Genomic DNA, 57,671 nt, shown 5'->3' with positions numbered 1-57,671 from the left:
CAGGCGCCGGAGGCACCGGCACCGAAGACGAGCACCCGGTCACCGGGGCGGTAGGCGTCGGCCAGGTTCTGCCCGCCGAAGTCGACGGGAGGTCGGGACGGGCGAGGGTCACCGAACGAACCGTCCGGCGCGTGACCGAGCCGGGCGCGTACCTCGGCGGAGACGGTGTCGAGGTTCGTCGGCCCGCCGGCCGGGTCGAAGACCTGCCCGGTCGAGGGGTCCACGGAGTAGCCGGAGATCGGATCGACCAGCAGTGGATCCGTCGGCCGCCCGGCAAGGTCGGCCAGCAGCGGTGCGCTGACGGCACCGGCACCGAGGACGGTTCGTACCGTGGCCGGGAGGGTGTCCGGGTCGACCGGCGTACCGTCGGGGGCGTGGAACACCGGGGTCGGTCCGGACCGGTCGACGCGGTAGCCGGTGGTCGGGTCGACGTACCGGCCCGTGGTGGCGACCGGCGCGTTCGGTACCCGGGAGGGCCCCGGCCCGGACGCGACATCGACGGACGCGGTGAAGAACTGCCGCCCGCCCACCGTCACCCGGAAGTTCGCGCCGTCCGGCCACCCGACCGGATCTGCCGGCCGGGGCGTGATCGCGGTCGCCGTGCCCTGGTAGGTCGGCATTCCGCTCAACGCCCGGGCCGCGCCCACCGCGTCGGCGAAGACGTCGGACGGGGTGAACTGGGTGCCCTCCTCGGCCAGGTCGGCCGGCTGGAACGGCAGGCCGGGAAGCTCCAGCTCCGACGGGATCTGACCCATCAGCAGGGCCTGTCGCTCCGCCCACGGGTCGTGGCCCTGGGACACGCAGAGCACCGGTGGCAGCCCGGTTCCGCGGTCAGCGGGGGCGCCCATCGTGACGAAGTCGGCGGTGGCGGCCCAGCCCCCACCGATCACCAACCGACCGAAGACGTGGTCGGGCGCGGTGTCCAGGGCCGCGTCGACCCGGGACGTCAGGGCGAGGTCGGCGGCGTCGCGCAAGGCGGTGGCCTGCTGCCCCCAGGTACGGGCCTCGGCGCGGACCGCCGACCGCGCGGCCCGCAGCTCCGCGACGAGCTGCTGCCCGGTCGACTGGCCGATCAGGTTCTCGACCGCCGGGGCGGCCGGGCCCAGATGGTTCCGGATCAGTTCGAGTCGAGCCCGCGCCGCCTCCGGCCCGACCACCGGCACGTTGGCACCGAGCCCGTGTACGGCATGGGTGGGGTCCTGCTCCAGCAGGCCGGACGCGACGAGCAGGCTCAACGCCTCGGCCCGTAGCTGGCCCGCGCGGGCCGGATCGGTGGTCGCGGCGCTGTCGGCGAGCACGACCCGCAGTTCGGCGAGGCGGCCGATGTCCCGCCCGGTGAGGACGCGGGCGCCGTCGTACTCGGGTCGGGCGCCCTCGGCGAGCGCGGCGGTGGCGTCGGTGCGCAGGTCGACGGCGCGCTCCTGGGCGACCGTGTCCGCCTCCGCGAGCAGCGCGGCCACCGCCCGCCGGACGTGGTCCGGGTGCGCGCCGGTGGACACCTGCACCACGGCCCCGTCGGGGGTGTACGCGAGGGTGGCGACCGGCACGAGCGGCACGCCTGCCGGTGGGTCGGCGAGTGCGATCCGCACCTGGTAGGGGCCGTCGGCGGTGTCCAGGGTGACGGTGGCGGTGGTCTGCTCCACGCTCGCCCGCGCTGGCAGCGGGCCGTCGGTCAGCGCCGCCTGCACGGCCTCGGCGGTACGGGCCGGGTCGGTGTCCAGCAGCGCACCGCCGAAGGTCGTACCGGCGGCGGCCTGCCGCAGGTCGGGCCCGTCGGCGGCGGTCGTGCCGGAGTCGGGGCCCGGTGGCCCTGGCGGACCGTCGGGCCCTTCCGGGTCGGCGGTGCCTGGCGGACCGTCGGGGCCTGGCCGGTCGGCGGCGTCGGTCAGGCCGTCGGTTCCGGCTCGGGCCAGACCTGCCGACCCTTGATCCGCCCCTCGCGTCGTGCCTGGGCGTACTCCTCCATGATCCGCCTGGGAGGCAGGCTGGAGTGGGCCGTGATCACTCCCGACCGGTCGATGATGTAGCTGCCCTGACCCACCTGCGTCCCCGAGGCCCGTTCCGGCTCCGAGAGCCTCTCCCGGGCCAGCCAGCCGAACTCGAACTCCCGAAGCACGATCGGATTCTGGGTCCCCAACAACTGGCTGATCAGCGTCAGCGCCTCGTCCTCGGTCAACTCGCCCCTCTCGGTCAGGCATCATCATCGCCCAGAGGGCATGGGTGTCCCGCACGTCGGCGGCCGGCATGTCCACCGACGCCGTCCCGGTCTGGGGATCCCACCACACCGGCGCGCCGGCGTCGGCCGGAAAGACGATCACGAAGGCGTGCGAGCCGTCCACTTCGGCCCGACCGGTCTCGTCCAGCACGACGTTGCCGTTGCCGTCGAGGAACAGCCAGTCGGCCACCACCAGCGCCGACGCTCCGGGGCCGGCGTCGGCCACCTGCTGGTAGAGGTCGGCGTACTGGTCGGCAACCGCATCGGTGCGGGCCGACAGATCGGTGGGCAGCGTGTCCGGGCCGCCGATCCACTCCCCGCCGATCCACGCCTCCGCCCGCTCCAACCCGCCCCGCTCGCCGGAGAGCCGGTCGATCGAACCGTCGTCGAGCCGATCGGGCCACCGTGGCCGCGACACCTGCGGGTCGCCGTGGAAACTGGCCAGCGCCGCCAACGAGCTGTCCAGGCAGTTGTTGCCCCGGCCCGGCTGGTCCGGTCCGCCGTCGTTGACAAGTCGCCCGTACGGGTGGGTGGACGGGTCGGCGAAGACGGTGTACCCGTGCGGGGTGGCCAGGCTGGCGGCCACCTCGTCCTGGAAACGGGCGTCCTCCAGCGGCGCCAGCTCACCCGGGCCGAACCGCCGGCCTTCCGCGAGTGACGGTACGGTCCCGGTCAGCCCGGAGGGCGGGCCGCCGCGCAGATCTGCGTCAGCTCGTCCTCCGTCGGCAACGGCACCGTCGTGAACCGCGTCGCCGCGCGTTCCGCCGTCGCCCGGTCGACCTTCGTGACCTCGTGGCGCTCCGGGTTCGCCCACAGGATCGCCGCCGCCACGTCCGGACGGAACGTCCAGGCGCCCGTCGACCGGTCCCAGATCACCGCCTGCGTCGGGCCCGCGCTCTCCGCCTCCACGATCAGGTTGACCGGCGGGCCGGTCGGGTCGTCCGGTCTCCGGAGGAGGAAGTAGCCGAACGTCAGCGCCGCCATGCGGGCCCCCCATCAGTTCAGGATCCAGACCGGGCAGGTCGGACGCGGTCAATCCTCGCCTGGCGAGGACATCGGCGAACGTCTGACCCTGCTGCCCGAGCCAGTCGAGGTACGACTCCCGGATGCTCACCTGCCGGGGCGAGGCCATCCACTTCGCGAAGCTGGTGTTCTTCGGGGTGTCGAAGCGGGCCGCGTCCATCCCGCCCGGCATGCTCGCCGCGATCCCGTTGGCCTTGTTGATCGCGAGGATGTCGAGGAACGCGTGCACCCGGGCGCTGGGCGGCTGCGCCGGATCGCGCATGACCTCGTACGGCCCGTGTGTCTGCTTGCCGATCGTGTAGCTGGTCTCGGTCGGGAACTGCAACTCGAAGGTGCGCCCGGACGGCGAGGTCAACGTGCAGTTCAGCCCGAAGAACCGGTTACCCGGATGCCAGAAGTTCTTCAGGTCGGTGACCTGGTACCCCTGGACCTCCAGAGACGACAGGACGGCGTCCACCGCCGGCCCGTACGCCTCGGTCTCCGGCCCTCGTACCGAGAAGCGGACCACGTCGTTGACGGTGTCCAGGGCGGAGCCGAGGTCGTACCCGAGCGGTTCCAGCTCGGTACGGAACTTGCGGGCCAGGGATTCCGCGCCCTTGACGCGATGCTGCTCGCCGAGCGTGCCCAACGTGTCGGGCCCGGTCAACCCGAGCCGGGCGTTCACCTCGGCGTTGACGTCGTGCAGGTCGGCCAGGATCTGGTCGGCGTCCAGCCGCGCCTCGGTCAGCGCGTCGAGCAGGGTCGTCTGGTCCGGCTCGGCGAGCGCGTCCAGGTACGGGCTCGCCGCCGGATCGCCTTCCGGCGGCGAGGCGCCCGTTTCACTCAGCCCGTCGGATCCGGGACCGGCCAGATCTGCCGGCCGGTTATCCGACCCTCCCGGCGTGCCGCCGCGTACCGCTTGATGATCAGCGGCGGCGGCAGGCTGGGATGCGCGGTCACCACGCCCGTCTGGTCGATGATGAACACCCCCTGGCCCAGTTGCCGCCCCTGCGCCCGCTGCCGCGGGGAGAGCGTCTCCTGGGCTGCCCAGCCGAACTCGAACTGGAAGACCGTCACCGGGTTGTCCGTCCCGAGCAGCCTGGCCATCAACTGCCGGGCTTCCTCGCTGCTCATCGACATGGCCGGGCTGCACCTCCATCGACCATAGCTTGTGCGTCAGTCCAAGATAGTCACCGGGCAGCGGATCGGTGGTGGTGCTGGCGAGTTGCGGATCCCACCACACCGGCCCGTCCGCGTCCTGCGGGTGGACGAGCAGGAAGACATGCTGGGCGGCACCGGACACGTTGCCGTCGGTGTCGAGCAGGGGCTCACCGGTGTGTTCGTCGAATCGGAGCCACTCGACCGCGACGACCGCGGCCGAGCCGGGCCCGGCGTCGCGTACCCGGTGGTAGAGCTGTTCGTACCGATCGGCCAGGGCGGCGGTGCGTTCGGCGGGCGTACCGGGCAGGGCGTCGTTGTCGCCCGACCACTCACCGCCGATCCAGCTCTCCACCCGGCCGAAACCGTCCAACTCACCGAGCTCGGCGTCAAGGGACCCGTCGTCCAACCGGTCCGGCCACCGCGGGTACGACACCTGGGGGTCACCGTAGAAGCTGGCCATCCCCGCGAGCGCGCTGTCCACACAGTTGTTGCTGCGGCCGGGCTGGTCCGGACCGCCGTCGTTGATCAGCAGGCCGTACGGGTGGGTGGCGGGGTCGGCGAACACCGCGTAGCCGTCGGGCGTCCGCAGGTTGCTCTCCAGGTCGTGCTGATAGCGCGGATCCTCCAGCGGCGCCAGTTGGTCCGGCCCGAACTGACGGGTATCCGGCATCGGCCGGCCCCGCATGTCCGGCCACGCGATCTGGTCGGAATTCGTGGCGGAGGTGTCGTCGGACGCCGTCGAGTCCGGCGGCGCGGGCGTCCGGGCGTCGGTGTCCGTCGCTGCCGGACGGTACGGATCGCCCTCGACGTCGAGCACGATCGACCAGACGTTGCCCGGCTCGCCGTGCACCGGGCCCCGGTCGGAGACCAGCTGGTTCTGGGCGTCGAGCCAGATGACGGTGCCGTCGTGGTTGACCGCGTTCCAGGTGTGTGCGCCGTTGCCGTCCGGTTGCGTGGTGATGATGAGGGCCGCCGAGCCGGGGCCGGCGGTACGCAGCGCGTCGGCGACCGCGTCCAGCCCGGGGATGCCGGCGCCCTGGTGGGCGAATCCGGTGCGCAGCGCCTGCTCCTGCCGGGCCGTGCTGCCCAGTTCCACCTCGGCGGTAGCAGCGGTCGGCGCCGCCACCTCCGGCCGGCCGAACCAGGTGGCCAGCACGGAGAGCCCGACGTCCGCACAGTTGTTGTCGCGCCCCGGGACGGTCGGACCGCCGTCGTTGACCAGGCCCACCCACGCCCCGACCCGCGGGTCCGGATGCACCAGCGGTCGGCCGGTCGCCGGGTCGCGCGGCACCGCCTCGTCGAGCGCCCGCTGGTCGGCCTGATCCGGCGGGAGGAGGCCGTCCGGGTGGCCGTACGGCCGGCTGTCGCTCAACGGCAGACCGTTACCCACCACGCCCGGGACCGACGGCTGGTAGCTCTGTGCGTCCCGCTGCCGGTCCACGATCGGTTCGATGTTGAACTGCGGCAGGAAGTGCGCGCAGGAACGGCAGGGCGGCCGGTGGTGCCCCAGGTCGTAGAGGACGTCGTTCTGCCGGGCCGGCTTGACCTGATGCGTGATGATCATGGCGCCGTTGAAGGCGTCCGAGGCGTACTGCTCGAAACTGCCGGGCATACCCGCGTCGCGCCACTGCGTTTCGAGTCGGTACAGCTGATCCGATACCAGGGCCACCTCTGCGCACTTACCGTGCCCGCTGCCGGTGCCGTCGGGCAGCGCCGCCGCCGTGCGATCCAGCGCGGCCTGCGCGAGTGGATGCACGGCCGGCTGGGTCGGCGGCTTGGTGCCCTTGTCCGCGGTCATGCTGGTGTGGGTGGTGATCCCGCCGTCGGGCATCAGCAGGGCACCGGACGTGCCGGGCTGCTTGGCCCGGGAGATGGTGCCGTCCTTCACCGCCCGCCGGGCCGTCTCGGCGAGCGTCCGGGACGCCTCGATCAGGGCCTGCTGCGCCGCCGGGCCGGTGGGGTCACCGTCGACCGAGGTGGGGTCCAGCTGCCAGCTGTGCGTACCACGTCCGGTCGGACCGGCAGAACGTCGGAGGGTGTCCGGCTTCACCCGGCCGGCGTCGGTGCTCGGCACGGTCGGGGCGCCGGGCTGGTGCACTTCCGGGTTGACGGGCACCACGACGACGACCGGCCCGCTGGTCGCCGGCCCCGGATCCGCCCGGCCCGCCATGGGGGCCGGGACGCCGTCCGCGGTCACCGGCCTGGTCGTCGGGTCGACGCTTGAGGGTGCGGTGGTGGCGTTCGGATCGGCGCCCACCGGTGCGGTGGTGGCGTTCGGGTCGGCGCCGCTCGTCTCGGCCGGTGTCGTCGGCTCGGCCGACTGGGTGGCGGCGGTTTGCGTGACCGGGGCGACGCGGGTCGGTGCGGGCAGCGAGATCGATCCCGCCGAGTTCGTGGCGGTGGTGTTGGCCGGCGCCCGCTGGTCCGGTGCCGGCTGCGTTCCGGTGGTGCCGGTGGCGGGCGTGCTCCTCGTGGCGACGGCGGGCGTACCGGCTGGGTTGGGCGCGGGGGCCGACGGGGTGACAGCCGGGGGGCCGACGGGTGGCGCGGTGGTCACCGGGGCCGGGTTCAGCGTGGTGGCCGGGGTGACGCTGCCCGGGGCCGCTCCGCCCACAACGCCGACGGGTGGGGCACCCGGCAACATGGCGGGTACGGCGTCTCCAGCGAGCGGATCGGGCCCGGCTCCGACCGGAGGGCGCGAACCGTCGATTCCGGCGCCTTCGGAGTCCAGAGTCGGACCAACGCCGACGGCACGTCCGGCCGAGGCGTCGACCGGCACCTCCGGGCGGCCATCGACCGGGGCGCTTCGGACGCCCTCGGCGTCGGCGGCGCTTCGGACGCCCTCGGCTGTCGCGTCGGCAGGGACGCTCCGAGTCCCTGGGCCGACGACCTCGGCAGTCGTGGCCTGGGTGCTGTCGGCCGCCCGCTCGGCCGGCGGTCCGCCCTCGACCCGGTCCGCCGGACTGGCCAGATCGGAAGAACCGGACGTGGCGCGGTCGGTGGCGAGCGTCTCGCTGCCCGGTGTCGCCGGGTCGCCCGGGTTGCTGGCCCGGTTTGTGTCCACGGCGGGTTCGGCCGACGCCGGGATGCCGTCGATCGGCGCCTGGCCGCCGGTCGTGGCCGCGTCGTCGGGCGGGATCGCGCTGGCGGTCTCGTCGACCCGCGCCGTGGCATCGGTGGGGTTCGGGCCGGCGGCACCACTGGCCAGATCGACACCGCCGGTCGTCGTGGTTGGCGCGCCGGTCGAGGTGACGCTGCCGGCCGGTGCCGTGACAGCGGGGTCCGTCGCCGCCGGTGTGAGGCTGATGGAGCCCGACCCGTTCTGCGGTACGGTGCCACCGCTGTGCTGACTCGCACCGCCGTCGGTGTCCGCCCGGCCGGATGCGCCGGCACCGCCGTCCGGGCTGGTGGCCCCGCCACCGCCACCGGCGGCACCGTCGGTGCTGCCCAGGTTGCCCAGGTTGTTCGTGCTGCCCACGCCGAGCGACGGGTCGATGCCGCCCGCCCCGAGACCAGCACCGGGGGCGAACGAGATGCCCATCTTGCCGAGGCCGAAGTTGGTGATCTTCGCCCCCAGGTTGCCGCTGGCACCGCCGGCCAGGGTCGCCCCGGTACGGCCGGCGCCGCTGGCGAACCCGCCGAGGAAGGCGTCCGCCCCGGGCAGGACGAACTGCTGGTTGACGCTGGCGTTGGCGAGCACGCTGGCGGCCGGCGAGATGATCGCGTTCTGTACCCCCGAGGTGATGCTGGTACTGCCCCAGCGGACCAGGCCGCTGCCGCGGAAGCTCAACTGGGACGGGCTGAACGACACCGGCATCCGGGGTGCCGCCCGACGGCCGGCCCAGTTCATCCCGGAGCCGAGCACCGCGCCATAGGCGCCACCCACCCCCGCGGTGAGCGTCCGGTTGCCGTCCCAGCCGCGCCGCTCGCCGCTGCGCACCTGGTACGCCTGGGCGCCGACATCGATGATCAGCTCCTCGCCGATCTCCTCCAGCAACTCCAGGCCGAGTCGGCTGGCGCCCTGCCGGAACCCCTGGCTCGTGACGATCTGCCCGGCGCGGGTGCCGGCGGTCCGCAATGCCGCCTGCATCCCCGCCCGGGTCAGCAGTTGCCGGCCCATCTGCGCGACCAGGCGCCGGAAGGCGACCGTCACGGCCTGTCGACCGGCCGCCAGGATGCCGGGGATCGCGCCCGCCGAGACGCCACCCAACCACGCCATCAGCAACGCTACGAAGACCGCGATGACGGTGATGATGACGGCGATCAGCACGGTCAGCTTGGCGTACTCGATCTCCAGCGCCGCCTGGTCGCAGCCGGCTGCGTACGCGGCGGCCACCTCCTGGACCAGCGGCAGGCCGTTGTTGGGGTCGACGCCGATCTGGTTCCACAACCCACCGAACGCCTCGCCGGCCCCGCCGCCCCAGCTCTGCAGGATCCGCAGCACCGCCGGGTCGGCGTCGTCCAGCGCATCGCCCACCGCATCGGCCAACGCCTGCCAGGCGTCGGCCAGCTCGCGCATTCGGTCCTCGTCGCCGCTGGGCCACGCCTCACCCGCGCTCACCCAGCAGATGGCATCCCAGACCCAGTCGTACTCGCCCAGCGAGTTCCTGGGATTGGGTACCGCCACCCCGTGTGCCCCTCTGTCCGATGTCGACGGCTCGCCGGACGGCTACTTGTCCTCGCCGCCGAACAGCGTCCTGACCATGTCATCGACGTCGACGGTGCCCTCGACCGCGCCCTTGACGGTGGGCCCCATCAGCTCCACCACCGGTACGACACCGCCGGCCACCTTCAGGACCTGCGCCGCCGGTTGGCCTTCGCCACCGAGGTAGTGCTTGTTGAACTCCTTGCCCGGCTCGTCGTCACCCCAGGGCTCGTCGCCGTTGAGGGTCTCGATCCGCGCCGCCAGGCCCTGCCAGGCGTACGCCAACCGCGCCCCGGCGGCGCCGAGGGTGTTGGCGGCGTCCAGCGCGGCCTCCGGCTTGACGAAGGTCTCCCGCAACTCGCTCATCGCCGGTCCTCCCGGGGTAGGTCGCCGTCCAGTTGACGGAAGATGCCGTCGAGGTCGTGTTCGATGTACGCCTGGAACTGGCTGTCCGGCACGAACGGCCGGAGCAGCTGCTCGACCTCGGCCATCGCCTTCTCGGTGGCGCGCCGGATGGTCTCGGTGACCGTGGCGGAGAGCTCCTTGGAATTCGGGCGACGGTAGATGCGGGGGTCGAACTCGACCTTCGTCACCTGACCGCGCGGCCCGACCGTGACGGTGACCAGACCGTCGTCCGAGGTGGCGGTCACCGCCACGGACTTGAGCTGCTGTTGGAGGTCGCCCACACCGGAGCGCATCCGCTCGAACTGGGTCATCAGTTCGTCGGCACGGGCGCGCATTGCCTGAACGTCCATGGCGTGTCCTCCCCGTACCCGGTCCTTCCCGTACCCGTGGTCGGCACGCACCGAGCGGGCACAGACGTTCCGCCCGCACCAGGGCGGACCAGCTTGACCATACTGAATGTGGGCGACATCTGAGTGCTCGGTCGGTGCCCACCCGTCGATAGGATGCACCGGCACCGGCTGACCGGAGGTGAGCACGAATGACCCGCGACCGTCCTATTGCGGCATTCGCCCTGGTGGGAGCGGCCGTGGTCACGGTGCTGGCGGCGCCGGCTCCGGTGGCGGCCCGGGCCGCGACCACGGTTTGCCAGAATCCGAGCAGTCCGGGAGAGGTCAACACGGAGACCCCGTGGCACCAGCGGTGGCTGGCGCCACAGCGGGTGTGGCCGTTCAGCACCGGCGCCCAGGTGCGGGTCGCGGTTGTCGACTCCGGTACCGACGGCGACCATCCGCAGCTGGCCGGGCGGGTCACCGCCGGGTTCGACGCGCTGCGCGGCGCCTCGGGTGGGGACGTGGACTGCGTCTCGCACGGCACGGCGGTGGCCAGCATCATCGCCGCCGACCGGCAGGACGGGGTGGGCTTCCACGGCCTGGCACCGGACGTCACCATCGTGCCGGTACGGGTCAGCGAGCGGAACGCCACCGAGGGCAGCGGCGAGACCGTCACCGGCGCGGTCTTCGCACGGGCGATCGTCCGCGCGGTCGACGACGGCGCCGATGTGATCAACATGTCGGTCACGCTCTACCGGCCCGACCCGGACGTGGAACGGGCCGTCAGGTACGCCGTCGACCGGGACGTCGTACTGGTCGCCGCCGCCGGCAACCAGCATCAGGACGGGACCCGGCCCGACCCGGTGCCCTATCCCGCCGCCTACGACGGGGTGATCGGCGTGGGTGCCGTCGACCAGAGCGGTGCCCGGATCCGGCAGTCCCAGGTCGGGCCGTACGTCGACATCGTGGCCCCTGGTGGGGCGGTGGTGGCCGCGACCCGGGTGCGCGGTCACGCGGTCTACGACGGCACCAGCTTCGCCGCGCCGATGGTGAGCGCGACCGCCGCGCTGATCCGCTCGGCCGAGCCGGGTCTGTCGGCGAAGGAGGTGACCCGGCGGATCCTGGCCACCGCCGATCCGGCCCGGGGTGACGCGTCGGGCGGGTACGGCAGCGGGGTGGTCAACCCGTACCGGGCGGTCACCGAACGGCTCACCACCGCGAAACCGGTGACCCAGCCACCGCTGCCCGAGGTGCCGCACGACGCGGCGGCACTGGCCCGGGCCGAGCGGTGGGGGCTCGCCGGCCGGCTGGCGCTCTGGATCGGTCTGGGCCTGGCGACGATCGCGGTCGGCGTGGCGGTGCTGGCCGCCCTGCTGCCGCGCGGCCGGCGCACGCGCTGGCGGCCCACCCGGCCGACCGCGGAGCCGCCCGCCCGGCCGGAGATCGACGAGCCCGAGGAGGCGTTCTTCCGGGTGCCGACCTCGACGCCACGCGGCTGACCTCGACCGGCAACCGGGCGTGGCCCGGCGCCGGACGGCGGTAGCGACGACGATGGCCCGGCGGTCGGCCGGGCCATCGGGTGGTACGGGGCGGCTCAGCCGCCGAACTTGGCCCGGTTCGCCGACTCACGGGCCTGCATCTTGGCCGCCGACTCGCGTAGCGCCCGCTCGATCCGGCCGAGCAGGTCACGCAGGTCGTTGGCGGCCGACTCCCACTCGCGCTGACGCTGGAAGTACGCCTCACGGGCGTCACCGTCCCAGGTGGCCAGCAGCGGAGCGATGCCGGTCTTGAGCCCTTCCAGCTCGCTGGTCATGTTCCGGGACGAACTGCCGCAGCTGTCCGCCGCCGCGTTCAGACCGGCGAAGTTGTAGCGAATCTCCATCTGAATCCCCCCGTCAGAGCTTCAACGCCGCGGTGATCTGACCGGCGGTCGCACCGGCGCTGTCCATGTCGGACCGGATCTCCTCGTCGCTGACGTCGTAGTCCTTACCGGCCGAGCCGACAGCCTCGGCGATCGCCCGCAGTGCGACGTTGAGCCGGGCCATGTCCTGGTCGAACCGCTCACGAACCTGCTGGAAGGAGCCCGCGCCGGCACCCTTCCACTGGTCGTAGAGCGGTGCGAGCTGGTCCATCAGCGAGTTGAGATTGCCGGTGAGCCGATCGGCGACGGCATCGACGTCACCCTCGGTCTTCAGCATCAAGCCGGTGTCGGTACGCATCGACATGGCGGAAGTCACCCCCGTCCTCGTTGGATCGCCCCACGTCCCTGGCGGCGACCTGTAGTCGGCGCTTACGCACCCCGTCGTTCGAACGGTAACGGGTCGCATCCAACCTGCGCTATCCCGCCCGCCGACCCGTCCGGCTCCATTGTGGCCGTTCGGTCACTCCGGGTCGAGGGAGAGTTTGGCGGTACTCGAGTCGAGCACCGGCCCGGCGGGCAGCCGGACCACCAGGCCGGCCGGGAGACGTACCGGACGAACCTCGGCGTAGCCGAGCATCGCCGGCACCGCCTCGGCGGCCAGCGGATAGCGGTAGCCCAGGTCGGTGACCAGGTTGAGGGTGCCGCTCTCCTGGTCTGGTGAGGACACCGCCTCGACCAGGACGCCGTAGCCGGGCTCGATGACGATCCGGTCGGCCAACGGGACGCCGTCGCCGGTCTGCTCGCCGGTCCGCACCGGCTCGCGTACCGGCTGGACCTGCGCGTCCAGCAACACCGTCGGCTCGTCCTCGCCCGGCCGGTACGCGGCGCACACCGCCGGATTGTTCCCGGCCAACCGGGCGATCTCGGGCCGCTGTTCCGGTGCCCGGTGCCGCCCCTGCCCCGGTGCCGACGCCTTCGGCGCGGCGGCGGCCGTACCGGCGGCGAGTTCGACCGGGACCGGCTTCACCCCGTCCGGATACGCGGCCTGGGTCTCCCCGTCGGCGAGTAGCACGTCCGCCTGCACCGGCGTGATCGGCACCAGCCGCTCCCGGTCGGCGAGGTAGTACTGACGGCTGTCGTTCTGGCTCTTCACCACGAACACCTGACCGATCCGGGCGTCCGGCAACGCGGTCGAGATGCCGCCCCGGTCGGCCAGCCGACGCGGGGTGATCGGTTCACCGGCGGGCAACGCGTTCAGCCACGCCCCACCGACCTCCACCACCGGCTCGGCGCTCATCACGAGCCCCTCCAGTACGACCTTCTCGTTGCGGATCTCGTACCGGTGGTCGCGCCAGACCAGGTGCAGCCGCTTGGTCTTGCGATCGCGTACCAGCAGGGCGGCGTCACCGGGCTCCCGGCCACCACTCGGTGCCCGGCCTACGGTGAGCACGGTGGTGGCGACCACGCCCCCGGCCGCGTCCCGGGCCGGTTGGGTGCACAGGGTCCACGGGCCATCGAGGATCCGGTTCGGCGCCGGCAGCGCGTCCGGCGCGTTCGGGATGCCGATCCGGGGGCCGCGCGGGATACCGACCAGCGAGTTGCGGGAGACCGAGACGGTCGGGGCGGCCGCCTCCAGGGCCAGCAGGGCGGAGGCGTAGTTGACCACCGGATGCAGCCGGCCGTCCCGGTACAGGTACCGGGTGCCGGTCTCCTTCTCCACCACGACCGCGGCGCCGTCCTTCCACCTCGTCGCGCCGCCGGGTCGCAGCAGCCCGTAGACACCGACCGCAGCCAGGCAGAGCACCGCCACCATCACGCTGGCGAAGCCGGCACCGCCGAGGCGGCGGAACGGCGCCGCCTCCGGGTCGGGTTCCCGCGCCACCAACGCGGAGGTCATCCGCTGGACGAAGAACTGGTACGACTGGACCTGGTCCCGCCGCGACGGCATGGCACCCTCCCCCTGGCGTACGCCGGCACGGCCACCACCGCCGGACCGCGGTGCCTACCATAGGCACGACGTCGGCTCAGCCGGTGCCCGCACCCGGGCCCGACCGTCGACGCCGACGCCGGCAGCCCGAGGAGCCCGAGGATGATCAGTCGCGACGACGCCCTGGCGATCGCCCGCCGGTGGGCCGACGCCGGCGGCGCCGGGTCGACGCCGGAGATCTTCCTGCACGAGTTCGACCTCGGCTACGTGGCCTGGCGAGCCGAACCGGCGCCCGCGGTCACCGACGGGCCCCCGGCGCCGCCGCCGGCCACGGGCTACCCGCGTGCAGTCATCGACCGGAAGACCGGCGAGGTGTCCCAGTGGCCGTCACTGCCCGAACAGATGATCGCTGAGCGGTACGCGCGACGGCGTGCTGCCGAGGGCCGGTTCCCGCCCGAGGCGCGCCACGTTCTGGAGTCGGCCGGTTGGTTCCCCGGCCGCGATGTCACCTCAGCGGTCGACCACTGGATGGTCCGTTTCGCCAAGGACCTGGCGGGCCTGGACTGTCCGCCGATGGCGCGGGCCGCGCTCAACGAGTTCGGTGGCCTGGTCCTGCCGCAGTTCGGCAACAGCGGCCGGCTCGGTGGCGGCTTCACCAGCTACATCCATCCGACCCGGGGCGGGGTACTGGCGGAGTCGGCACGAATCTTCGCCGAGGAGTACGGCAACCCGGTCTACCCGCTCGGCAACAACGAGGACGGCCCGTCCGAGCTGGTGATCGACGCGCAGGGGCGGGTCTTCATGCTGCACTGGGCCGACGACTTCTTCGTCGGGCCGGACCTCGACTCCGCCATCGTCAGCCTGATCCGGGGCGACGAGATGACCGATGCGAGCGACCTCGACTGGTGAACCCGCCGGTCAGCCGTTGATCGCCCGCATGAACGCGTACAGGCCCAGCACGCTGCAGGCCACCGGCACGACGGCGAGCTGGAGCAGGATGTCGCAGATGTCGCCCAGCCGGGCCAGCCGGGGGGACGGGGCACGCCGGCTGTAGGCGAGTCCGGCGCCGGCCGAGAGCCCGGCCGCGACCAGAGCCACCGGCAGTACGGCCAGCACCCGGGCGGCGGTCGACGCGTCGGCGGCACCCACCAGCGGCAGCAGGCCCAGTCCCACCAGACCGACGGCGAGCAGCGGCACCCGGTGCCGGACGGTCGACACCAGCCGGGCCCGCAACAGGTAGCCCAACGAGATCACCCCGGCCAGCAGCAGCGCGGAGCGGGTGCCGGTGGCGGTGAGCACGACCAGACACCCGACGGTGACCAGGAAGGCCCCGAAGATCATGCCGGTGAGCACCTCGTCGGCCCGGGCGGTGGCCTGGTAGATCACCTCGCGCTTCGGCTGCGGTTCGTCGCGCAGAAGATCCTCGGCGGTACGCGGCAGCGCCGGCATCGGCATCTTGCCGAACCGGACGGAGAGCACCGGCATCGCCGGCAGCAACAACGCCACCGCGCTGACCACGACGGCCGTGCCCTGGGCGGCGTCCATCGAACCGAGGGCGAGCAACCCGCCCACCATGCCCCAGAAGCCGACGAAGACGGCCGCCACGAAGACCCGGGTCGCGTCACCCACCCCGAGCAGTCCGAGCAGCCCGGAGAGGAGCAGGACCGCCGAGCCGAGCAGGATGTGCGGCGCGCCCAGCGCCCACACCGACTCGCCCGTGCCGATCACCAGCACGCCGCCGACGAAGGCGTACGGCAGGCCGGCCGCGGCGACGACCGCACCGGCGAGCGAGTCGGCCATCGCCCGGGACAGCACGATCCCGCAGAGCAGCAGCAGGGCGGCGACGCCGAGGGCGACCGCACCGCCCAGCCAGCCCGGCTCCGCGGAGGTCACGATCACGACCAGCCCGAGCAGCAGCAACACCCCGGCCACGATCAGGCCGGTCAACCGGGTCGCGAACGGGGTCCAGGCCACCCCGCGTCGGCGGGCGCCGTCGGCCACCGCCTCCATCAGGTCGTCGTAGGCCAGCTCGGGCCACTCCGTACGGCGTGGCACCAGGTGCAGGGTCTCGCCGTCGCGGACGTTGTGCGCGGCGAGCGTACGGGTCAGGTCGACGGTGCTGCCGTCGGTACGGCGCAGCATCCACCCGCCGTGCGTGGTGCCGTCCGACGGCTCCTCGTCGGCCTGGCGCAGCACGGCGGGCAGCAGCCCGACGAGCGGCAGATGCTCGGGTAGCGCGAGATCCAGCCGCCGGTTTGGGGCGACGATCACGATGCGCGCGAGTCCGGTTCCGGCCTGGGTGACCACTGACGACCCCTCGGTACGAGGAGCGGGCCGAGCGGCCCGCGGCTGTCCTGACGGGAGAAGGCTACCTACCATGTGCCGGTGACGCGGGTGCCGGTTCACCGCGGCGGCCGAGCGTGCGGGGGTGCCGGGCGTGCTTGCCACGCCCACGAGAGGCAACGGAGGTCTGTCACGTGAGCACGATGGTCGTCAAGCGACCCGCCCGACAGCCGGAGCCGGAGTATCCCTCCGGCGAGGTGCTGTTGGAGGCGCCGCCCGAGGTACCCGCGCCCAGCGGCAAGGGCTGGGGGCAGATGATGATGATGCTGCCGATGCTCGCCGGCTCCTTCGCGATGGCGCTGATGTTCGCCGGTCGGGGCGGTTCGACGCTCGGCTACGTCACCGGCGGCCTGTTCGGACTCTCCGCCATCGGCATGCTCGGGTCCCAGCTGACCAACAACTCGGGCGGCCCGAGCAAGCAGGAGATGTTGCAGCGGCGTCGGGAGTACATGACGCACCTGTCGCGGCAGCGCCGCCGGGTGCTCAAGACGGTCCGCAAGCAGCGCGAGGCCGCGTTCTACCGGCACCCGGATCCGGACGTCCTGTGGTCCCTGCCGCTCGGACCGCGACTGTGGGAGCGTCGTCGCGGTGACGTGGACTTCGCCACCGTGCGGATCGGACTCGGCCCACAGGAACTCGCCACTCCGCTGGTGCCGCCGCCCGCGACGACGCTGGAGAAGCTCGAACCGATGTGCGCACTGGCCCTGCGCCGGTTCCTCACCACCTACGGCGAGGTGCCGGACCTGCCGGTGACCATGGCGTTGAACGGGTTCGCCCGGGTGCACCTGCGCGGCGACCTCGACGCCGCCCGTGGCCTGGTCCGGGCCGTACTGGCCCAGGCCACCGCGTTCCACGCCCCCGACGACATGCTCGTCGCCGTCTGCGTCTCCGCGGATCGGCGGGCCGCCTGGGAGTGGACGAAGTGGCTGCCGCACGCGCTTCACCCGAGCCGTACCGATGCGCTCGGCCAGCTGCGACTGGTGGCGTCCTCGGTGACCGGGCTGGAGGCGATGCTCGACGACGTGCTGGCCAGCCGCCCGAGGTTCAACGCCAGCGGCGGCGCGACGCACGTCGGCGGCCCGCACGTGCTGGTGGTGATCGACGGCGGCGACATTGCCGGGTCGGACCACCTGATGACCGACGGTGGCGTGGAGGGCGTCACCCTGCTCGACCTGTCCACCCCGGCGCCCCGGCTGCTGGACCGGGCCCGGCTGGTGCTCGACGTGACGGCTGACCGGCAGCTGCACAGCATGACCGTGGACGGCCCGGCGGAGATCGGCCGCGCTGACGAGTGTCGGGTCGCCGAGATCGAGGCGTTGGCCATGCAGCTGGCCCCGTTGCGGCTGTCGGCCGCGTCCCGGGGCGGCGGTGGTGACAGCCCGTTCACCGCCGAGCTGGGCCTGGCCGAGCTGCTCGACATCGGTGACCCGTACGAGTTCGACGTCGACCGCGCCTGGCAGCCCCGGCCCAACCGGGACCGGCTGCGGGTGCCGATCGGGGTGGGCGCCGACGGTGCCCCGGTGGAGCTGGACCTGAAGGAGTCGGCGCAGGACGGCATGGGCCCGCACGGGCTGCTGATCGGGGCTACCGGGTCCGGCAAGTCCGAGCTGCTGCGCACCCTCGTGTTGGCGCTGGCCGCCACGCACTCGTCGGAGAGCCTCAACTTCGTGCTCGTCGACTTCAAGGGCGGCGCCACCTTCACCCGGTTGGACGGGTTGCCGCACACCAGCGCGGTGATCACCAACCTGGCCGACGAACTGCCGCTGGTGGACCGGATGACCGACGCCATCAACGGTGAGCTGGTCCGCCGCCAGGAGCTGCTGCGCTCGGCGGGCAACTACGCCTCGCAGCGCGACTACGAGAAGGCGCGCACCGCGGGTGCCCCGCTGTCACCGCTGCCGAGCCTGCTGATCATCTGTGACGAGTTCTCCGAGCTGCTCACCGCGAAGCCCGACTTCATCGACATGTTCGTGCAGATCGGCCGGGTGGGCCGGTCGCTCGGGGTGCACCTGCTGCTCGCCTCGCAGCGGTTGGAGGAGGGGCGACTGCGCGGGCTGGACACCCACCTGTCGTACCGGGTGGGTCTGCGGACCTTCTCGGCGATGGAGTCCCGGGTGGTGCTGGGCGCCACCGACGCGTACGAGCTGCCCCGGTCGCCCGGCCACGGTTACCTACGCTTCGGCACCGAACCGCTGGTGCGCTTCAAGGCCGCGTACGTCTCCGGCGCCTACCGGAGCAAGACCGCCGCGGCGGTGGCGGCGGGCGACGGGGAGGACCGGGTACGCGAGTACAGCACCACGTACGTGGCCCCGCCGGTGACCCGTACCCCGGCGCCGCAGGAGGTGCCGGAACCGACCGACGGGGTCGGCGAGAGCGTGCTCGACATCCTGGTGGGACGGCTCGTCGGCCGAGGTAAACCGGCACACCAGGTGTGGCTGCCACCGCTGGCCGAACCGCCGACGCTGGACCAGTTGCTGCCGCCGCTGACCGCCGACCCGACCCGTGGGGTGACCGTGGCACACGCCGGTCTGCTAGGCGAGTTGCAGGTGGCGGTCGGCATCGTCGACAAGCCCTTCGACCAGCGCCGCGACGTGCTCTGGTTCGACCTGGCCGGTGCGGCCGGGCACGGGGTGATCGTCGGCGGGCCGCAGAGCGGCAAGAGCACCCTGCTGCGGACCGTGGTCACCTCGCTGGCGCTGACCCACACCCCCCGCGAGGCCCAGGTGTACTGCCTCGACCTGGGCAGCAGCGCGCTGTCGTCGCTGCGCGACCTGCCGCACGTCGGTTCGGTGGCGACCCGGCTCGACGCCGGGCTGGTCCGGCGTACCGTCGCCGAACTGCAGCTGTTGATGGGCGAGCGGGAGCGCCGGTTCGCCGAGCGCGGTGTCGACTCGATGGCCGAGTACCGGCGGGCCCGCCGGCACGGCCAGCACGACGACGACCCGTTCGGGGACGTGTTCCTGGTCATCGACGGCTGGGCGACGTTGCGCGCCGAGTTCGAGGATCTCGAGCCGACCATCAACGACATCGCGAACCGCGGCCTCTCCTTCGGCATCCACCTGATCGTCACCGCCGGGCGGTGGATGGACCTGCGCCCGGCCATCCGCGACGTCTTCGGCACCCGGCTGGAACTGTGGCTGGCCGACGCGGGCGACTCCAACCTGGACCGCCGGGCGGCGATGAACGTGCCGGAGCGGTCACCCGGCCGCGGCATCACGCCAGACGGGCAGCAGTTCCTGGCGGCGCTGCCCCGCGCGGACGGCGCCCAGGAGGCGCAGACCCTGCCGGAGGGGGCCCGGAAGCTGGTCACCGACCTGGCCGCCGCCTGGCAGGGGCCGGGCGCGCCGCCGATCCGGCTGCTCCCACCGAGCGTGCCGTACGGCAGTCTGCCGAGCACCGGACGTCCCGGCGTCCCGATCGGCATCGCCGAGGTCGACCTGCAGCCGGTGCAGCTGGACTTCGCCGCCGACCCGCACTTCATCCTCTTCGGCGACGGCGAGACCGGTAAGAGCACCTTCCTGCGGGCGCTGGCGCAGACGATCGTCGACCGGCACGAGCTGACCGAGGCTCGGCTGGTCATCGTGGACTACCGGCGGAGCCTGCTCGGCGACATCGACACGCCGCACCTGATCGGGTACGGCTCGACGGCACAGGTCACCGAGAGCATCGTGGCCGAGGTGGCGGCGGTGATGCGGGACCGGCTGCCCCCGGCCGACATCAAGGCGGAACGGTTGCGCGCCCGCGACTGGTGGAAGGGCCCCGACCTGTACGTGCTGGTGGACGACTACGACCTGGTCGCCGGTGCGGGCAGCAATCCGCTGACTCCGCTGCTGGAGTTCCTGCCGCAGGCCCGGGACATCGGCCTGCACCTGGTCATCGCCCGCCGCACCGGCGGTGCGAGCCGGGCCCTCTACGAGCCGGTGCTCATGCGGCTGCGGGAGATCAGCACGCCGGGCATCGTGATGTCCGGCAACCGGGACGAGGGGGTACTGCTCGGCACCGTTCGGCCGGGGCCGCTGCCGCCGGGTCGGGGTTGGCTGGTGTCGCGGCGCGGCGGCACCCGTCTGGTGCAGTTGGTGAACCTTCCGCCCCGGTCGTGAGCAGCGTACGGGGTTGCCCGACCGGCCTACCGTCGGCCAGAGTGGACTCTCGATGGGTGGCGGTGCGCTCCGCGCTGCGTGGCGACGGGTGGTCGCGCCGGCACCGGTTGAGCGAACGGGGGAGTTGTCGTGGGTGGTGAGTGGCTCGTCGACGAGAACGTTGACGTCGACGTCGATCAGTTGCAGGACTTCGCGCAGGCCGTCCGGAAGGAGTTGGAAACCAACTTCCAGCCCAGCTACGAGAACGGTCTCCGGCCGATGCTGACCGTGCAGGCGCCGTTCGGTGAGGGTGACATGAAGGAGGCGGCCTTCTTCCGGGTCCGGCACGACGAGAGCCGGCTGGCCGTGTCCCACCTGATGGCCGACGTGATCAAGGGACTGACCGCGCTCAGCGTCGCGGCCACCTCCATCTCCGCCGAGTACCTGATGGGCGACGCCCTGGCCGAGGCCACCAACGACGACGTCTACAACGCCTTCCACGGGGTGGACGGCCAGGAGACGCTCAGCGGCCGGTGGCAGGAGGAGGGCGACCCGGCCGAGGAGGCGATCCCCGCGGAGATCAGGAATCTCGAGACCGCGAGCCCCTACCAGGGCATGGACTCCTGCCCGACGACGGACGCGCGGGAGCAGCAGCCCGACTGGGCCGACGGGGAGGTCGTCGGTGAGGGCGACGGTGCGTACGAGATCCAGGCGGAGCGGCACCAGATGCACGGCGACGAGTTCCGGCTGGGCCCGACGAGCACGCGATGACCGGCGTGGACGCGGCAGCTGAGGAGCGGGGATGACGGACGACTACTACGGCTGGAAGCCGATCAGCTATCCGATGTACGCCGGTGTCTCCGACGACTACGCGGCCGACCGGGCCGCGCAGGCGACGCCGTACCAGCCCACCGACTGGAACGGCGTCACCATCGAGACGATGTGGGAGTACGTCCGCAACGAGAGCGACTCGCGGACCACCGCGCTCGCCGACATGTGGCGTCGCGCCGCGGACCTGCTCCAGGCCACCCGGGACAATCTCAAGCGGCACGCCGACTCGCTGGACGCCCGGTGGAGTTCACCGGCGGCCCGGGTCTTCATGTCCCGGGTCGGCGCGACCCTGCACTCGCTCGACGAGTGGAAGGAGGTCGCCAACCGCAACGCCGCGGGCCTGGACCAGCTCGCCACCAAGATCTCGTCGGCCAAGCGGGACATGCGGGAACTCTGGCTGCAGTACAAGGCCGAGCAGGAGCACCAGCAGCAGATCTACGACGAGGACAAGGCCAAGTTCACCTGGGGTGACTTCCTCGGCGACCAGCACAAGTCCTACGAGGTCGTGCAGCGGGAGTTCCACCAGCGGGCCAAGAACATCGCCAAGCCGCTGGCCGACCTCTACATCGACGTCTACATCTCGAACATCTCCCGGGGTGGCAAGTTCAAGGGTCCGATCGAGGCGGCCGTCTACCAGGGTGGTGGTCCGGCCGGTCCCGGCCGGCCGGGCGCGCCCGGCCCTCGCCCCGGGGCACCGGGTCTGAACGGCGGTCGGCCCGGCGCACCCAACCGGCCGAACCCGGCGGACCAGCCGAACCGACCGGACCTCGGCGACCGGCCCGGCGCACCAACCCCGCCGCCACCGGGCCTGCCGGACGGTGTCGGCCTCGCCGGTGGCGCCGCGCCGACCGCACCGCCCGGTCCGGCACCGGCACCGCCGCCGGTCACCACCGCACCGAACGCGCCGGTGACGCCCGGCCCGGCCGTGCCGCCGGTGACGGGACCGGGAATCCGTCCGGGTGCCGGACCGGCCACGCCGAACTCGGGTGCCCGGCCGAACGCGCCCCGGGCGACCCTGCCCGGTGCCGGTTCCGCCCCGCCACCGGCGAGCCGTGGCCCGGCGCCGAACCGGCCGACCCTGCCCGGCGCCGGGGCACCGGGCAACGGGTCCGGAGCGCCGGGTGGCGGCCGACGCGGTACCGCACCGAACCGGCCGACGCTGCCCGGCAACACGGGTGCGCCGGGTCGGCCGGGCCTCGGCGCCCGACCGGGGTCCACCGCCACGCCGCCACCGTCGAGCCCCCGGCTGCCCGGTTCCACCGCCCGCCCCGGCCAACGGGGCGCCCCTGCGGGACGCCCCGCCGCACCGCCGCCGAGCCTCGGCGGTCAGCGTGGCACCGCTGCGGGTACGCCAGCGGCCGGGCGCCCCGGCCAGCCGCCCCGCCAGGGCACCACCCCACCGGGCGCGCGCGGCGCGGGGCCGGGTGCCCCCACCGGGAGCGGCCGGGGCGGCCTGAGCGGCCGTACCGGCACCGGACGACCGGCACCGACCACCGGGCCGGGACCGTCGCTCGCCGGCCGCCGCGGCGGGCCGGGCCCACGCACGGGCGCCCAGCGGGATCCGGAGCAGGAGACCTGGGAGTACGGCGACGGCGACGACGAACTGTGGGCCACCGAGTCGTCCGGCACCGGCGCCGTGGAGGCACCGGCGGAACACCGCCCCCGCGAGCAGGGCAGGGCCCTCGGGCAGGGCTGACCCCCGGCGGGCCGGTCACCCCACCGGGGGTGGCCGGCTCGTACCATGCGGTGACCGTCCATGCCGGCCGTCCCGCGACGAAGCACAGAGGAAGGTAGTCGGACTTGCGTGTCCTCACCGGATCAGCGGCCGCCGTGTCGTTCAGCACCCTGAGCGTGCTGCTGTCCCTGGCCCTGCCCGCAGCACCCGCCCTGGCGGACTCCACCAGGGACGACTCGTGGCACGTCAAGGCGCTGGAACTCGCCGAGATGCACAAGATCAGCCAGGGCGAGGGCGTCGTGGTGGCGGTGGTCGACACCGGGGTGGACGCGACTCACCCCGATCTGAAGAACAATGTCCTGCCCGGCGCCGACCTCTACGACGACGACACCAAGGGGCGCGTCGACCGGGAGGGACACGGCACCGCCATGGCCTCGCTGATCGCCGGCCACGGCCACGGCTCGGGCAACCGCGACGGCGTGCTCGGCGTGGCCCCCAAGGCCAAGATCCTGCCGGTGACGGTGAAGGGGGCGCGCAGCCCGCTGATCCAGCCGACCGCGGTGGCCGCCGGGATCAACTGGGCGGTCGACCAGGGCGCGGACATCATCAACGTCTCGCTGGGCAGCAGCTTCAACGAGGAACTGAACCGTGCTGTCGACCGGGCGTACCGGCGCAATGTGGTCGTGGTCGCCGCCGTCGGCAACCGCAAAGACATGATCATCAGCAATCCGGCCCGCCGCAACACCGCGATCGCGGTCAACGGCACCGATCGCAAGGGCGTCATCAGCAAGGAGGCCGCCCTGCCGGCCGAGGAGGTCGACATCGCGGCGCCGGGCGAGGACATCGTCCACGCGGCGCCCGGCGGTAGGTACCGCACCTCCTACGGCAGCAGCAACAGCACCGCGATCGTCTCCGGCGCACTGGCCCTGATCAAGGCGAAGTACCCGGACCTGACCTCGTACGAGATGTTCCAGCGACTGCTGGAGACCACCCGGGACGAGGGCGACCCCGGCCGTGACGTGGACTACGGGTGGGGGGTGCTCGACCTGCGGGCGGCGCTGACCGGCGAGCCGGACGGCCGGGCCAGCGGCGCCACGCGCAGCGCACCGCCACGGGCCCCACTCGAACCGTGGCAGGCCAATCCGCGCGAGCGCGAGGACGGCATCGTGATCTTCGCGTGGTCCGTGATCATCGCGGTGCTCGTGCTGATCGTCGGCGGGATCGCCGGCATCGTGATGCTGCGCCGCGATCGGGCGCGGCGGCGCGCCGCCGCCGAACTGGCCGGCGAGGATCCCCCGGAGGCCGCCCCGTCGCCCGGCGTACCGCCGCAGGGCGGCGCACCCGCGGAGGTCCCGGGTCAGCCGGTGGCGACGACCGACGACGAGGCCTGGCGTCGGCCGTCCGGCTGACCGAACCGACCCACGGAGGGCAGCATGCACAGCACCCCGACCGACGCGCCGGCCGTCGAGCCGACCCCGCGGGCCCGCCGCCCGATCGCCGTCACCCTGGCCGCCCTGCTGATGGTGCCGGCGATCGTCACCTGGCTGATCGCCGGGATCGCGTTCTTCGTGGCGATGCTCCGGGCCGAGGGCGACGGGATCGGTCGGATCCTGGTGGTCGGTATCGGCGCGGCCGTACTCGCGCTCGCCCTGCTGATGGTGTTCCTGGCGTCGATGGGAATCCTGATGGCCTGGACGGGGGACAGCGCCGAAGGGCTGACCGTACCGGCCGGCTTCACCTTCGGCCTCTTCGTCGTCGTCATCGTCGTCCTGCTCGTTCAGGGCAAGCTCAGCTACCAGCCGACGATGGTCACGCCACTGGTCGTGGGCGGGCTCGCCGGTGTCTCGATCGCTCTGATCAAGAGCCCGCCGGCCCGGGCCTGGTTCGCCGGCCGCCGCAGCTGAGCGGCACCCGTCAGGCGGGTGCCCAGCTGTGGGCGGTCGCGTCGAAGCGGGCCAGGAGCTCGTCGCGGCCGTCCCGGTGCAGGCAGTGCAGTTCCGTGCCGTCCGGTACGACCAGCGACTCCATCCGCGGCCGACCCTGCCCCCACTCCGCCGGGGTGGCCTCGCCGGGTGGCCAGCGCAGCACCGCCACCCACTCGTCGGACTCCTCGAACGGTGAGCCCTCACCGAGCAGGCCGAGCCGGCGGTAGAGCCGGATCGGGGTGTCCCGCTGCGGCCCGTGCCAGGCGTGGACCAGGCCGGCGGCCCGGTCGTAGCCGTCGTCCAGGTAGGACGCCAGGTAGCGGTGCGGGATGACCAGTTGCAGGCGCAGCGGCACGTCGGGGTCGGGGCCCGGGTCGTCGGCCTCGGCGTCGGGTACCGGCCGCGACACCGGTACGCCGACCGTGGCCGGGTCGGCGTACCCGGCCGTCGCCCGTCGACGCCGTTCCTGCTCGGTGGCGTCGCCGAGCACGTCCCGCAGCTCGCCTAGCCAGTCGCGCAGGGCCAGCACCGCCTCGCCGGGCAACGCCGCGGCGAGTGGCGTCTCCGGGTTCACCAGCAGTTGCCAGGACGGGTCCGGCCAGTGCTCGGTGAGCTGGAGGGAACTCACCAGCACCGAGTCGTGCTCGCCGAGCGCCTGTCGCAGTCGGGTCTCGGAGGTGAAGACGGGCAGGCTCACCCGGCCCTGCTCGTCCGGGAGGCCCCACCAGGGGAACTCCGGGTCGGACAGGTCCCGGGTGGCCGGGCCGTCCGGGCGCAGCGGCAGCACCAGCTCGGCCCGCAGCAGCGCGGACACCAGGGCGTCCGGATCCTGCCGCCGGACCGCCTCGCGCAACGGCAGCTCCGCCCGTACGGCCGGGTCGGCGAGGGTACGAAGCTCGTCGGCGGTGAGTCGGACGCCGATCGGCAGCCCGGCGTCGACCGCCAGCATCCAGCGGTCGTCGGGCCAGTCGACAGCGAGGTCGGCCAGGGCGGCCACCCGGTATTGGACGGACTGGCCGGGCAGTCCGGCGCCGATCGCCGTCGGCGAAGTATAGGCGAGCACGTGGGTCACTCCGTCGTGCCGCCCGGTCGGCCACCCGGCCGGATCGCCCGCCACCGAACCGGGTGCGACGGGCAACAGCAGCGGGCCGGCGGCAAGCTCGGCCAGGAACGCAGCCCGGTCCTCGGCCTCGGCGGCGGCCACCAACGCCCGCTCGGTGACGGTGCTCGGCTGCCAGTCGGTCACCAGGTGCCGTCCCCGCGTACCCGCCGAGGTTGCCGGCCGAGCACCAGTGCGGTGAGCGCCTCGTCGACGTTCGCACCGAGGAACCAGTCGCCGGTGTGGTCCAGTACGAACACCTGGCCCCGCTCGTCGACGGCGAGGATGCCGGTTCCGTCGCCCTCCTCACCGAGCGGGCTGAGCGGTGCGCCGATGAGCGCGGCCAACTCCGCCAGCGTGGCCACCGAGTGCCGGACCTGGAACGGGTCGAGGTGGACCTCACTGGGCGCGATCTGCTCACCCTCGCCCGGCGGCCGTAGCCGCAATCCACCGAACTCGGCGTACGCCTCGACGGCGGCGGCCGTCATGACGTGCTGGCGGCCGTCGGGTGTGGCGTCGGCGGCGATCCGCAGCGCCCACTCCCGCGCCCGGCCCTCGTCGCGCCGCTCGGCCGACCAGCCGGCGGCGGCGAGGATCGCGGCCACCAGGGGTGGAAACCGCTCGCTCATGCCAATGCCTCCACGCCGAACCAGTCCAACAGAGCCGCACACGATCGGCAGGGCGGCTGGACCTCACCGTGACGCGGGTCGCCCTCCTCCCGGACCCGGGTGACCCGGACCTTCCCGCCCCAGAGCAGCGAGCGGGCCCGTGCGGGTTCGAGCGGTGGGCCGTCGGCCTCGGCGACGTACAGGCGGTCGGAGATGAGCACCGGCTCGGCGCACCAGCCGATGAACCGCTCCCGTTGACCGACCGGCAGCCCGTGCAGGAAGCGCCGGACCACCGGATGCAGGTCCGGTGCCACGTCGCCGCGTACCGAGGTGTGGGTGTGGACGGTGCCGTCGAGCAGCAGCGCACCCGCCGCCAGCGGCAGCATCCGCAGCTGGGTCATCCGCCCTCCCGAGCCTCGGCGCCGTTGCGGCGCAACGGGGGTGACCGCGCGGAGCGGTCATCGCCACATCGGTGAAACGGTGCCGATCCTACGCGTCGGGCATGCCGTGACCCCGGTTGCCGTTGCCGAGGGCGGGCCGCAACGGGCTCACATCCGGTCGACCGCCTGGGATATCGTCGGCCCAACCCTCATCGCCGCACGAAGCCCGGAGCCATGACGCGCACCCTTCTCGTCTCCCCGGACCAGCCCGGCGCCTACCCGTCCATCGGGGAGGCCCTCGCGGCGGCCAGTGACGACGCTGTCGTCTCGGTGAGCCCCGGCACCTACTACGAGGCGCTGTTCGTCAACGACCGCGCCGTCACCGTCGTCGCCGCGCAGGGCGCCGGCTCGGTCACCATCGACGCCTCCTCCGGGACGTACCCGACGGTCTCCTGCAACTCGGGCCGGGTGGAGCTACGCGACCTGGTGCTCAGGTCGGGCGACGCGCCGGTCGTGGTGGCCGACCGGGCGACGCTGACGATGACCGGTTGCGAGCTGAGCGCCGGCTTCGGCGCGGCGATCCAGATCGCCGGTCGTTCGGAGTTCACGCTGACCCGCTGTCGGGTCACCGGCGGGCGGTACGGCCTGGTGGTGGAGGATTCCGACGGCACCGTCGAGGGCTGCGAGTTCACCGACCTCAGCGAGGACGGCATCATCGTCCGGATCGGCGCCTCCCCGACGATCCGCACCAGCACGGTGAGCCGGTGCGGCAACCGCGGCATCTACGTCTACCAGTACGGCCGACCCACGATCGAGGCCTGCGACATCTCGCAGACCGGGCAGGCCGGGGTGGCCGTGGTGCACCAGAGCGCCCCGGTACTGCGTCGCTGCCGCATCCGGGACACGCGGGGTCCGGCGGTCTCCTTCGCCCGTGGCTGCCACGGCAGCGTCGAGGAGTGCACCACCGAGAACACCGCCCAGCCGGCGATCGAGGTGGCCGAGGGCGCCACGCCGTCCATCGTGGCGGGTGCGGCGAGCCGGAGGGCCACGTACGGCGCCGACGCGGCCCGCTCTGGCGGTCAGCAGGACACCGCCCGGGTGGAGAAGCTGCTCACCGACCTGTCGGCGATGGTCGGCCTGGAGTCGGTGAAGGAGGAGGTCCGCGCGCTCATCGACGAGATCCAGGTGAACGAGTGGCGGCGCAGCGCCGGGCTGCCGGTCGGCGCGGTCAGCCACCACCTGATCTTCGCGGGTGCGCCCGGTACCGGTAAGACCACGGTGGCCCGCATCTACGGAGATCTACTGGCGGCGCTGGGCGCGCTACCCGGTGGCGAGTTCCGTGAGGTGTCCCGGCGTGACCTGGTCGGCCAGTACATCGGCCACACCGCCGAGAAGACCGCCGCGGCGTTCGAGCGGGCGCGCGGTGGCGTGCTCTTCATCGACGAGGCGTACACCCTCTCCCGGTCCTCGGGCAGCGGCGGTGACTTCGGGCAGGAGGCCATCGACACGCTGGTCAAGCTGATGGAGGATCACCGCGACGAGATCGCCGTGATCGCCGCCGGCTACACCGGCGAGATGCTGCAGTTCCTCGCCGCCAACCCCGGTCTCGCCTCCCGGTTCGCCAAGACCATCGAGTTCGGCAACTACTCACCGGAGCAGTTGGTCGTCATCGTGCAGCGGATGGCCGGTGGCGACGAGTACCTGCTGGCCGACGGCGTACCGGAGCTGCTCCAGGCACACTTCGGCAGCATCGAGCGGGACCAGAACTTCGGTAACGCCCGGGAGGCGCGCAAGCTGTTCGAGGGCGTACGCAAGGCGCAGGCGCAGCGGTTGCGCCAGTCCGGCCAGCGGCCGAGCCTCGACGAGCTGCGTACGGTGACCGCCGTCGACGTCCGTGTCGCGATCGGACGCTGACGTGCGGGGCCGGTCAGGGAGGGACGCGCGGTGACGCAGCCGGGTGCGGCACGGCCGGGGGAGCCGGGTTGGCAGCACCACCCGGGCGCCGTGGCACCACAGCAGCGAACGGCACCACCACCGCAGCTCGGCGTTCCCGCACCGCAGCCGGGCGTGGCCCAGCAGGGAATACCGGCGCCGACGGTCAGCGGGGTCGGGCCGGGGCACAGCTGGGCGGCTCAGCGCGGGCAGGGCCGGGCCGCGGTCGGCACCGCGTACGCCGCCCAGGCCGCCGCACAGCCCGCGGCGCCGGCCGCCGGTACGGCGGGTGTCGCGGTGGCCGCGCCGCCGAACCCGGTCCCCGCCGCGGCCGAGCCGGCGGCGGAAACGGCCGTGCCGGCCCCGGTGGTACGCCCACACCGGCGGCAGCCCCGGGTGGGTGGCATCCACGTCGCCCAGCTCGTGGCCTGGCAGGCCGGAGCGGCGGCGGTACTGGCCGCCACGGGACGCAGCGCGGCGCTGGGTGGCGCCGTGACCGTCGCCGTGCTGCTGGTGCTCTCCCCGACCATGCTGCGGTATCGCGGCCGCTGGCTCCACCAGTGGTTGGCGCTCTGGTGGGGTTTCCGGAGTCGCCGCCGGCAGTTGGCCGGCACCGGGCCGGATGCCGCGTGGCACCTGCTGACCCATCTCGACGGCAGCGTGGAGTTGGACCAGGTCGAGATCGACGACCAGCCGGCGGTGTTGTTGACCCACCGGGGCGGGCTGACCGCCGTGCTGGAGGTGGACCCGACCGAGGGGGCGCTGCTGGTGGGCGCGCCGCAGGGCCTGCCGTCGCCGGTGGCGCTGCTGCCGGCGGCCGACCCGGCGGTACCACCGGTGACGGTGCAGATGTTGATCCAGGTCACCCCGGCGCCGCGGGTCCGGGTGGCGGCGGTGGACCGGGCGTACCGCGAGTTGACCAACGGCGAGGTGCCCGCCAGCCGTCAGGCGTGGGTGGTGCTGCAGGCGCCGCGTACCCCCGACTTCCACGCCGACCGTGAGCTGCGGCCGGCGCTGACCGCGGCGATCCGGCGGACCCGGCGTCAACTTCGCCAGGAGCGGGTGGCGGCCCGCCTGCTCAACCGCGACGAGGTGCTCGCCGCCGTGGCCCAGCTGACCCATCTCACCGACGCGCCGTCCGGTGCGGATCGGCCGCTGGCCCGGGAGAGCTGGCGCCTCTGGTCCGCGCAGGGTGTTCCGCAGAGCTGCCACCGGCTGCTGGACTGGCCGGACCGGGCGTGGGAGGTGGACCCGCTGTTGCGCGGGCTGCCCGCGGCGGCCGGCGTGGTGTCGATCGCGGTGGCCCGGGAGTCCGGTCGCCCGGGCGAGGACGCCGTGGTCGAGGTGGCCTTCCGGCTGATCGGTACGGATGCCGCCGCGCTGGCGACCGCCGACGGCGCACTGCACGGGGCGATCCACGGCCACGGCGGGCGGCTGCAACGACTCGACGGCGAGCACGCGCCCGGCGTGGCCGCCACCCTGCCGCTTGGAGGCTTCCTCCGGTGAACAGCGCCGCCTTCCCCGCCAGCCGGATCGGGGTGCACACCACCGACGGCGCCACCGTCGCCGGGCTGCGTCTGGTCGCCGGTGGCGGTGGGCTGGTGGTCGGCCGGAACCGGCAGCAGGAACCGGTCGGCCTACGGGTGTTCCGGGCCGAACCGACCCGGCTGATGTTGACCGGCGGGGTACGCGCGGCGGAGCTGCTCGCCTTCCGGGCCCTGGCGCTGGGCGCCCGGTTGTTCATCCAGACCGCAAGGGAGCAGGAGTGGGACGCCTTCCTGCGCCGCTGCGTCATCGGTCGGGAGATCGCCTCGTTCCTGCCGCCGGGGGTGCCTCCGCCGCTGCCGGCGACGCCGACCGAGCCGCAGCTCGTCGTGATCGACACCGGCCCGGTGACCGGGCCGGACACCAACCTCAGCGCGCCGTGGCGGGCCACCCTCGTCGTCCGCGACGACCTGGCCGGTTGGGACGTCGAGGTGTTGGTGCGCAGCGACATCGTGGTGCTGCAACGGCTCACCGAGCCGGAGGCCACCACGGCGGCCAACGCCCTCGGATTGGTGAGCGTGCGGAGCTGGTTCACCCAACTGCATCCGGAGATGGTCGGCCTGATCACCAAGGGCAAGGTGCAGTGGGTGCTGCTCAGTATGACCGGTACGGAACGTCAACTGATCGGGCCGGTCGCCCGGGGCTGACCTGCCGCCCGGCATGATCGCGCAGGCCAGTGCCGTGAGGAGAACCACCGGTGATTCCCGAATAAGTACATCTGGTGGCTCCCGCGCGGACACCCCCGCCCCTTATCCTCCGACGGTCTATCACCCTCGGAGGCCCCGCGGAGGCCCAGCAGATGCAGCTAAGAAGAAGTAGGCGACTACTTACAATCCCGGGCGTATTGGTCACCGCCACTGCGCTCACTCTGGCCAGTGGCACCACCGCTCTCGCCGCACCGGCGGCAACCACGCCGTTCATCAGTGAGATCCACTACGACAACGCCGGTACCGACGTCGGCGAGGCGATCGAGATCGAGGCGCCGATCGGGTTCGACCTGACCGGCTGGCAGATCGTCCTCTACAACGGCGGAAACGGTGCGGCGTACAACACCCGGACGCTGACCGGCACGGTGCCGGACGCCGGTGTCGTCGTCGCCGAGTACCCGGTCAACGGCATCCAGAACGGTGACCCCGACGGGGTCGCCCTGGTCTCGCCGACCAGTTCGGTGACGGAGTTCATCACCTACGGGGGGACCTTCACCGCGATCGGCGGCCCGGCCAACGGGCTGACCGGCACCGACATCGGAGTGAAGGAGTCCAGCAGCACCCCGATCGGATACTCGCTGCAGAAGATCGACGGCGCCTGGAAGGCGCCCGCGCCGCACACCTTCGGCGTCCGCAACACCGCCGCCGACCCCGACCCGGATCCGGACCCGACCATCGGCTGCGACGTCGTGGTCGACCACAGCATCGCCCAGGTCCAGGGCACCGGTAACGCCACCCCGGTGGCGGGCACCCGGGTGACCGTCGAAGGCATCGTCACCGCCGACCACCGCACCGGTGGCTACAACGGCGTGTACGTGCAGACGGCGGGCAGCGGCGGGGAGCGTACGGTCGCCGCCGGCACCGCCTCCGACGGCATCTTCGTCTACCTGACCACGAACCCCGCCAACCACCCGGCGGTGGCGATCGGCGACCGGGTCCGGGTCAGCGGCACCGCGAGCGAGTTCAACGGGCTGACCCAGCTCACCATCGCCGGCAGAGCCGACGTGCAGGTGTGCGAGCAGGGCGCGCCGCTGCCCGCCCCGGTTCCGGTGGCGTTCCCGCTCGACGACGACGCCCGCGAGTCGGTCGAGTCGATGCTGGTGGCCCCGGTCGGCGAGTACACCGTCTCCGAGGTGTACAACACCAACCGGTACGGCGAGGTGGTACTCGCCGCCGGTGACCGGCCGGCGCTGACCCCGACCGACCTGGCCCGGCCCGGCTCGGACGCGGCCCGTCAGGTCGCCGCCGAGAACAAGGCCCGCCGGGTTCTGCTCGACGACGGCAAGACCACCAACCTGGCCACCGCCGGGCTGCTGCCGCCGTACGTGTCCAAGGACAGCCCCCTTCGGGTCGGCGACTCGGTCGAGACGTTCGGTGCCTCGGTGCTGTCGTACGGCTTCAACGAGTGGCGCCTGCAGCCCACCCGTCCGGTCGACGCCGACACCCCGCCGGTCGGGCGGACCACCTTCAAGGCCACCAACCCGCGTACCGCCGCACCGGTGAACGTCGGTGGCGACCTGCGGGTGGCCAGCTTCAACGTGCTGAACTACTTCGTCCACTTCGGTGGCGAGGCCCGGGGCGCGGCCGACGAGGCGGCGCTGGCCAAGCAGGAGGCGAAGATCGTCTCGGCGATCAGCGCGCTCGGTGCCGACGTGGTCGCGCTTCAGGAGATCGAGAACTCGGTCCGGTTCAACGCGCAGGACCCGCACCAGGCACTCAAGCGCCTGGTCGCGGCCCTGAACGCCGTCGACGGCGCGGGCACCTGGGACTACGTCCGCAACCCCGCCGAGCTGCCCGCGGCGGCCCAGCAGGACGTCATCACCGGGGCGATCATCTTCAAGCCGGCGAAGGCGCAGCCGAAGGGCCCGTCGCGGTCGGTGAACGACGAGACCGTCTGGTTCAACGCCCGCGAGCCGATCGCGCAGACCTTCACCGCCGGCTCGGTCGACTTCGTGGTGGTGACCAACCACTTCAAGTCCAAGAGCGGCGCCGGCACCGGCGACAACGCCGACACCGGTGACGGTCAGGGTGGCTGGAACGGTGACCGGGTCCGTCAGGCCACCGCGCTGGCCGCGTTCGTGGACCAGGTCAAGGCCGACAGCGGCACCGAGAACGTACTGCTGCTGGGGGACTTCAACTCGTACACCCACGAGGACCCGATGCAGGTCCTCTACGGCAAGCAGTACCGCAACCTCAACGACACCGGTAGGACGAGCTACGTCTTCGGTGGCGAGTCCGGCTCGCTCGACCACGCCCTGGCCTCGCCGTCGCTGGTGGAGCGGGTCACCGGCGTCGACGTGTGGCAGATCAACGCGGTCGAGTCGTACGCCTTCCAGTACGACGGACTGGCCGACTTCTACGCGCCGGACCCGTACCGGGCCAGCGACCACAACCCGCTGGTCGTGGGCATCGACACCGGCACGGGCAGCGGCCCGGTCGACCTTCAGCTGCTGAGCATCAACGACTTCCACGGCCGGCTGGAGTCCCCGGCCACCGTGGGCGGTCAGCCGGTCGGCGGTGCCGCCCAGCTCGCCGGTCTGGTGAACCAGCTGCGGGCGCAGAACCCGAACACCGCGTTCGTGTCCGCCGGTGACAACATCGGCGCGTCGACGTTCATCTCGGCGATCGACGACGACAACCCGACGATCGACGCGCTGAACCAGATGGGCCTGCTCACCTCGGCGGTCGGCAACCACGAGTTCGACAAGGGCATGACGGACCTGACCGACCGGGTGGTCCCCCGGGCGGACTTCCCGCTGCTGGGCGCCAACGTGTACCGGGGTGACCAGCGGGCGCTGCCGGCGTACTCGGTGCACGACGTGGGTGGCGTCCGGGTCGGCTTCATCGGTGTGGTCACCGAGCAGACCGGTTCGCTGGTCAGCCCGGACGGCATCGCCGGCCTCACCTTCCGGGAGCCGGTCGCCGAGGCCAACGCGGTCGCCCGGCAGCTCAAGGACGGCGACCCCGCCAACGGCGAGGCCGACGTGGTGGTGCTGCTCACCCACGAGGGTGCCGCGACGGAGAACATCGACACCGCGGAGAAGCTGGCGAACGACCCGGTCTTCGGCAAGTTCACCCGGGCCGACGCCACCATCGACGCGATCTTCAGCGGTCACACCCACCAGCCGTACGCCTTCGAGGTGCCGGTACCGGGTACCGACAAGCTGCGTCCGGTGGTTCAGGCCGAGGACTACGGCAAGCGGCTGGGCAAGGTCACGCTGACCTTCGACCGGGAGTCGGGCGCGGTCACCGCGGCCGACGCCGCGCTGGTCGACGTGGTCGGCGCGCCGCAGGATCCCGCGGTGGCCGAGATCGTGGCCGCCGCCAAGGTCCGGGCCGAGGAGCTGGGCAAGCGGAAGCTCGGTGCGATCACCGCCGACATCCGGCGGGCCTACACCGACGGCAACGAGGATCGGGGCAAGGAGTCGGCGCTGGGCAACTTCATCGCCGACGTGCAGCTGGCCGGCACCGCCGACGCCGGCCGGGGTGGGGCGCAGATCGCCTTCATGAACCCGGGTGGCCTGCGCGCCGACCTGCTGTACCGGACCGACGGCACGGTGACCTACGCCGACGCCTTCGCCGTCCAGCCGTTCTCCAACGACATGGTCACCAAGAGCTACACCGGCGCCGAGATCAAGCAGGTGCTGGAGCAGCAGTGGCAGCCGGCGGGCGCGTCCCGTCCGGTGCTGTGGCTCGGTGTGTCGAAGGGCTTCAGCTACACGTACGACCCGAGCGCCGCGCAGGGCTCGCGGATCACCTCGATGAAGCTGAACGGCACGCCGATCGCCCCGGCGGCCACCTACCGGGTGACGGTGAACTCGTTCCTCGCCGCCGGTGGGGACAACTTCACCACCCTCGGTGGCGGCACCAACCCGGCGACCACCGGCGACAACGACCTCACCATGCTGGTGAACTACCTCGCCGCCAACTCGCCGGTCACCGCCGACACCACGCCCCGCTCGACCATCGGGCAGGGCGGTCCGGAGTGCACCACGACGATCACCGGCCGGTACAGCAAGCCGCTGCTCGTCACCGCCGGCCTGACCTGCCTGGAGAACGCCGTCGTCGCCGGCCCGGTGCAGGTCAACGAGGGCGCCTCGCTGCTGGTCAACGGTGGTTCGATCAGTGGCCCGGTGTACGCCTTCCGGCCGGTGCTCTTCGAGATCTCCGGCACTACGATCTCCGGCCCGGTCACCGTGACCGGTGCCACCGGTGCCCTGGAGATCAGCAAGGGCAAGGTGAGCGGGCCGTTGTCGATCACCTCCAGCATCGGCGGGGTGCGGATCGACACGGTCACCATCAGCGGTCCGGTGACCGTGACCGGCAACTCCGGCAGTCAGCCGGTGGTCGTCGCCGCGAACGCCATCAGCGGGCCGTTGTCCTGCTCCGGCAACACTCCGGCGCCGACCAACGAGAACCGGGCGAACACCGTCCGGGGCCCGGCGTCGGGCCAGTGCGCGCGCCTGTGACGGGCGACTGACCCCGACGAGGGGCCCTGCCTACCGGATCCGGTAGGCAGGGCCCCTTCGCACAGGTGTCCCGCCGCGACCGCGGCAGCTCCCGCGACCCGCTCAGCCGGCGGGCGGCGCCTCGGGGCTGATCGGCAGCAGCACCCGGAACACCGTCTCACCGGGCCGGCTCGTCACCCGGACGTCACCGTGGTGCTTGTTGACCACGATCCGGTAGGAGATGTCCAGGCCGAGGCCGGTCCCCTCGCCCACCGGCTTGGTGGTGAAGAAGGGCTCGAAGATCCGCGGCCGGATCTCGTCCGGGATGCCGGGCCCGGTGTCGTCGATCTCGACGAACAGCCGATCCTCGAGGCGGCCGGTGCGGACGGTCAACACGCCCCCCTCGCCGCCCATCGCACCGAGCGCGTTGTCGATCAGGTTGCTCCACACCTGGTTCAGCTCGGCGGCGTACGCCGGGATCGCCGGCAGGCTGCGGTCGTACTCCCTGACCACCTGGACCCCGGCGGCCTTCGCCCGCAGCATCACCAGCGTGGCGTCGAGCAGTTCGTGCACGTCCACCACCTGGTAGGGCGCCCGGTCCAGTTGGGAGTACTGCCGGGCCGCGCCGACCAGGGTGGAGATCCGGGTGGCGGCGTCGGCGATCTCGCGCATCAGCAGCTCGGTCTCGACCGTGTAGGTCAGCCACCGCACCGCCGGCTCCAGCTCCGCCGGCTCCAGCTCCGCCTGGACCCGCTCCAACCAGTCGACGTCCAAACCGCCGCTGACCAGCGTCTCCGCCAGCTGCCACCCGGCGGTCATGCCCTGGTCGTCCAGCCAGTCGGTCAGTTCGTCCTCGGCGTCGCTGGCGGCGATCGGGGAGAGCACCGGCGCCTTGGCCACCCGATCGACCGCCTCCTCCTGCAGTCCCACCAGGGACTGCAACCGGCTGCCGTCGATCCGGCCATCCGCGATCATGGCGAGCTTGTGCCGCATCCCGGCGATCCGTTCGCGCAGGCTGGAGCTGGCCCGTACCACCGCGCTCGCCGGGTTGTTCAGCTCGTGGGTCAGACCCGCCGACAGCGAGCCCAGGGCCAGCAGGCGTTCCCGTTCACCGATCACGGTCTGGGTGTCGCGCATGCCGATGAACATGCCTTCGAGCAGGTGCATCGCCATCGGGAACCAGGAGCGTACGGCGTGCGCGAACTGCTCCGCGGGCAGCACGAAGAACTCGGCGTCGGTCAGCGCCCACATGCTGTTGCGGTACTGCCGGCCGTCGCCGATGTACGCCTGGGTGGCACCGCCGTAGACGCCGCGCTGCGCGGTACGGCTGATCTCCACCTGGTCGCCGTGGACCGTGCGGCACAGCCGTACCGTGCCGTCGAGCAGCACGAAGAAACACTCCGCCGGATCGCCCTCGCCGTAGACCAGGTCACCGGCCGTCCGCTGCTCGACCCGCCCCTGCTCGGCCAGCCAGGCGACCTGCTCGTCGTCGAGGGACTCGAACAGGAAGAGCGTGCGGATCTCCGCCGGGGCCAGTCGCCGGGGTGTGGCGGCCCCGCCGGTGCTCACTGTGTCTCCAGGTAACGGTGCACCAGGGTGACGGCCATCGCGCCCTCGCCGACCGCGGAGGCGACCCGCTTCACCGAATCGGCGCGTACGTCCCCGGCGGCGAACACCCCCGGCACGCTCGACTCGAGGTGGTACGGGTCGCGGGGCAGCGACCAGCCCGGTGGCCGGCGTCCGCCGGTGACCAGATCCGGGCCGGTGAGCACGAAGCCGCGTTCGTCCCGGACCACGGTGCCGTCCAACCATCCGGTCCGCGGCTCGGCCCCGATGAACACGAACAGCCAGGAGCTGTCCACCTCCCGCTGCTCGCCGGTGCGGGTGTCCCGCAGCGTCAACTGCTGCAGGTGCTCACCGCCGGTGGCGCCGACCACCTCGGTGTGCGGGTGCACGCTCACCTGCTCGATGCGCCCGAGCTGCTCGATGAGGTACTGGGACATCGACGCGGTGAGGTCCGCACCCCGGATCAGCACGTGCACCCGTTGCGCGTAGCGGGAGAAGTGGACCGCCGCCTGGCCGGCGGAGTTCGCCCCGCCCACGATGTAGACCTCCGCGCCGACGCAGCTCGGCGCCTCGCTGGCGGCCGAGCCGTAGAAGACCCCCCGGCCGGTGAGGTCGGCGAGGCCGGGTGCGTCGAGCAACCGGTACGACACCCCGGTCGCCAGCACCACCGCGTGCGCGGCGAGCGTCTGCCCGTCACTGAACCGCAGCAGCCGGGCCGAGCCGGCCTCGTCCAGGCCGACCACCTCGCGGGTGCTGAGCAGTTCGGCACCGAACTTCAGCGCCTGCCGCCGGGCCCGGTCGGTGAGCTGCGCGCCGGAGACGCCCTCGGGGAAGCCGAGGTAGTTCTCGATCCGGCTGCTCTGCCCGGCCTGGCCGCCGGTGGCCAGGCGCTCCACCAGCACGGTCCGCAACCCCTCCGAGGCCCCGTACACCGCGGCGCCCAGTCCGGCCGGGCCGCCGCCGACGACCACCAGGTCGTAGAAGTCCGCCGCGGGGGTGACGTTCAGGCCGACCAGCCCGGCCAGCTCCGTCTCGGAGGGCGCGACCAGTGCCTTGCCGTCGGCGGTGACCACCAGCGGTACGTCGTTCGCGGTCACCCCGGCGGCGGTGAACAGCCGACCGGCCTCCGGGTCGTCGGCCAGCAACCAGCGGTAGGGCACCAGGTTGCGGGCGAGGAAGTCGCGGACCGCGAAGGACTCGGCGGACCAGCGGTGGCCCACCACCCTGATCTCCGTCGAGCCGGCGTCCGGGCTGGCCGCCCAGACGTCGAGCAGCGAGTCGACCACCGGGTAGAGGTTCTCCTCCGGCGGGTGCCACGGCTTGAGCAGGTAGTGGTCGAGGTCGACCACGTTGATCGCGTCGATCGCCGCGCCGGTGTCCGCGTACGCGGTCAGCAGCACCCGGCGGGCCGCGAGGAAGAGATCCATCGCGGCTTCCAGGAACTCGATGCCGTTCATCTCCGGCATCCGGTAGTCGGCCAGCAGCAGCGCGACCTGCTCGCCACGCAGCTTGATCTCGCGTAGCGCCTCAAGCGCCTCCGGCCCGGAACTGGCCCGGATCACCCGGTAACGGTCGCCGTACCGGCGCCGGATGTCCCGGGCGACCGCGCGGGAGACCGCCGGATCGTCGTCGAGGGTGAGAATCACCGGGTTCGCCATGCGCCCATGAAACCACGCTCCGGTTCCGGCCCGGTTGCCCGCGAACGACCCGGCCCGGGGCGCTGTTTCAGCTGGATGCCGGTGCGGCGCGGAACACGACGGTGAAGCTGAACGACACGCCGTCGACCTGGTACGCGTAGCAGCCCGGGCCGCCGACCGTGGTGCTCGCGGGCAGGTCGGTGTCGGGGCGGGTCAGCACGGCGTGGTGACCGTCGTCGCGGCGCTCACCGAGGTAGGAGAACTCCACCGACGCGGTGCCGGGGCCGTCGATGCGTCCGGCCCGTACCAGCACCGGGCCGGTGTATCCGGCACCGAGCCAGCGCACCTTCACCGTGAAGCTGCCGTCCCGCTGCCGGTCGCGCTCGCGCAGCGGCAGGACCCCGGCAGGGAAGTAGTCGGCGACCGGGTAGACCGGACCGGGCCCGAGCACCCGGTAGGCCCGGTCGTGGTCGTCCCAGGGGCGGGGCTCGGTGACCGGGCAGGGCTCGCCCGCTGCCACCGTCGGCAGTCGCAGCGGTACGGCGGCGAGGGCGCCGGGGGACGTCACGGTGCCGGGCGCGGCCCCAGTCGAGGATCCGGTCGGGGCGGGTGCCGGCGCGCTCTCGCAGGCCGCCGAGACCGACAGGGCCGCGGCGATCACCATCACCCGAATCAGCCTCACCACACCGGCAGTATCGACCGTCCGGGTCGTTCCCGCTGTCCCGGCCGCCACCGGCGGTCGACTCAACCCGGGTCGGCCGACCCGGCCCGTTCCAGCAGGGCACGCCGCCCGGCGGCGCCGGAGGTCCGGGCCGCAGCCGTGCGAAACAGCTCGGCCGCCCGCTGGTGGTCACCCTGCCGGGCGAGCAGGTCCGCTTCCACCGCGAGCGCCAAGGGGTAGTTGTCCAGCCCGCCGCCGGCTCGGGCGTCGGCGAGCCGGGCCAGCCCGATCGCCGGCCCGTACGCGTAGCCGTGCGCCACCGCGCGGTTGAGCGCCACCACCGGCGTGGGTTGCAGCTCGGCGAGTCGGTCGTAGCAGTCGGCGATCCGCCGCCAGTCGGTCCACTCCGCGCCGGGGCCGGCTCGGTGGTCGCCGCGGTGAGCGCCAGCACCGCCAGCTCACGCAGCTTGCGCCGCTCGACCGAGGCCCGCCGCAGTACGTCGGAGACCCGGTTGCGGGCCACCGTCATCAGCCAGCCACTCGGATTCGCCGGTACGCCGTCCACCGGCCAGCGGTCCAGGGCTCGGGCCAGGGCCTCCTGCGCGCTGTCCTCGACCGCCGGGCACCGCGCCCCGACCGACCCCGGCGACACGGCGGCGAACGGGCGTCACGGAACGTGTTCACCGGGCGGCTACCGGCTGTTCGGCCGCCGTGCGGAACCCGGCCGTACAGTCCCGACGCTGGCTGCCGTACAGGATAAGGACGGTTTCGGGTGTGGCTCAGGGCTGAGAAGAAGGAGTTCGAGGGCTTCCTCGACTCCGCGGCTGTCTACTGGCGCAAGAACCTGGGGTCCGTGTCGTCCCAGCGCTACCTGGTGGTCGAGGTGTTCCACCAGGACATCAGGGTGGCCATGCGCAACCTGGCGGTGGCCAACGCGATCCGCCGGATCGTGCCCGCCCAGCTCGTCGTGGTGACCGGCGTCGAGGAGATGTGGCACGAGGCGCTGTGGACCGAGTTCGACGTACGGCTCGTCGAGCGGGTCGCCGAAGCGTACGGCGCGAGCCAGGTCATCGACCTCTACCGGCTCGTCGACGGGCCGGCCAGGTCCGCGACGCCCGGCTCGGTGCCGGTGCGGCTGTTCGGGCGGACGCTGCCACCCGGGACGCCGGCCAGCGAGGAGACCCTGGCGGAGTTCGTCAGCGCCACCTACTGCCGGGTGACCAAGCGGCCCCGGCCACCGCAGGATCCCACCGCCGATCCGCGTTACGGGCGGCGGGAGGCGCTCGCCCGGGCCATCTCGACGTACTACGACGCGCTGCTGGGTACCGGGGACGTGGTGGCGCTGGTGACCAGCCACGTCGACTACGACCACTGGGGCCTGGCGGTGGACTCCGCCCGCCGCGCCGCGGTGCCGGTGGTGCACACCCAGCAGACCGGGTGTCTCAAGGCGTACGCCCTGTTCCCCGAGACGGACACCGGGCGGCACACCTTCCGTGGCGAACTCAGCCACCAGCTCGGCGCCTTCTTCGAGGAGCGGGTCTGGTCCCGGCGCGCCGAGCTGCGCCGCAACGCGGAGCTGGTGGCCTGGCGGTCGAAGGTGAACCTGGGCCGGCCGAGCTGGTGGCGGGGCGGCGCGAGCGCCTCCGTCGACATCAACAGCAGCGCGGAGCGGGCCCGACTGCGTACCCACTTCGCGGCGCGGCTGGGGTTCGACCCGGCGCGGCCAGTCGTGGCGGTCTTCAACCATGCCGTGTCGGACGCGCCGGGAACGAACCACCAGGCGTTTCCCACGCTGGCCGACTGGTTCGAGGAGACCGCCCGGTTCGCCGGTACGGCCACCGAGGTGCAGTGGCTGTTCCAGGACCACCCCAGCCAGTTCCGCTACGACAGCACCGGCTTCTTCGACTCGGTGGCGGACCGGTACCGGCGGAGTCGGCACATGGTGTTCCAGCCCAGCACGGAACTCAGCAAGAACGGGCTGTGGAGCCTGGTCGACCTCGGCGTCACCGTGCGCGGCAGCGTCAGCAACGAGCTGCCGGCGTACGGCATCCCGGTGTTGCAGGCGGGGTGGTCCGAGTGGAGCGAGTGCGGCCTGTCCACGGTGCTGAACGACCCGGACGACTACTGGAAGGGCCTCGACGCGGCGATCGGCGCCCTGCGACGCGGCGAGGAGCTGATCTCGCCGGAGCAGATCGAGCGCGCCCGGTTGTGGTTGTGGTTCTACCGCAGCGCCACCGACCTGTTCACCCCGCAGGTGCCGCAGTGGGAGGTCTGGCCCGCCGACTACCTGCTCAAGTCGGTACAGGTCGCGTTCCGGCACATCGAGAGCGACGCCGATCCGCTGTTCGAGGCGGTCGAGCGGATGTGGACCCACCACGAGCCGGTGCTGACCCGCACGGATCTGCGGGTGCCGGGCGGTGTCCGGTGACGGCGACCGGCGCCCGGTTCGCCACCGAGTTCGACGAACCGCCCACACCGCGCGGCCTTCCTGCCGTCTTCAGCCGGGGCGGCGACCCGGACGTCCTGGTCGCGGACCGGATGACCCGGGGCACCGGCATCCTCGGTCGGATCCAGGCCGCGTCCGGCGCGGTGATGCTGAAGGTACGTACCGACGGCCGTCCCGTCCGGGTCCGGGTCGACCTGCACGTCGACAGTGCCGCGCAGGCGTCCTGGTCTAGGGCCGCCACACCGGGCCGGGGCGAGCGTGAGCTGCCGCGCCTGGTCATGGTCCGGGCCCAGGGCACCGCCCGGGCCGCGGTCCTGATCAACCGGCAGCGTGGCCGGCTCCGGATGGTGGAGGCACACGCCTGGGTCGAGTTCGACCTCGGACCGGACGAGATGGGCCCCGACGAGTTGCTGATCATCGAGCTGGCCGACCCGGCGGTGCCCCGCTGGGCGGAACCGGCGTTCAGCCCGCTGGCGCCGATCGGCGTACGGATCAACGAGGTCGAGGTCACCGCGCGCGCGGACGCCGACGAGACCGCGGCCACGACCGTGACCGGCCCGGCCGCCCAGCTCGCCGGCCTGGCCAGCGCGGGTGGACTGGTCGGGGCGCGGGGCCGCACCGAGGGCCGGCCCCGGACCCGGTTCGTGGTGGTCAACGTGCCCGCCCCGACCGTACGCTGCCGGCTGCGGATCGCGACCGCGTCGACGCCACCGGCCGCGTTTCGCCACCCCACCGGAGACTGGCTCCGGCGCCAGCGGGGCCAGACCGTGTTGAAGGCCGTCCGGGTGGCCCGGCGCGGGGCCGGCTACGCACTGTTCGAGGCGTCGCCGTTCACCCGGCCACCCCACCCCGACCGGCTGGTCGTGCACGCCGCGAACCTGGTCGACGGCACCGCCTGCCCGGTACGGGCGACCGCGCAGACGGACGACGTACTGGACGTGTCGGTCGAGCGGACGGCTCCCGGGCCGGTGCTGATCGGGTTGGCCGAACCGGCGGCCCCCGCGGTACGGCGTCGGCTGGCCGAACTCGTCTGCCAGGTCGTCGAGGTGGCGTGGTGATCCCGTTGCCCGAGCCCGGCTTCGACCTCGTGCTGACCGAGGATGCGAAGGCCAACCGGCAGGCGATCGAACGGCTGCTCAGCACCGGCGCCGGCGGTACGATCCGGCTGCCCGCCGGCACCTTCCCGCTCGACCGTGGGCTGGTCGTCGGAGCCGGTTGGACGCTGGCCGGCGCGGCGCGTCCGGACGGGCCGGTGACGACCTGGCTGACCTCACCCGCGCCGGACCACGAGCCGATCGTCCACGTGCTCGGCGGCCGGGTGACGATCCAGGACATCGGCTTGCGGCCACCACCGTCCGCGCCCGGTGAGCACGGCGGCGACCTCGGCACCGCCATCACCGTGGGGCGGTACCTCTACCCCGCCGAGGCGGAGTGGATCGAGGGCGTCCGGATCCGGCGGATCCAGGTCGACCGCCCGGACACCCGGGCCGCCAACTGCATCGCCCTGGTCGGCGCGGTCCGTGACATCACCATCTCCGACGTGTCGATCGTGGGCGGTTGCACCGGGATCGCGGTGCACTGGGGTGCGGTCGGCAGCGGTGTCGACTCGATCGTCGGGCCGTCGTACCACCCCCACCACATCGAGATCACCGACCTGCGCGTCACCGACGCCTTCGAGGGCTTCTACCTCAGCTCGGTACACGACGTCACGGTGGACCGGGCCCGCCTGTCGCGGGTCGAGATCGGGTTCCGGTTGCTGCCCGGCGACAACACCGACCGTTTCCACACCACGGCCGACAACCCGATCGGGGAGCGGATCCGGGTGTCGGGCGCCCACGTCTGCTGGACCGGCCCGCTGTACGCCATCCGGATCGCGGGTTGGGGCCGCAGCGAGATCGACCACTCCATCCGGGTGCTCGCGTACCGGGACGTCGTGGTGGCCGACTGCACCCTGGTACCACTGCCACCCACCGGCTCCGGCGACCCGCTGCGTTCGCGCTCCCCCGTCGTCGTCGAGCAGGCGTCCGGGGTACTCCTCGACAACATCCGCGTCGACCTGCGCGAGACGGCGACGACGCCCACCGGGGCGGGCGTCGCCTGCTGCGTACGGCCGGGCACCGCACCGGGCTGAACCAGGCGCCGCCGGCCGGGCCACGGGAAGTTCGCCGGGTACGACTCGGGCGGGCTCGGCCTTGCTACCGAGCCCGCCCGCGCCGGCACTATCCGCGCCGGACCTTTGTCAGTTCGTCACCGTTGCAGGGTCAGCAGACCCGGACGGTACGGCAGCAGACCGTAGTCGCCACCGGAGTTCGGCGACCGGCCCTGGTAGAGCAGCTGCAGGTTGCACGGGTCGACGGTCATGGTCTGATCGGCGTTGGTGCGGATCAGTTCGCCATGGCTGATGTCGTTGGTCCAGGTGGCGTTGCTGTTGGCCTTGCCGGCGAAGGGGTTGCTCTCGGTGGCGGCCTGCGGCGTCCACGTACCGCCCAGGCTGGTGGCGGTGAACGACCGGAAGTAGCGGCCCTGCGAGCCGATCGCCTCGACGAGCATCAGGTACCGCTGCTGGCCCTGGAGCTTGTAGACCTGAACGCCTTCGAACAGGTTGTTCGTCGTGTCGGTCATGATGGTCGTGTAGTTCGAGCCGAAGCTGCCCGGGAAGTTGCCGATCGGCATGCTGGCCCGGTAGATCCGGCCGTTGTCACCGGCGAAGAACAGGTACATGTTCTGGTCGTCACCGATGAGCGCCTGGTCGATCGGGCCGGTGCCGGAGTTGGAGATGCTGCCGGTGAAGAGCGTCTGGTGCGCCGACCAGCTGTTCACGTTGGCGGGGTCGGTCGAGGTCCGGTAGGAGAAGGCGGGCCCACCCCACTGGTACGCGAGCACCCAGATGTTGCGCGGCGCGAAGTAGAACAGCGACGGCGCGACGGCGGAGAACGGCATCTGGTTCTGGCTGGCCGAACCCATCTGGTTCCAGTTGGAGAACAGACCGAAGTTCATCGAGCCCCACGACGTACCCGTGTCGTGCGTGGTCGCGTAGACCAGGTGCTGACCGTTGTACGGCGCGTGCGTGAAGTCCTTCAGCGACACCCACCCGGCCCTCGGCTGCGCCAACGCACCCGACGACGACCACCGGTACGTCGACGGCAGGTTGCAGTTGCCGGACGGCGGCGGCGTGGTGGGGTTGGTCCCGCCGTCCACCCGCACCAGCTGCCACTGCTGGTGGCTGCCGTTGAAGTCGTCGTACTGCACGATGTTGCCCCCGTCGGCGGTCGAGGCGGCCTGCACCTCGAGCACCTTGTTGCTGTTCCGGTTGATCAGCCGAACGTGTCCGCCGTCGGAGTCGGCCAGCCGGAACTGCTGGTTGGAACCGTTGTGGTCGGTCCACTGCACGATGCTGGCGCTGTTGGCGGTGGACCAGTTGTAGACGTCCAGCACCTTGCCGGAGTGCCGCGACTTGAGCCGGTAGTAGCCACCGCCCGAGTCCACGAACTGCCACTGCTGCTGGTTGCCGTTGTTCCGGGCCCACTGGGTGATCCGGGCACCGTCGTTCGTGGCCAGGTTGTACACGTCCAGGGCCTTGCCGCTGTTGCGGTTGACCAGCACGTACCACGCGTTCGTGTCGACCGTCGCGGCGACGGCGGGGGTGGACACCGCGGCCACCGCCACGACACCGCCGAGTACCGCTGACACGCCGGCGGCGGCGGCCCGCAGCAACAGCCCACGCCGCCGGGGCGTGAGCGATCCAGACCTACCCAAGGCAGACATGATCCTCCTTCGTTTACCGAGACCAACGCCCTGCCCGAGGGCAGGCGCTTCGGACGCATGTCGAGGTGACAGGCGCCAAAGTTGTTAGCGCTAACATCCGGTGCACCCGCCCTGGCGCACGTCCGACCCAAGATCCGACGAACAGGCTTGCCCGGTAAGCCACAGGCGTCGCCGCCCTTGCCCATCGACTGTGAGCGATAACACGCCGTTCGTCAAGTCGTAATATTCCAGCGATGGCAGCCGGCCGACCACGGCGCCGACGGCCTAGCCGGCCTCCAGGCGACCGCCCCGCCGCCCCGCACCCGCCACTCGACGAGCCCCCGCCAGCCACTGGCGGGCGGCACCCCACCCGCCCGTCGGGGCCACCACCAGGATCGGCCCGGTTCGATCAGATGATCACGCTAACATCGATGACGACTCATTGCCTGGGTTGCGGCCGGAGCCCCGACGCCGCACCCTGCACTACCGCTTCCTGTCTGCTTCCTGTCGAGCTGATGGCACCTTGGTATGGTCAGCGCCCCTTCTACAGGAGGCGGGCGTGGCCAACTCTGTTGCCGCGGCAGATCGTCCTAGCCGCACGGCGATGGTCGCAACTGCCGCAGTCACGCTCGGCCTGCTCGCATTCGCGGCCGACTCCGTCGCAGGCATTGTTGGGCAGCTCCTGATCGCTCTAACCAGCAGCGGCTTCGCTTGGGGGCTGGCTGCTGTCCTCGTCGGCCGTTCAGCCGCCACGGCGAGACGAGCGGCAGTTGACGCCACCATGCTGTTGATGCTGGCCACGCTGCTCTACTACCTGCTCGTATTGATGGTCAGTCGCCGGTGGAGCGGAGGCCACCTCGAGGACGGCACGTCGGCCGACCTACTGGGGCTGCGTTCGGTTGCCATCATGACGGCTGCGTGGCTGGCTGCGGCCGTCGTCGCGGGCCCGATGCTCGGGATGCTCGGTTACGTCGTGCGGGTCGGTAAACCCTCAACTTCGGCGTTGGCGGCGGGAGGGCTCTGCGGGCTGCTCTCCGGCGACGGTTGGCAGGCCCTGGTGCTGGCACCACCCTGGCGGCTGCTGGCCGTGACCGACCCGGACCAAGCGCAATTCCTTCGAGGCGTTCTGGCCGGCCAGGTCGTCAAGATCGTGCTTCCGATTGTCGTCCTGGTCTGGCTCGCCACGGCGCACCGTCTTTGGCGCGCATGGCCGATGCTGCTAACCGCGGCCGTCTCATGCGGTGCCCTGAGTGCGGCGCTGTGGTACGTGCTCTACGCCGCAGCAGGCAGCATCTGAATGCGGCTGCGCGGGTGATCGGGTGCATCCAGCATCCTGATTCCCACTAGCGTCAGTCAGCCCGCAGTTACCCAACATCATCGTTTCGCTAAGCTCGTCACAGGTCGTCGACCACGAAGTTCCCGCCAAAATCCGGCAAAGTTGCGACGAACTCCGGGTCAGTGGTGGCGAGGTGGTGTTCGGTGTCGGAGGCGATCGCCTCGAAGCTCGTCCGGTTGGTACCGCAGATGAGCAGGCCGGTGCCGACTCGGGCGGCGAGCAGGAGTCGTCGTTCGCCGGCGGTGAGGCCGAACGCGTCGCCGACGGCGTCGATGGCTTGTGGGGCCTGTTTGAGGAGCACCTGGGTGGCGGCGTTGGCGACGACGGCGTGGCCGAGGTCGGTGCCGAGGACGTCGTTGACGTCCTGGTGATGACGGTCAGTCCGGCGTGGCGTTTGCGGGCGGCCTTGGACATCCGGAACAGGAAGCGGGCGCCTTCGCCGTCGCGCATCAGCAGCCATGCCTCGTCGACGACCACGAGTCGGCGGGTGGTGGTCATGGTGGGGGCGTCGACCTGACGCCAGATCGCGTCGAGTGCCAGGAGGGTACCGACGGTGCGTAGTTCGTCGGGCAGTTGCCGCAGTGACCACACGACCAGGTGTCCGTCGAGGCGGGTGGTGGAGGGGCTGTCGAACAGGTGGGAGAAGGAGCCGTGTACCCACGGTGCGAGGCGGGCCCAGGCGGTCACGAGACCTCCGATGAAGCGGGTCTTGGACGCGTGTCGGTTGGCCCGTGCTGTGGATCAGGGCCGGGACGTTACGGTGAGCTTTGCGATGTCTGGGGCATAGACGGTCATCCAGTGCGGATGCAGCCGGTAGTAGCCCAGGGTCGGGTAGCCGGAGGGAGTTTCACCCTCCGGCTCCCACAGATCCCGGCGTGACAGTGTCGTTGTCGAGCCTGGGCATCGACGATACGACGCGGGCGCGCATCCAGGAGGACGGCACGCTCCCGCCACTGACGAACCTCATTCAGAAGGAGATCGTCAAGCAGCTGCTCTACCGGAAGGCGCCCGCGGACATGCCGGGGTCGAGGTACTTCCGCATCGACCCGTTCAGGCCTTGGCCGGCGGCGGCACCGGCGACGTCATTCAGCACCGCGACGAACTCCTCCGAAGCATCGACGGTCACGTCGTCCTCCTCGCGATCGTGGAGGTAGCTGTCCAGGTTGTCGAGGACGTGGCGGTAGACGGTCACGTTGGTTGCCCTTACCACGTCGAGAGCCAGCGGGGTGCCGGCACCGAGCGCCGCGAACAGGTTCGCCCTCGTGACCGGGTACAGGCAGGCCGCCACCACCGCCTCACGCTGCGCGTCCCCCAGCACTGTGAGGTCGCTGATCTGGGTGCCGAAACGAGAAACCAGAGCGACCACATCAGCCGCCGTCGAGGCGTCCGCGATGCCGGCAAACGCTCGCATCTCGGCGTAATGCTCCGCGAGGAACTCTGCCACCCGGTCCGAGGATTCGTAGTCGATTTCTAGATCCGCATTCTGGACAGCGGCATCGATGAGCGCGACGGCCGCCGCGAGGTCGATCGGAGCTTTCTCGACCAGATGGACGAACACGCCCTTCCATCGAGGAGCCAGTTGGCCTGCGAAGACATCTCGGAACGCGCCGTCCGGCGATATGCCGGGTCAGACGCCTCCCTGTGTGCTGCTTACGTGAGATCGGCGTCTCTCAGCGTTTCAGCTTCAGAAGGCCTTCTTCCAATTCACCATGACGCTGGCGATGACGTAGAGCGTCAGGGCGAGGAATTGCTCCACCGACGATGTACGCGGTGATGTTGCCGTTGGCGTTGACGAGCATCAGGGTGGCACCGACAGCGATCAGTGTGGAGATGACGAGGGTCGCCACTTTCCGCCCCCGCATGGTGTTGCGGCCGTCTTTTTCCACGTCATTACCTGCCGTTTCGGTGTCGCGTGCGGATCGGACTGCCATCCCCAGCCAGGCGGTCGCGCCGATCGGCGTCACCACCGTGTAGGTGCGATACCCAAGGCTGCACAGGAGTATTCCCCCGCCCGCGCACACCGCGCTAACTAGGAGCATCTCCGGCCACGGTGTTCGCGAGAGTTGCGGATTGTCTTCCAGAGGGCCCGATCTCCAAGCTGTTGAGAGATTTCGGCGCCCGGAATGATATTACTTTGGTCGCCTTTGGTTGGGAGCCGGTGACTAGCGCCGACGGACCGGACTTTCGCCCGGTGTACTAGGTCGGCGGCAGTGGCGAGTCAAGCCACTCACCCTCGTATGCTCGGCCCACGAGTAGGGTCGTGACGACGTATCACCAGCGCGTCGCCCAGGAGAAGCGCGCACTGATCGTGACGGCCGCGACCGCACTGTTTCTAGAGTTGGGCTACGACGGGACGTCGCTGGCGCGGATCGCAGAGCGCTCGGGCGTTTCGCGGGCCACCTTGTTCAAGCAGTTTCCGAGCAAGGCTGCCCTGTTCGACGCCATCGTGACCGAGTCCTGGTCGACCGCTGACGAGGCGGATCCTCCGCCAGCAGGCAACGTCGTGGACGGGCTCAGCATCATCGGTCGCGGTTACGCCGAGCTGCTGGGCCGTACCCAGATGACCGGCCTGTTCAGGATCGTCATCGCCGAGATGCCGCGTTTCCCTGAGCTGGCCCATGCGCAGTTCTCGCACGGGAAGATGCCCTACTGCGAGTCCGTACGCAGCCACCTCCTGGCTGAGCACGAGGCGGGAACGGTGCGGGTCGAGAACGTGGACCTCGCAGCGACCCAGTTCCTGGGCATGATCTCCAACTACGTCTTCTGGCCGACACTCCTGGTGCCGGGCTGGGAGGTGAGCGCCGAACGTGTCGCTCAGGTAGTCGACGAGGCCGTCCGCACCATCGCCGCCCGGTACGCCGCAACTGAACCGGGGTCGTCGTCGTCCAACGGCTGAGCCCCACCGACGAGTCTCAGCGGCGGACCCCAAGGTCCACGGTCACACCGTCTCTGTGAAGAGCCCTGAAACTCGAAGTGGCGGCTCCGAGTGTGGTCACGTGGGGTAGCCGAGGTTGCGGGTCCAGGGTGCTGCGGGCCGGACGCGTCGAGCGGTGTGTCCTCGTTCGTGCTGCGCTCGCCGCCAAAGCAGCAACCTCACCAATGAGTTCATGGGCCAAGTGGTCGTCGATGGCCTCGCCTTCCTCGGACCGCAACTCGATCCACCGCTCGGCGGCCCTGCCCAGCGTCTCGCCGCCGGCGTCGGCCAACGCCTTCGTGTTTGCCTTCGTGGAACGCGACCGCCCGCGGTATGTCGGAAACGGCGATCGACGCTCTGACGTGATACGTCTTCAACGACATGAACCACTGTCGTACACGCGAGCCGGTGGTTTCGGGGCTCCGCCTCCGGCGTACGTATCAAGTTCTTGACACACATTAACACTCTGATACTGTGTCGAGAATTGACGGTCCGTAGAGGAGGCAACATGCGAGCTCGCATCTCGCTCATGTCGGCGGTGGTGGCTACCACCGTCGGGCTGTCCGCCTGCGTGAACGGCACGGCCGGCGGTGACGCGGCCGCACCGGCAGTGCCGTCGGATCGGCCCACTCCCACCACCGGTGGCGTCGAGTCGGCCGGTGTCGCCGAATCCGTTGTCGCGTCGGCCGGCGCGTTCCTGGCCAGCCTCTCCGCCGAACTACGGGACAAGGCGTCGTACGACGCCGCCGATCCGGCCCTGCGGCAGTGGATCTACTTCCCGTCCACCCGCGACCGCAACGGGGTGGCGTTCGGCGACCTGACGGACGAGCAGCGCGCCGCCGCCCTCGGCGTCGCCGAGGCGGTCCTCTCCGACAGCGGCTACCAGCAGTTGCGTGGCGTGCTCGCCGCCGAGGACGCGCTCGGCGTGCGCAACCACGACACGGCGGTCAGCTCCGACAGGTACTTCATCGCCTTCTTCGGCGAGCCCGGTGTCACCGAACGGTTCACCGTCCAGGTCAACGGGCACCACCTCGCGGTCAACACCACCTACGAGAACGGCCGGGTCAGCCCGACGCCGGCCTTCACCGGCGTCGACCCGGTCGACTTCGAGGTGGACGGTCAGCGGGTCCGGCCGATGCTGGCCAAGACGCAGGCGGTTTCCGATCTGTTGGACGGTCTCGGCGAAGGCGAACTCGCCGCGGCCCGGATCGGCCCGATCGACGACGTCCGGGTCGGCACCGGCGCCAGCGAGCAGTATCCGGAGTCGGCGGGCACGCTCGTCACCGACCTCGGCGCCGAGCAGCAGGAACGGGTCGTCGCCGTGGTGCGCGCCTGGGTGGGCGACGCCGACGAGCGCGTCGCGGAACCGCTGATGGAGCAGTACCAGGCCGAGTTCGACCGCACCCGGGTGGCCTGGAGCGGCTCCACCGACCCGGACACCCCGGGCTCGTACCTGCGAATCGACGGTCCTCGGCTGTGGATCGAGTTCTCCAACGTGGGGCGCTTCGGCAACGGCGACAACCACTACCACAGCGTCTATCGAGACCGGCAGATCGACTATCTGGGCTGATCGGCGCCCCGACCGGACGGTCCGCCGGCGCCCGAGGCCGGGGTCAGGACGATCCGTCCGGCGGGGGAACCCAGCCAGGCAGGCTGGTGATGACCCGGTCCAGCAGTACGCGCAACTGCCGGTACTCCTGGTCGCCCAACGAGTCGCGGATGTGGGTGTCCAGGTGCAGCATGATCCGGTCGGCCCTGGCCGTCTCCCGGCGTCCGCTCTCGGTGAGGTGCAACTCCTGGATGTTGGCGTGGCGAGGGTGTGCGCGACGCTCGATCAGGCCGCGTTCGATGAGCTTGCCGACCAGCGGCGCGATCGCCTGCGGCGTCACCCCCGTCAGCCGGGCGAGTTCCGCGCCCGTCAGGCCGGGCTTCACTCCCAGGTTGGCCAGCACCGCGTAGAGCGAGCCGGAGACTCCGACCTTGCGCAGTGCGGGTTCCTTGGCCGCGAGCAGGGCCAGGTCGGCCCGGCGCAGCGTCGAAGCGACCCGGCCGAGAATCTCCGCGTCGTCAAAGGTCACCGCCGGTTCATCCGTCACGGTTCCGGAGCATACCGCCTCTGATGTGCATTCACTACTTGCGTCACATCAAGCTCTTGATACCCTGTCTAGGTATGTCCATGCCTCGGCAGCCGGGCGAAGAAGGGATCACGGATATGCGCACGACGCAGGGAACGGACGCAAGACACCAGGGAGCCCATCGCACACCGATCGCCGTGATCCTCGCCCTCGGCCTGCTCGGGTTCACGGCCGCGTGCGGCACCGACGGTGAGCCGGCCGAGACGACCGAGTCCGGTGACACGCGCATCGTCATCGACTTCAGTCCGACCGCGAACAACGCGCAGCTCTCGCTCGGCATCGAGCGCGGCATCTTCGATCGGCACGGCTTCGAGATCCATCAGGTGCCGGGCTCCGGCGCCAGCGCCAACAGCGTCGCGCTGCTCCTCAACGGACAGGTCCAGTTGGCCGTCAGCGAGATCACCGCGGTACCGGCCGCGGTGGCCGCCGGCTTCCCGGTGGAGATCGTCACCTCGCTGGTCACCGATTACGAGTCGCCGGAGGGCGATGCGTTCTCACTTGTCGTGCCGGAGGGCAGCGGCATCCGATCGTTCGCCGACCTCACCGGGCGTACGGTGGCCGTCAACGGGCTGGAGAGCTTCTTCGACCTGACCGTCCTCGAAGCCGTGCGCCGGGCGGGCGGCGACCCGACGCAGGTCAGGATCGTCGCCATCCCGTTCGAAGACCAGGTCGCCGCGCTGCGACAGGGCCGCGTCGACGCGGTCAGCACGCTGGAGCCGTTCGCGGGTCAACTGCTGACGGGCGGGTTCCGCTCCATCGGCAATCCCGCCACCAGCGCCCTCGGCCCGCGCAGCGTGCCGAGCATCCTGATGGGCTCGCAGCGGTTCGTCGACCGGAATCCGGAGGTGATGAGACGCTTCGTGCGGGCGTGGGGCGAGGTGACCGCGTACGCCAACGACAACCCGGCCCAGGTCCGGCAGACCATCGTACGGACCACCGGCGCTCCGCCGGAGGCGGTGGCCGAGCTGCCGCTGCCCTGGTACGTCAGCGGGATCGACAGGCGTTCGGCGGCACTCGTCGCCCGGCTGATGGTCGACTTCGGCCGGATCGACGCGGCACCCCCGCTCGACACGTTCACCTGGTCGGAAGCGCCGGACGCGCACGACCTCGGTACGCCCCCGCGCGGGCTCCAGGTTGCGGAGTAGGCCGTGCGACTCACGATGCCGCTACCCGTGCTCACCACGGCCGCGCTGCTCGGGACCGGGGAGGCGCTGGCCCGCTCGGGCGCCCTCCCGGCCGAGATCCCCCCGGTCTCCGAGATCGCCGGCTGGCTGTGGACCAACCTCGCAACGGTCGACCTCTGGATGGCCGTGTCGCAGACGCTCACGCACTGGGCCGTCGCACTGGTGCTCGGCGTCACTGTCGGCACGCTCGTCGGCGCCGCCATGGCGAGCGTGCCCGTGGTCAACGAGCTGCTGCTCGGCACGGTCGAGTTCTTCCGACCGATCCCGGTCGTGGTCTACCTGCCCATCATGCTGCTGTTGCTCGGCGCCAGGCCGGCGGTGGTGATTCTCCTGGCGGCGGTGGCGGCGCTGTGGCCGATGCTGCTGCAGACGCTGTACGGCGTGCGGGACATCGACCCGGTCACCCGGGACACCGCGCGGGTGTTCGGCCTCACCACACCGCAGCGGCTGGCCTGGGTGACGGCCCCGAGCATCCTGCCGTACGTCTTCACGGGCCTGCGGATCGCGTCGACGATCACGCTGCTCGTGGCGATCGCGATGGAACTCATCGGCGCGGTCGCCGGCCTCGGTAACACCCTGGCCACCTACGCGAGCAACGGCCTGTACGCGGCGACGTACGGCGTCATCGTCATCGCCGGTCTGCTCGGGGTGGCGCTCAACGCCGTCTTCGAACGGCTGGAACGGCGGGCGCTGAGGTGGCACCCGTCCCACCGCACCCAGAACGCGTGAGGAGGTCGAGCGGGATGAGGATCTACCTTCGACTGCTCCTGCCCGTGCTGCTCGTCGTCGGCTGGTGGACCACCTCGGCGGGAAGCACGTCGCCGTTCTACCCGCCGCTGCGCGACGTGCTGGCCGCCTTCGGAGAGTCCTGGCTGTTCGCGCGACTCGGCTCGGACCTGGTACCGAGTGTCACCCGGCTGCTCGTCGGCCTGCTGATCGCGACGCTTGTCGGCATCGTCATCGGCGTCGCGCTCGGCCGCAGCAGGCTGCTCGCGCGGGCGCTGAACCCGGTGGTGCAGTTCTGCCGATCCATACCCGGTACCGCGCTCGTCCCGGTAAGCGTCGTCCTCTTCGGCATCGGCGACGGCTCGAAGATCCTGGTCATCGCGTTCGTGTGTCTGTTCCCGGTGCTGTTGAGCACCCTCGACGCGGTGCGCGGGATCGACCCGGAACTGGAGGACGTGGCTCGGTCGTACCGGCTCACCCGGGCACAACGGCTGGCTTTCGTCCTGTTGCCGGCGGCGGCGCCGCAGATCTTCGCCGGGATCCGTACCGCGCTCGGGATCGCGTTCATCATGATGGTCGTCACCGAGCTGTACGTCGCGAGCAACGGCGTCGGTTTCGTCACGCTCAGCGCGCGCAACTCTTTCGACGTACCCCAGATGTGGGCTGGCACCGTGCTGCTCGGCCTGCTCGGGGTGACGCTGAGCGCCCTCTTCCTGGTTCTTCAACGACGTGTCCTGCGCTGGCACATCCGCATGACGGAAAGGAACTGACATGCTCACGGTGTCGAATCTGCAGAAGACGTACGGATCCGGCGATCAGGCCGTCGAGGCGATCCGCGACCTGACCCTGACCGTCGACAAGGGTGAGTTCGTCTGCATCGTCGGGCCGTCCGGGGCCGGCAAGTCCACGATGCTGAAGTGCCTCTGCGGGTTGCTTCAGCCGTCATCGGGCACGGTCACCCTCAACGGCGTTCCCCTCAACGGTCCGCCGAAGGAGATCGCCTCGGTGTTCCAGGACTACAGCCGCTCGCTCATGCCCTGGTTCACCGTACGGCGCAATGTCGGCCTGCCGCTGCGCAACCGGCACCGGTCCGCGGCCGACCGGGCCGCACGGGTGGCCACGGCGCTGGAGGCGGTGGGTCTGACCTCGTTCGGCGGGCGCTATCCATGGCAGCTCTCCGGTGGCATGCAGCAGCGGGTGGCGATCGCCCGGGGCCTCGCGTACGCGCCGGAGATCCTTCTGCTGGACGAGCCGTTCGCCTCGGTGGACGCCCAGACCCGCGCGGACCTCGAAGATCTGATCCTGCGGGTACGTGACGACACCGGCGTCACCATGCTGCTCGTCACGCACGACATCGACGAGGCGGTCTACCTGGCGGACCGGGTGGTGGTCATGTCCGCCCGTCCGAGCGTCGTGCTCGACACGGTCGAGGTCGACCTGCCCCGACCGCGCGACCAGGTGACCACGAAGCAGTTGCCCCGCTTCGCCGAGCTGCGCGCACAGGTGTTGACGCTCATCCGGCGCCCCGCCCACCACGACTCGACGCCTGACCACCACTCGAAGATCGGGGAACGACGATGAGCACAGAGACCGTGAACACCAGCGCCACCCGCGACGGCGACCCGAGCGTGGACGGCGAAGAACTGGTCACGCGCGACCAGACCACGGGCCGGGAACTGGCGCGCCACCGGGTGGCCGGTCCGGAGCAGGTGCGGGCAGCGGTCGAGGTCGCGCGGACGGCCGCCGGGCCGTGGTGGGACCTCGGATTCGACGGCCGCGCGGAACGCCTGCGGGCCTGGCGCCGGGACATCGCCCAGGGCGGGGAGGAACTGGCGACGCTTATCCGCGCCGAGAACGGAAAGTCACTTGAGGACGGCCGGGCGGAGGTGCTTTCCGTCCTCGGGCACCTGACCTTCGTCCTCGACAACGTCGAACGGGTGCTCGCCCGCCACCAGGTCGCCACCCCACCCGCGATGACGAACCAGCGGGCATCTGTCGAATACCTTCCCTACGGCGTGGTCGGCGTGATCGGGCCGTGGAACTTTCCGCTCGGCACCCCGGGAGCGATAGTCATCCACGCCCTGGCCGCCGGCAACGTCGTCATCCTCAAACCCAGCCCGATCACCCCCGGAGTGGGCGAATGGCTGGCGCGGTCATGGCGGCGGGCCGTACCCGACCTGCCGGACACCTTGCAGACCCTGGTCGGCTTCGCCGCCACCGGCCAGGCCCTCACCGCGGACGTCGACAAGATCGCCTTCACCGGAAGCGTCCGCTCGGGCCGGGCCGTGGCCGCGGACTGCGCCCGACGCCTGACACCCATGCTGCTGGAACTCGGCGGCAACGACGCCGCCGTGGTGGCCGAGGACGCCGACCTGGACGACGCCGCCGCCCACATCACCTGGGGCGCACTGCAGAACGCCGGATTCGGCTGCATCAGCCTCGAAGTCGCCTATGTCGTCGACGCCGTGCACGATGCCCTGGTCGACCGGATCGCCGCGCTCGCCCGGCGGGTACACGCGGGCAGCGGCGACGACGACCTGATCGGCCCGGTCCCGCTGCCGGCTCAGATTCCGGTCATCCGCCACCACATCGAGGATGCCCTGGCGCGCGGCGCCACCGCGGTCGTCGGTGGACCGGCCAGCGGCGCCGCCGACGACCAGTACGTCCAACCCACGATCCTCGTGGACGTGCCGGCGGACGCCCTGGCCGCCGTCGAGGAGACCTTCGGGCCGGTGCTGTCGATCATCCGGGTGGCCGACACCGAGGAGGCGATCGCCCGGATCAACGCCAGCCCGTACGGCCTGGGCAGCGCCGTGTTCAGCCGGGACCACGGCGAGGCCATCGCCCGCCGCCTGCGCGTCGGTATGACGAGCGTCAACGACGCGCTCGCCTTCTCGCAGATCAGCGGGCTGCCGTTCGGTGGGCGCGGGGACAGCGGATTCGGCCGCAAACACGGGGACGAAGGGCTTCTCGAATTCGTCTATCCGCACGCCATCACCGTCCGGACCGGTCCCGCGCCGACACCCACCACCACCTTCGCCCGTCCGCCCGGGGCGATGGCCCACGCTCTCGCCGTAGCCCGTGCGCGTCTGCTCGGCGAGGACGACCACAAGGAAAGGACCTGACCACCATGACCGAGCTACGACAGGCACCGGCCGAGGAGCGGATCGCCTACCTGCTGGACCAGATCGCCGCCGGGTTCAGCCACCCCGCCCGGTCGCCACTGCTGCACTCGCCGGGCGAACTCGGACTCGACTTCGAGGAGGTCACCTTCCCGTCCCACGACGGGGTGCCGCTGGAAGGCTGGTTCATTCCCGCCCCCGGCTCGGACAAGCTGATCATCGCGAACCATCCCATGGGCTTCACCCGGGCCGGGCTACCCACCCACCTTGAGCCCTGGCACTCGGCCTGGGCGGCGAGCGGAAACGGCTTCGAGGTCAACTTCATCCCCGACTACCGGATCCTGCACGACGCGGGCTACCACGTCCTGGCGTACGACCTGCGCAACCACGGCCTCAGCGGTGCCGGCAACGGTGGCATCAGCTCAAGCGGCATCTTCGAGGCCCGCGACGTCGTCGGCGCGCTCACCTACGCCCGCAGCCGTCCGGACACCAGCGGCACGGCGATCGGCTTGTTCAGTCGCTGCCTGGGCGGTAGCTCCACGTTCGCCGCCATGACCCAGTTTCCCGGTTCCTTCGAGGGCGTCCGGTGCCTCGTCGCGGCCCAACCGGTGACCGCGCGGACCATCATGGGGCGCCGGCTGGAGATGCTCGGCGTCGCCGGACGGCTCGACGACCTCGAACATCGGATCATCCGCGGCACCGGCATCGGCTTCGCCCGCCGAAGCCCGCAGGAATGGGCCAGGAACGTCCGCGTACCTACCTTTCTCTATCAGGTGCGCGACGATGTCCTGACGCACCCGGACGACGTGCAGGCGATGTTCGACAACATCCCGACCGCCGAGAAGAAGCTGCACTGGATCGAGGAGACCACCGCCCGTTGGGACGGTTACCTGGAGTTCCAGCGCCGACCCGAGCCGATGCTCGACTGGTTCGCCACCCACCTGGCAACCGACTGAGTCGAGGAGCGGCCCGGGTGCGGTTGTCGATGTCGGAAGGCGCGGGCGTCGGCCGGGCAGGAGCGGTGGCCCGGGGCGACGGACCGGGGGAGGGAGCGGGTGTGGTGCGGCGGAGAGCGCTTGTGGT

General features: G+C 71.7%; 39 protein-coding genes and 3 pseudogenes. 24 read left to right on the top strand and 18 right to left on the bottom strand.

Features of this window, described 5'->3' with window-relative positions; all coding sequences use genetic code 11:
* Window positions 1-2,273: 2,273 nt before the first annotated feature.
* The 3 genes and pseudogenes from D2L64_RS28620 to D2L64_RS23550 form a co-directional block, all read right to left on the bottom strand.
* Window positions 2,274-9,005 (bottom strand): annotated as a pseudogene (locus D2L64_RS28620) (toxin glutamine deamidase domain-containing protein); the annotation flags it as partial.
* Window positions 9,006-9,047: 42 nt separating this feature from the next.
* Window positions 9,048-9,389, bottom strand: a complete 342-nt coding sequence (locus D2L64_RS23555; RefSeq protein ID WP_119579390.1) for a hypothetical protein — start codon at window positions 9,387-9,389, stop codon at window positions 9,048-9,050.
* Window positions 9,386-9,778 (bottom strand): YbaB/EbfC family nucleoid-associated protein, encoded by a 393-nt coding sequence (locus D2L64_RS23550; RefSeq protein WP_119579389.1) that lies wholly within the window; start codon window positions 9,776-9,778, stop codon window positions 9,386-9,388. The genes D2L64_RS23555 and D2L64_RS23550 overlap by 4 nt, the downstream gene beginning before the upstream one ends.
* 188 nt (window positions 9,779-9,966) lie before the next feature.
* Between D2L64_RS23550 and mycP (D2L64_RS23545) the strand changes: the two genes are divergently transcribed.
* Window positions 9,967-11,256 carry a type VII secretion-associated serine protease mycosin gene (gene mycP, locus D2L64_RS23545; RefSeq protein ID WP_119579388.1) on the top strand — a complete coding sequence of 430 codons (1,290 nt, stop codon included), beginning with the start codon at window positions 9,967-9,969 and terminating at the stop codon, window positions 11,254-11,256.
* A gap of 95 nt (window positions 11,257-11,351) precedes the next feature.
* Here mycP (D2L64_RS23545) and D2L64_RS23540 read toward each other — a convergent pair whose 3' ends face one another.
* From D2L64_RS23540 to eccB, 3 genes are all read right to left on the bottom strand, one after another.
* Window positions 11,352-11,639 (bottom strand): WXG100 family type VII secretion target, encoded by a 288-nt coding sequence (locus D2L64_RS23540; RefSeq protein WP_119579387.1) that lies wholly within the window; start codon window positions 11,637-11,639, stop codon window positions 11,352-11,354.
* A gap of 13 nt (window positions 11,640-11,652) precedes the next feature.
* Entirely contained in the window at window positions 11,653-11,982 is a 330-nt protein-coding gene (locus tag D2L64_RS23535) for a WXG100 family type VII secretion target (protein ID WP_119579386.1), read from the bottom strand.
* A gap of 156 nt (window positions 11,983-12,138) precedes the next feature.
* The gene (eccB, locus tag D2L64_RS23530; protein ID WP_119579385.1) at window positions 12,139-13,566 is read right to left on the bottom strand and encodes a type VII secretion protein EccB; all 1,428 of its coding nucleotides are present in this window, start codon (window positions 13,564-13,566) and stop codon (window positions 12,139-12,141) included.
* Between the two features lie 141 nt (window positions 13,567-13,707).
* On the opposite strand from eccB, the gene D2L64_RS23525 reads away from it, so the two are divergent.
* Window positions 13,708-14,454 carry an SUKH-3 domain-containing protein gene (locus tag D2L64_RS23525; RefSeq protein WP_119579384.1) on the top strand — a complete coding sequence of 249 codons (747 nt, stop codon included), beginning with the start codon at window positions 13,708-13,710 and terminating at the stop codon, window positions 14,452-14,454.
* Window positions 14,455-14,463: 9 nt separating this feature from the next.
* Here D2L64_RS23525 and eccD read toward each other — a convergent pair whose 3' ends face one another.
* On the bottom strand, window positions 14,464-15,852 hold the full coding sequence (eccD, locus tag D2L64_RS23520) for a type VII secretion integral membrane protein EccD (RefSeq protein ID WP_119579383.1): 1,389 nt from the start codon (window positions 15,850-15,852) through the stop codon (window positions 14,464-14,466).
* Window positions 15,853-16,022: 170 nt separating this feature from the next.
* Here eccD and eccCa point away from each other — a divergent pair, with 170 nt between their 5' ends.
* The 5 genes from eccCa to D2L64_RS23495 all read left to right on the top strand — a co-directional run bounded on the left by eccCa (window position 16,023) and on the right by D2L64_RS23495 (window position 24,377).
* Window positions 16,023-19,988 (top strand): type VII secretion protein EccCa, encoded by a 3,966-nt coding sequence (gene eccCa / locus D2L64_RS23515; RefSeq protein ID WP_119579382.1) that lies wholly within the window; start codon window positions 16,023-16,025, stop codon window positions 19,986-19,988.
* 129 nt (window positions 19,989-20,117) lie between these two features.
* The gene (locus D2L64_RS23510) at window positions 20,118-20,738 is read left to right on the top strand and encodes a hypothetical protein (RefSeq protein WP_119579381.1); all 621 of its coding nucleotides are present in this window, start codon (window positions 20,118-20,120) and stop codon (window positions 20,736-20,738) included.
* Between the two features lie 31 nt (window positions 20,739-20,769).
* Window positions 20,770-22,494, top strand: a complete 1,725-nt coding sequence (locus tag D2L64_RS23505) for a WXG100-like domain-containing protein (protein ID WP_119579380.1) — start codon at window positions 20,770-20,772, stop codon at window positions 22,492-22,494.
* Window positions 22,495-22,598: 104 nt separating this feature from the next.
* On the top strand, window positions 22,599-23,882 hold the full coding sequence (gene mycP, locus D2L64_RS23500) for a type VII secretion-associated serine protease mycosin (RefSeq protein ID WP_119579379.1): 1,284 nt from the start codon (window positions 22,599-22,601) through the stop codon (window positions 23,880-23,882).
* A gap of 24 nt (window positions 23,883-23,906) precedes the next feature.
* Window positions 23,907-24,377: a hypothetical protein gene (locus D2L64_RS23495; RefSeq protein WP_119579378.1), complete on the top strand. Its 471-nt coding sequence runs from the start codon at window positions 23,907-23,909 to the stop codon at window positions 24,375-24,377.
* 10 nt (window positions 24,378-24,387) lie between these two features.
* Here the strand turns inward: D2L64_RS23495 and D2L64_RS23490 are convergent, their stop codons facing one another.
* The 3 genes and pseudogenes from D2L64_RS23490 to D2L64_RS23480 form a co-directional block, all read right to left on the bottom strand.
* On the bottom strand, window positions 24,388-25,647 hold the full coding sequence (locus D2L64_RS23490; protein WP_119579377.1) for an SseB family protein: 1,260 nt from the start codon (window positions 25,645-25,647) through the stop codon (window positions 24,388-24,390).
* Entirely contained in the window at window positions 25,641-26,126 is a 486-nt protein-coding gene (locus tag D2L64_RS23485; protein WP_119579376.1) for an SUKH-3 domain-containing protein, read from the bottom strand. Before D2L64_RS23485 ends, D2L64_RS23490 begins: the two co-directional genes overlap by 7 nt.
* Window positions 26,123-26,509 (bottom strand): annotated as a pseudogene (locus D2L64_RS23480) (YwqJ-related putative deaminase); the annotation flags it as partial. The pseudogene D2L64_RS23480 and the gene D2L64_RS23485, both read right to left, overlap by 4 nt.
* Before the next feature lie 210 nt (window positions 26,510-26,719).
* Between D2L64_RS23480 and D2L64_RS23475 the strand changes: the two are divergent.
* The 4 genes from D2L64_RS23475 (at window position 26,720) to D2L64_RS23460 (ending at window position 35,138) form a co-directional block, all read left to right on the top strand.
* Complete coding sequence (locus D2L64_RS23475) at window positions 26,720-28,399, top strand: right-handed parallel beta-helix repeat-containing protein (RefSeq protein ID WP_119579374.1); 1,680 nt, start codon at window positions 26,720-26,722, stop codon at window positions 28,397-28,399.
* A 30-nt stretch (window positions 28,400-28,429) separates the two neighbouring features.
* On the top strand, window positions 28,430-29,923 hold the full coding sequence (eccE, locus tag D2L64_RS23470; RefSeq protein ID WP_119579373.1) for a type VII secretion protein EccE: 1,494 nt from the start codon (window positions 28,430-28,432) through the stop codon (window positions 29,921-29,923).
* The gene (locus D2L64_RS23465; RefSeq protein WP_119579372.1) at window positions 29,920-30,609 is read left to right on the top strand and encodes a hypothetical protein; all 690 of its coding nucleotides are present in this window, start codon (window positions 29,920-29,922) and stop codon (window positions 30,607-30,609) included. The genes eccE and D2L64_RS23465 overlap by 4 nt, the downstream gene beginning before the upstream one ends.
* Window positions 30,610-30,806: 197 nt before the next feature.
* Window positions 30,807-35,138 carry an ExeM/NucH family extracellular endonuclease gene (locus D2L64_RS23460; protein WP_233559110.1) on the top strand — a complete coding sequence of 1,444 codons (4,332 nt, stop codon included), beginning with the start codon at window positions 30,807-30,809 and terminating at the stop codon, window positions 35,136-35,138.
* A 102-nt stretch (window positions 35,139-35,240) separates the two neighbouring features.
* Here D2L64_RS23460 and D2L64_RS23455 read toward each other — a convergent pair whose 3' ends face one another.
* The 4 genes from D2L64_RS23455 to D2L64_RS28070 form a co-directional block, all read right to left on the bottom strand.
* Window positions 35,241-36,686, bottom strand: coding sequence for an ATP-binding protein (locus tag D2L64_RS23455; RefSeq protein ID WP_199714731.1), 1,446 nt, complete (start codon window positions 36,684-36,686; stop codon window positions 35,241-35,243).
* Window positions 36,683-38,341 carry an FAD-dependent oxidoreductase gene (locus D2L64_RS23450; protein ID WP_119579371.1) on the bottom strand — a complete coding sequence of 553 codons (1,659 nt, stop codon included), beginning with the start codon at window positions 38,339-38,341 and terminating at the stop codon, window positions 36,683-36,685. The genes D2L64_RS23455 and D2L64_RS23450 overlap by 4 nt, the downstream gene beginning before the upstream one ends.
* Before the next feature lie 67 nt (window positions 38,342-38,408).
* The gene (locus D2L64_RS23445; RefSeq protein WP_119579370.1) at window positions 38,409-39,005 is read right to left on the bottom strand and encodes a hypothetical protein; all 597 of its coding nucleotides are present in this window, start codon (window positions 39,003-39,005) and stop codon (window positions 38,409-38,411) included.
* A gap of 59 nt (window positions 39,006-39,064) precedes the next feature.
* On the bottom strand, window positions 39,065-39,319 hold the full coding sequence (locus D2L64_RS28070; protein ID WP_233559109.1) for a hypothetical protein: 255 nt from the start codon (window positions 39,317-39,319) through the stop codon (window positions 39,065-39,067).
* A 434-nt stretch (window positions 39,320-39,753) separates the two neighbouring features.
* Here D2L64_RS28070 and D2L64_RS23435 point away from each other — a divergent pair, with 434 nt between their 5' ends.
* From D2L64_RS23435 to D2L64_RS23425, 3 genes are read left to right on the top strand one after another with little or no spacing between them, the layout of a single operon-like run.
* Window positions 39,754-41,409, top strand: a complete 1,656-nt coding sequence (locus tag D2L64_RS23435; protein ID WP_119579369.1) for a hypothetical protein — start codon at window positions 39,754-39,756, stop codon at window positions 41,407-41,409.
* Entirely contained in the window at window positions 41,406-42,485 is a 1,080-nt protein-coding gene (locus D2L64_RS23430) for a hypothetical protein (RefSeq protein ID WP_119579368.1), read from the top strand. Before D2L64_RS23435 ends, D2L64_RS23430 begins: the two co-directional genes overlap by 4 nt.
* Window positions 42,482-43,558 carry a right-handed parallel beta-helix repeat-containing protein gene (locus D2L64_RS23425; protein ID WP_233559108.1) on the top strand — a complete coding sequence of 359 codons (1,077 nt, stop codon included), beginning with the start codon at window positions 42,482-42,484 and terminating at the stop codon, window positions 43,556-43,558. The genes D2L64_RS23430 and D2L64_RS23425 overlap by 4 nt, the downstream gene beginning before the upstream one ends.
* Window positions 43,559-43,674: 116 nt before the next feature.
* On the opposite strand, the gene D2L64_RS23420 is transcribed toward D2L64_RS23425, so the two are convergent.
* A complete protein-coding gene (locus D2L64_RS23420; RefSeq protein ID WP_119579367.1) occupies window positions 43,675-45,192 on the bottom strand; it encodes a non-reducing end alpha-L-arabinofuranosidase family hydrolase in 1,518 nt (505 codons plus the stop codon).
* A 538-nt stretch (window positions 45,193-45,730) separates the two neighbouring features.
* Here D2L64_RS23420 and D2L64_RS23415 point away from each other — a divergent pair.
* Window positions 45,731-46,468: a hypothetical protein gene (locus tag D2L64_RS23415; protein ID WP_147376294.1), complete on the top strand. Its 738-nt coding sequence runs from the start codon at window positions 45,731-45,733 to the stop codon at window positions 46,466-46,468.
* Window positions 46,469-46,565: 97 nt separating this feature from the next.
* Here D2L64_RS23415 and D2L64_RS28060 read toward each other — a convergent pair.
* Window positions 46,566-47,182, bottom strand: a pseudogene (locus D2L64_RS28060) (TraG/VirB4 family ATPase); the annotation flags it as partial.
* Between the two features lie 200 nt (window positions 47,183-47,382).
* Here D2L64_RS28060 and D2L64_RS28560 point away from each other — a divergent pair.
* On the top strand, window positions 47,383-47,661 hold the full coding sequence (locus D2L64_RS28560; protein ID WP_407663181.1) for a YobI family P-loop NTPase: 279 nt from the start codon (window positions 47,383-47,385) through the stop codon (window positions 47,659-47,661).
* A 516-nt stretch (window positions 47,662-48,177) separates the two neighbouring features.
* Here the strand turns inward: D2L64_RS28560 and D2L64_RS27145 are convergent.
* Window positions 48,178-48,471 carry a hypothetical protein gene (locus D2L64_RS27145; protein ID WP_147376293.1) on the bottom strand — a complete coding sequence of 98 codons (294 nt, stop codon included), beginning with the start codon at window positions 48,469-48,471 and terminating at the stop codon, window positions 48,178-48,180.
* A gap of 296 nt (window positions 48,472-48,767) precedes the next feature.
* Between D2L64_RS27145 and D2L64_RS23390 the strand changes: the two genes are divergently transcribed.
* A complete protein-coding gene (locus D2L64_RS23390) occupies window positions 48,768-49,403 on the top strand; it encodes a TetR/AcrR family transcriptional regulator (protein WP_119579364.1) in 636 nt (211 codons plus the stop codon).
* 526 nt (window positions 49,404-49,929) lie between these two features.
* Window positions 49,930-50,991 (top strand): DUF3500 domain-containing protein, encoded by a 1,062-nt coding sequence (locus tag D2L64_RS23380; protein WP_119579363.1) that lies wholly within the window; start codon window positions 49,930-49,932, stop codon window positions 50,989-50,991.
* Between the two features lie 43 nt (window positions 50,992-51,034).
* Here D2L64_RS23380 and D2L64_RS23375 read toward each other — a convergent pair whose 3' ends face one another.
* Window positions 51,035-51,517, bottom strand: coding sequence for a MarR family winged helix-turn-helix transcriptional regulator (locus D2L64_RS23375; RefSeq protein WP_199714730.1), 483 nt, complete (start codon window positions 51,515-51,517; stop codon window positions 51,035-51,037).
* A 176-nt stretch (window positions 51,518-51,693) separates the two neighbouring features.
* On the opposite strand from D2L64_RS23375, the gene D2L64_RS23370 reads away from it, so the two are divergent.
* The 6 genes from D2L64_RS23370 to D2L64_RS23345 are packed head-to-tail and all read left to right on the top strand — an operon-like array spanning window position 51,694 to window position 57,544.
* Complete coding sequence (locus tag D2L64_RS23370) at window positions 51,694-52,701, top strand: ABC transporter substrate-binding protein (protein WP_158603534.1); 1,008 nt, start codon at window positions 51,694-51,696, stop codon at window positions 52,699-52,701.
* Between the two features lie 3 nt (window positions 52,702-52,704).
* Complete coding sequence (locus tag D2L64_RS23365; RefSeq protein WP_147376292.1) at window positions 52,705-53,469, top strand: ABC transporter permease; 765 nt, start codon at window positions 52,705-52,707, stop codon at window positions 53,467-53,469.
* A gap of 14 nt (window positions 53,470-53,483) precedes the next feature.
* On the top strand, window positions 53,484-54,236 hold the full coding sequence (locus tag D2L64_RS23360) for an ABC transporter permease (RefSeq protein WP_119579360.1): 753 nt from the start codon (window positions 53,484-53,486) through the stop codon (window positions 54,234-54,236).
* 1 nt (window position 54,237) lies between these two features.
* The gene (locus D2L64_RS23355; RefSeq protein ID WP_119579359.1) at window positions 54,238-55,047 is read left to right on the top strand and encodes an ABC transporter ATP-binding protein; all 810 of its coding nucleotides are present in this window, start codon (window positions 54,238-54,240) and stop codon (window positions 55,045-55,047) included.
* A complete protein-coding gene (locus tag D2L64_RS23350; RefSeq protein ID WP_119579358.1) occupies window positions 55,044-56,591 on the top strand; it encodes an aldehyde dehydrogenase family protein in 1,548 nt (515 codons plus the stop codon). The genes D2L64_RS23355 and D2L64_RS23350 overlap by 4 nt, the downstream gene beginning before the upstream one ends.
* A gap of 5 nt (window positions 56,592-56,596) precedes the next feature.
* Complete coding sequence (locus D2L64_RS23345) at window positions 56,597-57,544, top strand: alpha/beta hydrolase family protein (RefSeq protein ID WP_233559107.1); 948 nt, start codon at window positions 56,597-56,599, stop codon at window positions 57,542-57,544.
* Window positions 57,545-57,671 lie beyond the last annotated feature (127 nt).

The sequence above is a fragment of the Micromonospora radicis genome (assembly GCF_003583405.1).
In the GTDB taxonomy this organism is placed as follows: domain Bacteria; phylum Actinomycetota; class Actinomycetes; order Mycobacteriales; family Micromonosporaceae; genus Micromonospora; species Micromonospora radicis.
Note: the sequence above shows the minus strand (reverse complement) of the source record. Positions and strands in the feature narration are given on the sequence as shown.

Coding starts and splice junctions, on each gene's coding strand:
- D2L64_RS23555 (WP_119579390.1), bottom strand. CDS start 9,389: ATGAGCGAGTTGCGGGAGACCTTCGTCAAGCCGGAGGCCGCGCTGGAC.
- D2L64_RS23550 (WP_119579389.1), bottom strand. CDS start 9,778: ATGGACGTTCAGGCAATGCGCGCCCGTGCCGACGAACTGATGACCCAG.
- mycP (WP_119579388.1), top strand. CDS start 9,967: ATGACCCGCGACCGTCCTATTGCGGCATTCGCCCTGGTGGGAGCGGCC.
- D2L64_RS23540 (WP_119579387.1), bottom strand. CDS start 11,639: ATGGAGATTCGCTACAACTTCGCCGGTCTGAACGCGGCGGCGGACAGC.
- D2L64_RS23535 (WP_119579386.1), bottom strand. CDS start 11,982: ATGTCGATGCGTACCGACACCGGCTTGATGCTGAAGACCGAGGGTGAC.
- eccB (WP_119579385.1), bottom strand. CDS start 13,566: ATGCCGTCGCGGCGGGACCAGGTCCAGTCGTACCAGTTCTTCGTCCAG.
- D2L64_RS23525 (WP_119579384.1), top strand. CDS start 13,708: ATGATCAGTCGCGACGACGCCCTGGCGATCGCCCGCCGGTGGGCCGAC.
- D2L64_RS23505 (WP_119579380.1), top strand. CDS start 20,770: ATGACGGACGACTACTACGGCTGGAAGCCGATCAGCTATCCGATGTAC.
- D2L64_RS23495 (WP_119579378.1), top strand. CDS start 23,907: ATGCACAGCACCCCGACCGACGCGCCGGCCGTCGAGCCGACCCCGCGG.
- D2L64_RS23485 (WP_119579376.1), bottom strand. CDS start 26,126: ATGAGCGAGCGGTTTCCACCCCTGGTGGCCGCGATCCTCGCCGCCGCC.
- D2L64_RS23475 (WP_119579374.1), top strand. CDS start 26,720: ATGACGCGCACCCTTCTCGTCTCCCCGGACCAGCCCGGCGCCTACCCG.
- D2L64_RS23450 (WP_119579371.1), bottom strand. CDS start 38,341: ATGGCGAACCCGGTGATTCTCACCCTCGACGACGATCCGGCGGTCTCC.
- D2L64_RS23420 (WP_119579367.1), bottom strand. CDS start 45,192: ATGTCTGCCTTGGGTAGGTCTGGATCGCTCACGCCCCGGCGGCGTGGG.
- D2L64_RS23380 (WP_119579363.1), top strand. CDS start 49,930: ATGCGAGCTCGCATCTCGCTCATGTCGGCGGTGGTGGCTACCACCGTC.
- D2L64_RS23360 (WP_119579360.1), top strand. CDS start 53,484: ATGAGGATCTACCTTCGACTGCTCCTGCCCGTGCTGCTCGTCGTCGGC.
- D2L64_RS23355 (WP_119579359.1), top strand. CDS start 54,238: ATGCTCACGGTGTCGAATCTGCAGAAGACGTACGGATCCGGCGATCAG.
- D2L64_RS23350 (WP_119579358.1), top strand. CDS start 55,044: ATGAGCACAGAGACCGTGAACACCAGCGCCACCCGCGACGGCGACCCG.
- D2L64_RS23345 (WP_233559107.1), top strand. CDS start 56,597: ATGACCGAGCTACGACAGGCACCGGCCGAGGAGCGGATCGCCTACCTG.